The organism is Actinocatenispora comari (genome assembly GCF_017312725.1).
Lineage (GTDB): Bacteria > Actinomycetota > Actinomycetes > Mycobacteriales > Micromonosporaceae > Actinocatenispora > Actinocatenispora comari.
Map to the genome: position 1 here is coordinate 57,672 of NZ_BOPO01000101.1, position 57,671 is coordinate 115,342.

The 57,671-nt window shown below is 72.3% G+C and carries 41 protein-coding genes (2 of these 41 cut by a window edge); 14 read left to right on the top strand and 27 right to left on the bottom strand.

Annotated features, from left to right (window positions below; translation table 11 throughout):
• Positions 1-1,504, bottom strand: the 5' portion of a protein-coding gene (locus NUM_RS24735) for an acyl-CoA mutase large subunit family protein (RefSeq protein ID WP_207127320.1). The gene continues 80 nt to the left of window position 1, outside the view; the window shows 1,504 of its 1,584 coding nt (coding positions 1-1,504); the start codon lies at positions 1,502-1,504; its stop codon lies off the left edge, out of view.
• 504 nt (positions 1,505-2,008) lie between these two features.
• On the opposite strand from NUM_RS24735, the gene NUM_RS24740 reads away from it, so the two are divergent.
• Positions 2,009-3,841: a serine/threonine-protein kinase gene (locus tag NUM_RS24740; RefSeq protein ID WP_207127321.1), complete on the top strand. Its 1,833-nt coding sequence runs from the start codon at positions 2,009-2,011 to the stop codon at positions 3,839-3,841.
• 185 nt (positions 3,842-4,026) lie between these two features.
• Complete coding sequence (locus NUM_RS24745; RefSeq protein ID WP_207127360.1) at positions 4,027-5,733, top strand: phospho-sugar mutase; 1,707 nt, start codon at positions 4,027-4,029, stop codon at positions 5,731-5,733.
• Positions 5,734-5,766: 33 nt separating this feature from the next.
• Here NUM_RS24745 and upp read toward each other — a convergent pair whose 3' ends face one another.
• Both upp and NUM_RS24755 read right to left on the bottom strand, forming a co-directional pair.
• The gene (upp, locus tag NUM_RS24750) at positions 5,767-6,417 is read right to left on the bottom strand and encodes a uracil phosphoribosyltransferase (protein ID WP_207127322.1); all 651 of its coding nucleotides are present in this window, start codon (positions 6,415-6,417) and stop codon (positions 5,767-5,769) included.
• 47 nt (positions 6,418-6,464) lie between these two features.
• On the bottom strand, positions 6,465-6,851 hold the full coding sequence (locus NUM_RS24755; RefSeq protein ID WP_207127323.1) for a VOC family protein: 387 nt from the start codon (positions 6,849-6,851) through the stop codon (positions 6,465-6,467).
• 206 nt (positions 6,852-7,057) lie between these two features.
• Here NUM_RS24755 and NUM_RS24760 point away from each other — a divergent pair, with 206 nt between their 5' ends.
• Positions 7,058-7,648: an FAS1-like dehydratase domain-containing protein gene (locus NUM_RS24760; protein WP_207127324.1), complete on the top strand. Its 591-nt coding sequence runs from the start codon at positions 7,058-7,060 to the stop codon at positions 7,646-7,648.
• 472 nt (positions 7,649-8,120) lie between these two features.
• Positions 8,121-10,952 carry an ATP-binding protein gene (locus NUM_RS24765; protein WP_207127325.1) on the top strand — a complete coding sequence of 944 codons (2,832 nt, stop codon included), beginning with the start codon at positions 8,121-8,123 and terminating at the stop codon, positions 10,950-10,952.
• Between the two features lie 138 nt (positions 10,953-11,090).
• Here NUM_RS24765 and NUM_RS24770 read toward each other — a convergent pair whose 3' ends face one another.
• The 15 genes from NUM_RS24770 to NUM_RS24840 form a co-directional block, all read right to left on the bottom strand.
• Positions 11,091-13,340, bottom strand: coding sequence for an MMPL family transporter (locus NUM_RS24770; RefSeq protein WP_207127326.1), 2,250 nt, complete (start codon positions 13,338-13,340; stop codon positions 11,091-11,093).
• 237 nt (positions 13,341-13,577) lie between these two features.
• A complete protein-coding gene (gene fabG / locus NUM_RS24775) occupies positions 13,578-14,282 on the bottom strand; it encodes a 3-oxoacyl-ACP reductase FabG (protein WP_207127327.1) in 705 nt (234 codons plus the stop codon).
• Positions 14,279-15,223 (bottom strand): acyl-ACP desaturase, encoded by a 945-nt coding sequence (locus tag NUM_RS24780; protein WP_207127328.1) that lies wholly within the window; start codon positions 15,221-15,223, stop codon positions 14,279-14,281. Before NUM_RS24780 ends, fabG begins: the two co-directional genes overlap by 4 nt.
• The gene (gntA, locus tag NUM_RS24785) at positions 15,220-16,035 is read right to left on the bottom strand and encodes a guanitoxin biosynthesis heme-dependent pre-guanitoxin N-hydroxylase GntA (protein ID WP_207127329.1); all 816 of its coding nucleotides are present in this window, start codon (positions 16,033-16,035) and stop codon (positions 15,220-15,222) included. The genes NUM_RS24780 and gntA overlap by 4 nt, the downstream gene beginning before the upstream one ends.
• 89 nt (positions 16,036-16,124) lie before the next feature.
• A complete protein-coding gene (locus tag NUM_RS24790) occupies positions 16,125-16,379 on the bottom strand; it encodes an acyl carrier protein (RefSeq protein ID WP_030444998.1) in 255 nt (84 codons plus the stop codon).
• Between the two features lie 84 nt (positions 16,380-16,463).
• Entirely contained in the window at positions 16,464-17,717 is a 1,254-nt protein-coding gene (gene fabF, locus NUM_RS24795) for a beta-ketoacyl-ACP synthase II (protein ID WP_225918831.1), read from the bottom strand.
• Between the two features lie 53 nt (positions 17,718-17,770).
• Positions 17,771-19,462, bottom strand: coding sequence for a thiamine pyrophosphate-binding protein (locus NUM_RS24800; protein WP_207127330.1), 1,692 nt, complete (start codon positions 19,460-19,462; stop codon positions 17,771-17,773).
• Positions 19,459-22,146 carry an aldehyde dehydrogenase family protein gene (locus NUM_RS24805; RefSeq protein ID WP_207127331.1) on the bottom strand — a complete coding sequence of 896 codons (2,688 nt, stop codon included), beginning with the start codon at positions 22,144-22,146 and terminating at the stop codon, positions 19,459-19,461. Before NUM_RS24805 ends, NUM_RS24800 begins: the two co-directional genes overlap by 4 nt.
• Positions 22,147-22,238: 92 nt before the next feature.
• The gene (locus NUM_RS24810; RefSeq protein WP_225918832.1) at positions 22,239-26,984 is read right to left on the bottom strand and encodes a type I polyketide synthase; all 4,746 of its coding nucleotides are present in this window, start codon (positions 26,982-26,984) and stop codon (positions 22,239-22,241) included.
• A gap of 389 nt (positions 26,985-27,373) precedes the next feature.
• A complete protein-coding gene (locus tag NUM_RS24815; RefSeq protein WP_207127333.1) occupies positions 27,374-29,602 on the bottom strand; it encodes an ATP-binding protein in 2,229 nt (742 codons plus the stop codon).
• 301 nt (positions 29,603-29,903) lie between these two features.
• Entirely contained in the window at positions 29,904-31,133 is a 1,230-nt protein-coding gene (locus NUM_RS24820) for a cation:proton antiporter (RefSeq protein WP_207127334.1), read from the bottom strand.
• 17 nt (positions 31,134-31,150) lie between these two features.
• Complete coding sequence (locus NUM_RS24825; protein WP_207127335.1) at positions 31,151-32,209, bottom strand: sulfotransferase; 1,059 nt, start codon at positions 32,207-32,209, stop codon at positions 31,151-31,153.
• 38 nt (positions 32,210-32,247) lie between these two features.
• On the bottom strand, positions 32,248-33,057 hold the full coding sequence (locus tag NUM_RS24830; RefSeq protein ID WP_207127336.1) for a hypothetical protein: 810 nt from the start codon (positions 33,055-33,057) through the stop codon (positions 32,248-32,250).
• Positions 33,050-33,814 (bottom strand): enoyl-ACP reductase FabI, encoded by a 765-nt coding sequence (fabI, locus tag NUM_RS24835; RefSeq protein ID WP_207127337.1) that lies wholly within the window; start codon positions 33,812-33,814, stop codon positions 33,050-33,052. Before fabI ends, NUM_RS24830 begins: the two co-directional genes overlap by 8 nt.
• Positions 33,815-33,842: 28 nt before the next feature.
• Entirely contained in the window at positions 33,843-35,651 is a 1,809-nt protein-coding gene (locus NUM_RS24840) for an NAD(P)/FAD-dependent oxidoreductase (protein ID WP_207127338.1), read from the bottom strand.
• A gap of 408 nt (positions 35,652-36,059) precedes the next feature.
• Between NUM_RS24840 and NUM_RS24845 the strand changes: the two genes are divergently transcribed.
• A complete protein-coding gene (locus NUM_RS24845) occupies positions 36,060-37,337 on the top strand; it encodes an MFS transporter (protein ID WP_207127339.1) in 1,278 nt (425 codons plus the stop codon).
• On the opposite strand, the gene NUM_RS24850 is transcribed toward NUM_RS24845, so the two are convergent.
• Genes NUM_RS24850 through NUM_RS24860 form a run of 3 tightly spaced genes read right to left on the bottom strand, consistent with a single transcriptional unit; the run spans position 37,325 to position 40,070 of the window.
• Positions 37,325-38,863 (bottom strand): multicopper oxidase family protein, encoded by a 1,539-nt coding sequence (locus NUM_RS24850; RefSeq protein ID WP_207127340.1) that lies wholly within the window; start codon positions 38,861-38,863, stop codon positions 37,325-37,327. The genes NUM_RS24845 and NUM_RS24850 overlap by 13 nt on opposite strands.
• Complete coding sequence (locus NUM_RS24855) at positions 38,863-39,399, bottom strand: cupredoxin domain-containing protein (RefSeq protein WP_207127341.1); 537 nt, start codon at positions 39,397-39,399, stop codon at positions 38,863-38,865. The genes NUM_RS24850 and NUM_RS24855 overlap by 1 nt, the downstream gene beginning before the upstream one ends.
• A 56-nt stretch (positions 39,400-39,455) precedes the next feature.
• Positions 39,456-40,070: a TetR/AcrR family transcriptional regulator gene (locus tag NUM_RS24860; RefSeq protein WP_207127342.1), complete on the bottom strand. Its 615-nt coding sequence runs from the start codon at positions 40,068-40,070 to the stop codon at positions 39,456-39,458.
• Positions 40,071-40,158: 88 nt separating this feature from the next.
• Here NUM_RS24860 and NUM_RS24865 point away from each other — a divergent pair, with 88 nt between their 5' ends.
• From NUM_RS24865 to NUM_RS24905, 9 genes are all read left to right on the top strand, one after another.
• Complete coding sequence (locus tag NUM_RS24865) at positions 40,159-40,677, top strand: COG4315 family predicted lipoprotein (protein ID WP_207127343.1); 519 nt, start codon at positions 40,159-40,161, stop codon at positions 40,675-40,677.
• A 177-nt stretch (positions 40,678-40,854) separates the two neighbouring features.
• Positions 40,855-41,772: a deoxyribose-phosphate aldolase gene (deoC, locus tag NUM_RS24870; protein ID WP_440588077.1), complete on the top strand. Its 918-nt coding sequence runs from the start codon at positions 40,855-40,857 to the stop codon at positions 41,770-41,772.
• 5 nt (positions 41,773-41,777) lie between these two features.
• Positions 41,778-43,211: an aldehyde dehydrogenase family protein gene (locus tag NUM_RS24875; RefSeq protein WP_207127344.1), complete on the top strand. Its 1,434-nt coding sequence runs from the start codon at positions 41,778-41,780 to the stop codon at positions 43,209-43,211.
• The gene (locus NUM_RS24880) at positions 43,201-44,088 is read left to right on the top strand and encodes an aldehyde dehydrogenase family protein (RefSeq protein WP_207127345.1); all 888 of its coding nucleotides are present in this window, start codon (positions 43,201-43,203) and stop codon (positions 44,086-44,088) included. Before NUM_RS24875 ends, NUM_RS24880 begins: the two co-directional genes overlap by 11 nt.
• A 204-nt stretch (positions 44,089-44,292) precedes the next feature.
• Positions 44,293-45,117, top strand: coding sequence for a DUF4261 domain-containing protein (locus tag NUM_RS24885; RefSeq protein WP_207127346.1), 825 nt, complete (start codon positions 44,293-44,295; stop codon positions 45,115-45,117).
• 189 nt (positions 45,118-45,306) lie between these two features.
• A complete protein-coding gene (locus NUM_RS24890; RefSeq protein ID WP_207127347.1) occupies positions 45,307-46,080 on the top strand; it encodes a GNAT family N-acetyltransferase in 774 nt (257 codons plus the stop codon).
• Positions 46,081-46,160: 80 nt separating this feature from the next.
• Positions 46,161-47,351 carry a DNA primase gene (locus tag NUM_RS24895; RefSeq protein WP_207127348.1) on the top strand — a complete coding sequence of 397 codons (1,191 nt, stop codon included), beginning with the start codon at positions 46,161-46,163 and terminating at the stop codon, positions 47,349-47,351.
• Between the two features lie 90 nt (positions 47,352-47,441).
• Positions 47,442-49,289: a hypothetical protein gene (locus tag NUM_RS24900; RefSeq protein ID WP_207127349.1), complete on the top strand. Its 1,848-nt coding sequence runs from the start codon at positions 47,442-47,444 to the stop codon at positions 49,287-49,289.
• Complete coding sequence (locus tag NUM_RS24905) at positions 49,286-49,669, top strand: roadblock/LC7 domain-containing protein (RefSeq protein WP_225918833.1); 384 nt, start codon at positions 49,286-49,288, stop codon at positions 49,667-49,669. Before NUM_RS24900 ends, NUM_RS24905 begins: the two co-directional genes overlap by 4 nt.
• A 45-nt stretch (positions 49,670-49,714) precedes the next feature.
• Here NUM_RS24905 and NUM_RS24910 read toward each other — a convergent pair whose 3' ends face one another.
• The 6 genes from NUM_RS24910 to NUM_RS24935 form a co-directional block, all read right to left on the bottom strand.
• A complete protein-coding gene (locus NUM_RS24910; protein WP_207127350.1) occupies positions 49,715-51,463 on the bottom strand; it encodes an ABC transporter substrate-binding protein in 1,749 nt (582 codons plus the stop codon).
• 334 nt (positions 51,464-51,797) lie between these two features.
• Positions 51,798-53,531 carry an ABC transporter substrate-binding protein gene (locus NUM_RS24915; protein ID WP_207127351.1) on the bottom strand — a complete coding sequence of 578 codons (1,734 nt, stop codon included), beginning with the start codon at positions 53,529-53,531 and terminating at the stop codon, positions 51,798-51,800.
• Between the two features lie 265 nt (positions 53,532-53,796).
• Positions 53,797-54,786, bottom strand: coding sequence for an ABC transporter permease (locus NUM_RS24920; RefSeq protein WP_207127352.1), 990 nt, complete (start codon positions 54,784-54,786; stop codon positions 53,797-53,799).
• A 148-nt stretch (positions 54,787-54,934) separates the two neighbouring features.
• Positions 54,935-55,933, bottom strand: coding sequence for an ABC transporter ATP-binding protein (locus NUM_RS24925; RefSeq protein WP_207127364.1), 999 nt, complete (start codon positions 55,931-55,933; stop codon positions 54,935-54,937).
• Positions 55,934-55,980: 47 nt separating this feature from the next.
• The gene (locus NUM_RS24930; protein ID WP_207127353.1) at positions 55,981-57,051 is read right to left on the bottom strand and encodes an ABC transporter ATP-binding protein; all 1,071 of its coding nucleotides are present in this window, start codon (positions 57,049-57,051) and stop codon (positions 55,981-55,983) included.
• A gap of 73 nt (positions 57,052-57,124) precedes the next feature.
• Positions 57,125-57,671 carry the 3' portion of an ABC transporter permease gene (locus NUM_RS24935; protein WP_207127354.1) on the bottom strand. It continues 443 nt past the right edge of the window, so 547 of the gene's 990 nt are visible here — the last part of the coding sequence; its start codon lies beyond the right edge, outside the window; its stop codon occupies positions 57,125-57,127.

Genomic DNA, 57,671 nt, shown 5'->3' on the forward strand with positions numbered 1-57,671 from the left:
CGAGCGCCGCCTTCAGCGGCGGCAGCACGTTGTCGGTACCGGCCGCGGCGGCGCGCACCGCGGCGAGCGCCGCCCGTACCGCCGGGTCGTCCCGGTCGGCGCGCAGTGCGGCCAGCCGCTTCTCCTGCTCGGCGCCGATCGTCGGGTCGACCCGCAACGGCTCGTACGGCTCGTCGCCGTCGCTGGTGAACCGGTTGACGCCGACCACGGTGCGCTCGCCGGACTCGATCTGCTGCGCCACCTGGTAGGCGGACAGCTCGATCTCCTGCTTCTGGAAGCCGGCCTCGATCGCCGCGACCGCCGAACCGTGCTCGAACACCTTGTCGATCAGCGCGACCGCCGCGTCCTCCACCTCGTCGGTCAGCCCCTCCACCAGGTACGACCCGGCGAACGGGTCGACGGTGCCGGTCAGGTCGGTCTCGTACGCCAGCACCTGCTGGGTGCGCAACGCGAGCCGGGCCGCTTTCTCGGTCGGCAGCGCGATCGCCTCGTCGTACGAGTTGGTGTGCAGCGACTGGGTGCCACCGAGCACCGCACCGAGGCCCTGCACGGCGACCCGGACCAGGTTCACCTCCGGCTGCTGGGCGGTCAGCTGCACCCCGGCGGTCTGGGTGTGGAACCGCAGCATCTGCGCCTTCGGGTTGGTGGCGCCGAACCGCTCGCGCATGATCCGGGCCCAGATCCGGCGCGCCGCGCGGAACTTCGCGACCTCCTCCAGCAGGGTGGTGCGCGCCACGAAGAAGAAGCTCAGCCGCGGCCCGAAGTCGTCCACCGCGAGGCCCGCGTCGACCGCGGTCTGCACGTACTCGATGCCGTTGGCCAGGGTGAACGCGATCTCCTGGGCGGGCGTCGCGCCGGCCTCGGCCATGTGGTAGCCGGAGATCGAGATGGTGTTCCAGCGCGGCAGCTCGCTCGCGCAGTAGCCGAACGTGTCGGCCACCAGCCGCAGCGACGGCCGCGGCGGGAAGATGTACGTGCCGCGGGCGATGTACTCCTTGAGCACGTCGTTCTGGATCGTGCCGGTCAGCTTCGCCCCCGGCACCCCTTGCTCCTCGGCGACCAGCTGGTAGAGCAGCAGCAGCACCGCGGCCGGCGCGTTGATCGTCATCGAGGTGGAGACCTCGCCGAGCGGGATCCGGTCGAACAGGGTGCGCATGTCGTCGATCGAGTCGATCGCGACGCCGACCTTGCCGACCTCGCCGTGCGCGATCGGCTCGTCCGAGTCGTACCCCATCTGGGTGGGCAGGTCGAACGCGACGGACAGGCCGTGACCGCCCGCGGCGAGCAGCTGGTGGTAGCGGGCGTTGGATTCGCGCGCCGTACCGAACCCGGCATACTGGCGCATGGTCCACGGCCGGGAGGTGTACATCGTGGGATATACGCCCCGAGTGAACGGATATTCACCCGGTGCACCCAGCCGCGCGTCCAGCCCCGGCCGCACGTCGTCCGGGCCGGCCACCGTGGGCAGCTCGATGCCCGACTCCGACCGGTACGCCCCGGTCATCGGCCCGCCTCGCGCCGCCACCTGTCGGACTGTCGCCACCCCGACGTACCGTGTGGGCCGACCGACGCGTGCGGCGGCACGGCGGGAACTGGCATGGCTGCGGTCATGCGCCGATCGTAGGCGCCGCGCCGGGCCGGCGCACCGGCGCACGACCGGTGCCGGTGTCGCCGCCGGGCCAGCCGGTCGGCGGTCGCCGCACCGCCAGGTCGGCCCCGCGCCGGTCGCCTCGACGCCGGGCCCGATCCGACCCGGCGTCACGACCCGATGGACGGAAGGTGATGGCGCGATGGACGGTGCGACCCCCACGCTGCGCGCCCTGCGCCGACCGCCCACACTAGGGCGTGTTTCGAAACCCCCCATGGTCCCGAAACACACCCTGGGACGCATTTCGGAACCCCCGGCGCGTTGCATTCCGAAACACGTCCTGGTGACCGTTTCGTACCGATGCCCGCTTCGGAGGCCGCCCCGCACCGGGGAGCGGTCGACTACCGGAGGACCCACCTCGTGACCACCCCAGCTTCCCTCGGCGGCACCCCCGACCAGCCGCCCCAGGCGCCGAGCGACAGCCACGGCAGCGCCGGCGCGGTCATCGGCGGTCGGTACACGCTGCACGAGCTGATCGGCTCCGGCGGCATGGGCGCGGTCTGGCGCGCCTGGGACGACCTGCTGCGCCGGGACGTCGCGATCAAGGAGGTACTGCTGCCGCCGGGCATCCCCGCCGACGAGCGGGCCGCCCTCTACGAGCGCACCCTGCGCGAGGCGCGGGCCGCGGCCAGCCTGTCGCACCCGTCGGTGGTCCGGATGTACGACGTGGTCCAGGACGCCGACCGCCCGTGGCTGGTGATGGAGCTGCTGCAGGCCCGCAGCATCGCCGACATGATCACCCGCAACGGCCCGCTGCCGCCCCGCGCGGTGGCCAAGATCGGCCTGTCCGTGCTCGGCGCGCTGGAGGCCGCACACTCCGCCGGGGTGCTGCACCGCGACGTGAAGCCGGCGAACGTGCTGATCTGCTCGGACGGCCGGTGCGTGCTGACCGACTTCGGTGTCGCCCGGATCATGACCGACCAGAACGCGGCGCTCACCACGCCGGGCATGGTGCTCGGCTCCCCGCAGTACATCTCGCCGGAGCGGGCGATGGGCGCCGAGTTCGGCCCGCCGTCCGACCTGTTCTCGCTCGGCGTCACGCTCTACACCGCGGCGCAGGGCACCCCGCCGTTCGACCGGGGCGACCCGCTGTCGACCATGCACGCCGTCGTCTACGAGGACCCGGAGCCGCCGCGCAACGCCGGCCCGCTCGCCCCGGTACTGCTCGGGCTGCTGGTCAAGGACCCGGCCCAGCGCTGGGACGTGGACCGCACCCGGTCCGAGCTGCGCGCCGCGCTGGCCGGGCCGCTGGCCCCCGGCGCCCAGCCGGCCCCCGGTGGGTACGCCGCGGGTTCCCCGATGTCGGGGCCGCCCGCACCGGCGCCCGGCGTCCCCGGTCCGATGAGCGGGGCCCCGGCACCCGGCGTGCCCGGACCGATGTCCGGCGCTCCGGCGCCGGGCCAGTTCGGGGTGCCGGGGCCGATGTCCGGCGCGCCCGCCCCCGGGATGCCCGGGCCCGGCATGGCCGGCGCGCCGGCTGGCGGGATGGCCGGGCCGATGTCCGGCCCACCGGCGTCCGGCGGACCGGCCAACCCGATGCGCGCCACCGCGTCCGTGCCCCAGCGGTACCCGGAACCCGGCTACGGCGACGGGTACGAGCAGCCGCACGCACCGTCCCGCCAGCTGCGGCACCTCGGTCCGTGGCTGGTCGGTGCCGGCGCCGCGATCGTGGTGATCATCCTGGTCGTGGTGGCGCTCGGCGCCGGCGGCGCGTTCAGCCCGGACGAGCCGAGCACGAACTCGACGACGCCGGCGGCGGAGAGCGGTGGCCCGACCAAGGCGGTACACAACCCGGCGGGGTTCAGCACCGTGGTGGCGAAGAACTGGCCGCAGACCGCCAAGTCGCCCCAGACGTTCACCGACCCCGCCGACAGCAAGGCGTGGATCCGGTTCCAGGCGAACCGCACCGGCAGCCACCCCGCCGCGTTCCTGCGCGGCTCGGAGAAGGGGCTGCGCGGCAGCTACGGCAACTACCAGCGGGTCGCGCTGCGCTCCGGGGTCAAGCTCGGCGGCCACGATGCGGCGGAGATCGAGTACACGCTCACCGACCACGGCCAGGCCCGCCACGCGCTGTGGCGGGTCACCGCGGTCGACGGGCACCTGTACGAGGTGTACCTGTCGGTGCCGCAGCGGATGTTCGCCAAGGACAAGGCGGTCTACCAGCAGGCGGTGAAGAGCTACCGGTTCGACTGACCGCCAGGGCGTGTCCGGATGGCTCCGCCCCGGCGAGCCGGATCGCGCGCAGGGCGGAGGTGCGGGTGCGTACCGGTGTCGTGTGCGCCCTGTCGGGCCCGCGCCAGCACCCGGTCACCGCGGTCGGTCGGGACCGGGGGCGACCGGTTGGCCGGATGCGGCAGGATGGTGCGGTGACCGCGGAGATGACCGAGCAGCTGCGTGCGCGCGCGACGGCGTGGCTCGACGACGACCCCGACCCGGCCGACCGGCAGGAGCTCGCGGCGCTCCTGGACACCGGCCCGGCCGGCGCGGCGGAGCTCGCGGACCGGTTCGCCGGGCCGCTGACCTTCGGTACCGCCGGGCTGCGGGGGCCGCTGCGGGCCGGCCCGAACGGGATGAACCGGGCCGTCGTCCGCGCCGCCGCCACCGGCCTGGTCCGCTGGCTCGCGGCCCAGGGCGTCGCCGGGCCGATCGTGATCGGCTACGACGCCCGGCACCGCTCGCACGAGTTCGCGGTGGAGACCGCCCGGGTCGCCACCGGCGCCGGCCGGCGCGCCCTGCTGCTGCCCGGCCCGCTGCCCACCCCCGTCCTGGCGTACGCGGTGCGCGAGCTCGACGCGGCCGCCGGCGTGATGGTCACCGCGAGCCACAACCCGCCGCGGGACAACGGCTACAAGGTCTACCTCGGCGCCGCGCTCGGCGGCCCGGGCGGCGCCGGCGCCCAGCTGGTATCGCCGGCGGACGGGGCGATCGAGGCGGCCATCCGCGAGGTCGGCCCGCTGACCGCGGTACCGCTGGGCGAGCCGGGCGAGGTGCTCGGTGCCGACCTGCTGGAGCGCTACCTGGACGCCGCCGTGGCGGTCGTAGCGCCGGACGCGCCGCGCGAGCTGGCCGTGGCGTACACGCCGCTGCACGGGGTGGGCGGGAAGGTGGCGGCGGAGGCGTTCCGCCGGGCCGGGTTCGCCCCGCCGGCGATCGTCGCCGAGCAGGCCGAGCCGGACCCCGACTTCCCGACCGTGGCGTTCCCGAACCCGGAGGAGCCGGGTGCGATCGACCTGGCGGTGGCGCTGGGCGCGTCGACCGGAGCCGACCTGGTGATCGCCAACGACCCGGACGCCGACCGGTGCGCGGTCGCGGTGCCCGACCCGGCGCTCGGCGCCGGCCCGGACGATCCGGCCGGCTGGCGGATGCTGCGCGGCGACGAGGTCGGCGTGCTGCTCGCCGACCACCTGATCCGCCGCGCCACCCCCGGGGTGTACGCGACGACGATCGTGTCGTCCTCGCTGCTGCGGGCGCTCACCGAGGCGCGCGGCGTGCGGTACGCGGAGACGCTCACCGGGTTCAAGTGGATCGTGCGCGCCGGCAGCGTGCCCGAGTCGGCCCCGGAACCGCCGGGCTCCTCGCTCGCTGACGCTCGCGAACCCGGCACCGACACCGACCTTGCCTTCGGGTACGAGGAGGCGCTCGGCTATGCGGTGGCGCCGCGGCTGGTGCGCGACAAGGACGGGATCACCGCCGCGCTGCTGGTCGCCGAGCTCGCCGCGACGCTGCGCGCGGACGGCCGTACCCTGGTCGACCGGTTGGCCGAGCTGGCCGCCGAGTTCGGTCGGTACGCGACCGACCAGCTGTCGGTGCGGGTGACCGACCTGGCCGACCTCGGCGCGATGATGTCCCGGCTGCGCTCGGGTCCGCCGGCAACGCTGCTGGAACGCAAGGTCACCGTCGACGACCTGCTGCCCGACGCCGACGTGCTGCGGCTGTCCGCGGACGGGCTGCGGGTGGTGGTCCGCCCGTCCGGCACCGAGCCGAAGCTCAAGGCGTACCTGGAGGTCGTGGTCGCCGCCGACGCCGACCCGGCGCCGGAGCTCGCCCGACTGCGCGCCGAGATCTCCACCGCCCTCGGCGTCTGACCGACCCGGGTCGATCGGCCGTCCCGAGAGCCGTCAGGAGTCGGTACCGGCCGCGAAGCGGGGCATCCCGCCGAACTGGCGGTCACCGGCGTCGCCGAGGCCGGGGACGATGAACGCCCGGTCGTTGAGCCGCTCGTCGATCGAGGCGGTGACCAGCCGCAGCGGCAGCCCGCTGGCCTCCAGCCGGGCCAGCCCCTCCGGCGTGGTCAGCACGCACACCACGGTGATGTCGGTGCAGCCGCGGTCCGCGATCAGCCGGCAGCAGTGCTCCAGCGAGCCGCCGGTCGCCACCATCGGGTCGAGCACGATGACCGAACTGCCCGTCAGGTCGGTGGGCAGCGACTCCAGGTACGCGCGGGGCTGGAACGTCTGCTCGTCCCGGGCCAGGCCGACGAACCCCATCGACGACTCCGGCAGCAGCCCGAGCGCCGAGTCGGCCATCCCGAGCCCGGCCCGCAGCACCGGCACGAGCAGCGGCGGGGCGGCCACCCGTACGCCCTGGGTGGGCGAGACGGGGGTGTTGATGTCGAAGCGCTCGACCGGCAGCTCCCGGGTCGCCTCGTAGACCAGCATCGTGGTCAGCTCGTGCAGCGCGGCCCGGAACGTGCCCGGTTCGGTCAGCACGTCCCGCATCGCGGTGAGGCGGGCTGCGGCCAGGGGGTGATCAACCACGGTGACGTCCACGCCGACAACCTAGCGGCCCGGCGCCGGCGCGACGGTACCGCCTCCGGTCAGTCGGTGTCCTGGGAGATCTCCCAGACGTAGCCGGCCGGGTCGGCGAAGGTGGCGGTACGGATGCCCCAGGCCAGGTCGGCCGGACCGCTGAGCAGCGTCACGCCGCGCTTCTGCAACTCGGCCGCCATCTCGTCCACGTTCTCCACCGCCAGCGCGAACTGTCCGACGCCGATACCTGCCAGGGCCGCCTGGTCGGTCGGCGACGGCTGGTGCGCCCGGTCGAGCCGCAGCGCGAGGTAGAGGTCGCCGAGCCGGTAGATCAGCGTGTCGGGTTCGTCGTCCAACGGGGCGAGGTCGAACGTGTCCCGGTAGAACCGCTTCATCGCCGCCAGGTCGTCGACCATCAGGTTCAACGCTCCGATCCGCTTCGCCCACTCCGCCATGGCGCACACTCCTTCATCTCGTCGTGGTCGTACCGAGGGGCGGACGACGTGGCGCCGGCAAACTCATCGGTTCGGCCGATGTCGTGCAGGGGCCGGGATCGGGCACGATCCGGTCACGTCGGGCGGCATCGGCGCCGGCGGGAGTGCGTCCGCGAACAGCCACGATTAGCATGTGCCACGCATCGGGGCGGACGATGCGGCGGCCGGTGTCCGGCCGGTCCCACGCCAAGGCGCCCGGCGCGACCCAGCCCGACCGGTCCGTGACGACCGCCGGTGCCCGGCGCGCGGCAGCCCACCGGTCCGCGAAGAACCGGTACGCGAAGAAGAGGAACGAGATGCAGCTCAACGTGAGCCTGGCCGGCCGCAGCTACCCCCCGACCGAGCCGTACGAGGTCAGCCGGGAGCACATCCGGATCTTCGCCGAATCGCTGCACGACGACAACCCGATCTACCGCGACCCGGCCGCCGCGCGCGCCGCCGGCTACCGGGACGTGCTCGCCTCGCCGACGTTCCTCACCGTGCTGTCCGAACGGGCCGAGCGGGCGCAGGTCGCGGCCGACACCGAGCTCGGCCTGGACTACAGCCAGACCGTGCACGGCTTCCAGCGGTTCGTGCACCTGCGGCCGGTGCACCCGGGGGACGTGCTCAACCTCGAAGCGCACATCGACGACGTCCGCATCACCGGCGGGATCGGCCTGGTCACGGTCAGCTGCCGGGTGTTCTGCAACAGCACCGAACACGTCGCCACGATGTACTGCACGATGGTCGAGCGGCCCGCCGGCGTGCCGCTGAGCTGACCGACCCGGCACCGACCGACGCCGACCGACCCGGGACTCTCGGCCCTGGCGCGATCCACCGCGCGGCCGGCCGGGACCGACCCGGGCGCGACGCGCAACCGGGTCCGGATGACAAGTTCTTGCCGGCGACGCCTGCCGGGGCCGAGAAAAGTGCCCGGGTAGGCGAGACTCGACCACGTCCCAGACCCCACCGCTGGGAGGTCACCGACAACGACTCGTCAGACGAAATCCTGGGGAGAAACCGGCGCCGGCCCGCGCGGCGACGCGGCGCGCCAACGGTACGACGGCCCTCGCCCCGGGTCGCCGACGCCGCCTTGGCCTGCGTTGCACGCCGGCCGGCCACGAACCTCGTACCGCGCCCGCGCGTCGCGACCGCGGCGTCCCGCCGCCCGCGCCACGGGTACGTGTCCGGGGACCGGCCGCCGCGATCCCCCCGCGTCTCGGACCCATCGAGAATCGGAGGTACGAAACCATGTCGCCGGTCAGCCCAGCCGGAGCACGCGAACCGCTGGTGGAGCGGGTCGAGGAACTCGACACGCTCAAGGTGTGCGTCGAACGGCTGCTCGCGGGGTCGTCCGGCCTGCTCGTGATCGAGGGCAGTGCCGGTGTGGGCAAGACCTGCCTGCTGGCCGCCCTGGTGACGCTCGCCCGCCGATCCGGCGCCCAGGTACTCACCGGCTCCGGCGGGCCGAGCGAACCCGACATGCCGCTGGGCCTGCGCAGCCAGCTGTTCGGCCAGAACGGCCGGGGCGAGGAGGGCGACGCGGGGCCGGAACGGCTCGCCGAGGCGTTCGACGCGCTGCACGGCCGGCTGGTCCGGCTGGCCGACAACGGGCCGGTGGTCATCGCCGTGGACGACGTCCACCTGCTCGACGAACTGTCGTTGCGGTGGCTCGGTTTCCTCAGCCGGCGGCTCGGTGAGCTGCCGGCGATCCTCGCCATCACCGGCCGTACCGACGAGATCGCCGCCATGTCCTCGGACGCGCAGACCGACCTGCGGTACAGCCTGAACGCGACGACGATCCGGCCGGCCGCGCTGAGCCGGGCGGGCGTCGCCGCGATGCTGCGGTCGCGGCTCGGCGCGCCGATCGACGACGAGCTCGCGGCCACCGTGCACCGGATGACGGCGGGCAACCCGCGGTTCGTCACCGAGGTCTGCCAGACCCTCGCCGCCGAGCACCTGGAACCCGCCAAGGCCGACCTGGCCGCGGTACGGCAGCTGGCGCCACCCGGCGTGACCCGGTACGTGCTGGGGCGGCTGCGCCGCAACGACCCCACCACGGCCGCCGTGGCCCGCGCGATCGCCGTCGTGGGCGGCGGTACCTGCGCGTCGATGATCGCGGCGATGTGCGGGATGGAGCGCGGTTCGGTCGCCGACGTCATCTCCGAACTGGCCCAGCTCGGCATCCTGCGCGCCGCCGAGCCGGCCACGTTCGTGCACCCGATCGTGCGCAACGCCCTCTACGCGAGCCTGCGCTCGTCGGAACGCCAGCAGTACCACCGGAACGCGGCGGCGCTGCTCACCGAGCAGGACGGCGACCCGGCCCAGGTGGCGCGGCACCTGCTCGCCGGCAACCCGGCGATCGACCCGGACATGATCGACACCCTCTGCCGGGTCGCCGTCGACCTGATCGCGCGCGGCGAGCACGCCCTCGGTACCGAGTGCCTGCAGCGGGCCATCCACGGCACCATGTCACCCACGCACCGCGGCCGGCTCGCGCTGAAGCTCGGCTCCGCGCTGGCCGTGCACCATCCGGCGAGCGCGATCTCGCACCTGCGGCACGCGAGCATGGTGGTACGCCAGCCGGATCAGGTCAACGCCGCGCACCGGGCGCTGAGCGAGGCGCTCGCCGGGGACGGTCAGGTGCTGGAGGCCATCGAGGTACTCGACGACTGCGCGAGCCAGCTTTCCGGGGTCCGGCCGGAACTCGCCACCAGGGCCCGGGACTCGGCCACCCTGCTGTCCCTGCTGCACGCCGACACCGCCCGGGAGGCCCGTTCCCGGCTGCCCACCGACCGGCCCCGCGGCGACGCGGCACGGACCGTCCTCGCCACCGCCACGGCGGCGCTGGGGGCGGCCTGGGCGGGCAACGACCGGGAGTACTGGATCCGGGCGCTCGCCGGCGTGGTCGACTCGAACGCCCTCACCAGCCTGCAGCCGATCGAGTGCATGGCGGTGGTGCTGCCGCTGCTGTACGCCGACCGGCTGGACCTGGCCGACCGGGTGCTCGGCCGGCTCGACGACGAGGTGACCGGGGCGGTGGCCGAGATCGCCGCGCTGCGGTCCTGGGTGGCGCTGGCCCGCGGGCACGTACCGGCGGCCGCGGACCAGGCCCGGCGGGCCGCCGCAGCGGTCGACGACGGCAAGGGCATCCCGCTGTACACCGACCACCGATCGGCGCTGATCGTCACGCTCACCGAGCTGGGCGAGGCGGACGAGGTCAACCGGATCATCGACCTGACCGCACCGGCCGACGAGCTGCCGCCGCACTGGCGGTACACGCAGCTGCTCGCCAGCCGTGGCCGGATCCGGGTGGCCAGCGGCGAACTGCACGCCGGGCTGACCGACCTGCGCGAGTGCGGGCGCCGGCTGACCGAGTTCGGCGTGACGAACCCGGCGGTGAACCGGTGGCGGTCGACCACCGCCCTCGCACTGGCCCGCGCCGGCGAACCGGGCCGGGCCCGCCAGCTCGCCGACGAGCAGCTGCGCGACGCGCGCCGCTGGGGTACACCGCGGGCGATCGGGTTGGCGCTGCACGTCCGTGGCCTGGTCGCCGACGAGACCGCGGACCGGGCCCGGTACCTCAGCGACGCCGTCGACCGGTTGCGCGACTCCCCCGGAATGCTGGAGCTGGCCCGGGCGTTGATCGATCTCGGTGCGGCCCAGATCGACTGCGGCGCGGCCGCATCGGCGCGGGACCTGTTGCGCGAGGCGCTCGACCTCGCCCAGCGCTGTGGCGCGGTGGGGCTGACCGACCGGTCCCGGCGCGAACTGGTCCGCAGCGGCGCCCGGCCGCGCCGCCGGACCGAGTCCGGGCTGGGCTCGCTGACCTCGGCCGAGCGGCGCACCGCGCTGCTCGCCGCGCAGGGCCAGACCAACCGGGAGATCGCGCAGCAGCTGTTCGTCACCCAGCGCACGATCGAACTGCACCTGACCAACACGTACCGCAAGCTGCGGGTGGCCGGGCGGGCCGGGCTGATCGCGCTGCTCGCCGAGGAGGCGGACGAGCCGACACCGCTGCCCGGCCCGTACCCGGTGCCGTCGCCGCGGGAGGCGGACCGCTCCGACGGTCCGGCCGCCTGAGCGGCCGGCAGGCAGGAGGCGCAGCGCTGCGACGGCCGGGCCTGCCCGAGCGGCCGTCGGGAACCCTCGACCGAGGCCGCACGGTCCCGGCACGGCGATCCCGGCACCGCCCGAGGTCGGGCGGTGCCGGGACACCGATCAGTGGTGGCCGAGGCCGATCCGGTCGCTGAGCCGCCGCATCCCCGCCGGTGACCACCAGGCCGCGCGCCCGGTCAGCCGCAGGAAGATCGGGACCAGTACGCCCCGGATCAGGGTGGCGTCCACGACGATGGCGAGGCCGGCACCGATGCCGAACAGCTTCGCCACCGACACCCCGGACATCGCGGTGGAGAAGAACGTGATCGCCAGGATCACCGCCGCCGCGCTGACGATGGAGCCGCTCATCCCGAGCCCGATCCGGACCGCGCCGCGCGGATCACCGGTCGCCTCGTACGTCTCCTTGATGCGGGACAGCACGAACACCTCGTAGTCCATCGACAACCCGTACGCGACGCAGAGCACCAGTACCGGCATCGACACCGCGATCGGTGACGGGGTGAAGTTCAGCGGGCCGGACAGGTGCCCCTGCTGGAACACCCACACCAGGATGCCGAGGATCGCGGTCAGCCCGAGCGCGTTGAGCAGTACCGCCTTGAGCGGAACCAGCAGGCTGCCGGTGGCGAGGAACAGCAACACCATGGTGATCAGGATGGCCAGCCCGATCGCGAGCGGCAGCCGGTCGGTCAGCGCCGAGTCGATGTCCAGCAGCTGCGCGGACATGCCGCCGACCCGCACCGTACGCTCGCCCGGCACCGGTGTCGCCCGGACCGCCTCGGCGAGCTTCTTCCCGTTGTCCGAGTAGGGCGTCACGTCGTTGAGGACCTGCAGGTAGACCGCGTCGCCGGTGTGCATCGCGGCCGCCTGGCCCGGCGCCGGTGGCGCCACCCGCGCACCGTCGGCGTAGCGGCCGGTGGCCGCGTTGACCGCCACCACGTGCGGCAGCCGGGACAGCGCCGTCGCGTACCCGTCGAGGGCGGTGCTGTTGGCGTCGCCGAGCCACCGGTCGGTGGTCACCGCCACCGCGCCCTCCTGCTCGGCGGCGCCGGGGAACTGGGTACGGATCGTCTGGGTGGCCTGCCGGCCCTCCGACGACGTCGGCAGCACCCGCTCGTCCGGCACGTTGAGCTGGATGGACCGCAGCGGCGCCGCCGCGACGACGAACATCGCCAGCGCCACCAGGCCGAGGATCAGCGGCCGGCGCATGCTGATCCCGGCGATCCGGCCCCACAGCCGGCGTTGCGGTTCCCGGGCCGGCCTGCGGCGCCGGATCGACCACTTGTCGACCCGGTCGCCGAGCAGCATCAGCGCCGCCGGCAACGGCAGCAGCGCGCCGATCGCGGCGACCGCCACGACGGTCACCCCGGCGAACGCGAACGACCGCAGGAAGTCCTGCTTGAACACCAGCATGGTGAGCAGTACCGCGGCAACGATGCTGGCGCTGAACAGCACGGTACGACCGGCGGTACGCATGGTCGTGGCCAGCGCGGCGGCCTTGTCCAGCCCTCTCGCCCGTTCCTCCCGGAACCTGGACACGATCAACAAGCTGTAGTCGATCGCCAGGCCCAGTCCCAGTGCGGTGATCAGGTTCAGCGCGAACACCGAGATCGAGGTGAGCCGGCCGAGCCCGTCGAGCACCGCGAACGAGCCGAGGATCGCGAACACGCCGATGAACAGCGGCAGCAGCGCCGCGATCACCCCGCGGAACACGAAGAACAGCAGGATCAGCGTGAGCGGCAACGCGACCAGCTCGGAGGCGCCGAGGTCGGCGTTGAGCTGGTCGCTCATGTCGTTGTTGATCTGCAGGATGCCGCCGAACGTGACGTGCACCCCGTCCCGGTGCCCGGCGAGCTTGTCGTGCAGCTGCTTCGCCGCCTTGCCGGAGGTGTCGTCGTCCCCGGCGACCCGGGCCAGGACCAGCCCGTACGAGCCGTCCTTGCCCACCATGCTCGGGTCGGCGCCGCCGACGTACGAGCCGACGACGGTGACGCCGGAGTGCCCGCGCAGCGTGGCGACGATCTGCCGGCCGGCGCGCTGCGCTGCGGCGCCGTCGATCTTCCCGTCGTCCGCGCGGACCAGCACCGACAGGTTCGGCTGGGTGGCCGGAAAGTGCCGGGACAGGACGTTGGTGGCGGCGACCGAGTCGGAGGACGGGTCGTCGAAGCCGCCGTTCTTCAGCAGCGCGGTGGCGCTGCCGGCGAGCACCACTCCGGCCACCATCACCAGGAACGCCAGTACCAGGATCAGCCGGGGGCGGCGCAGCGCCAGCGCCAGGCGCCGCCGGCGGCCCGGCCCGTCGACCGGCGGGTCCGCGGTACCGGTGTCCAGCTGCCCGGACGAGATCACATTCACCTGCTGGCTCCATTCGACGAGTACTGGGCGTTCGACGCGGCGCCGGGCGGGTCGCCCGGGTGCCACCTGCGGTCGTGCGGACGATCGGCGATGGTCGTGCCGATCCGTCCACTCGGGACGGATCGCCGGGTATCGGACCAGTCTGGCATCGATCGGCCCGTCCGCCCCCGAACTCCGCACCGAAGTCTTTGCCGTTCCGGGGCCTCGCCCGCCGCGGTCCCGGCCGGGATCTCCGCCTCAGTGCCCCATGCCCATGCCGCCGTCCACCGGCACCAGCGCACCGGTGATGTACGCGGCGTCCTCGCTGACGAGGAACCGCGCCACCCGGGCGATCTCGGTGGCCGAGGCGGCCCGGCCGAGCGGGATGCCGGCGAGCGCCGCGGTGCGCTGCCGGTCCGACAGCACCGCGGTCATGTCGGTGTCCACGAACCCGGGCGCCAACGCGTTCGCGGTGATGCCGCGGCTGCCGAGCTCGCGGGCCAGCGACCGGACGAAGCCGACCATCCCGGCCTTCGCCGCCGCGTAGTTCGTCTGCCCCGCGGCGCCCTGCAGCCCGACCACCGACGACACCGCGAGAACCCGGCCGTAGCGGGCCTTCACCATGCCGCGCACCACCCGGCGGGTCACCCGGAACGTGCCGGTCAGGTTCGCGTCGAGTACCGCGGTGAAGTCGTCCTCGGACATCGTGGCGAGCAACGTGTCGCGGGTGATCCCGGCGTTCGCGACGAGGACCTGGACCGGGCCGTGCCGGTCGGTCACGGTGCCGAGCGCCTCGTCCAGCGAGGCCGGATCGGTGACGTCGCACCGTACCCCGAGCAGGTCGGCCGGCGGTTCGCCGGAACGGTAGGTGATCGCCACCCGGTCGCCGTCCGCCGCGAGGGCCCGGGCGATGGCCAGGCCGATCCCCCGGTTGCCGCCGGTGACCAGTACCGACCGGCTCACGAGCGGCTCCGTTCCCGGCGCGCGGTGCGTTCCGCCCGCCGGGCGACGAACCGCTCCGCGGCCACGTCGACCTCGCGCAGGAACTCGGCGAGCTGCTCGCGCGCCTGCTCCGCGGCGGGCGTCAGGTCGGTGCGTTCGAACACCTTCCAGTACCGCAGCACCGGCATGATCACCGCGTCGTGGTGCAGCCGCAGGTCGTAGATGCCGGCGTTGGCGATGATCGCCGAGTACCGCAGGAAGTCCGGCTGCCCGGCACCGGGCATCTCGAACGACAGCACCACGTCGCGGATCGCGCACATCATCGCCTCCGGCGCGAGTTCCAGCGCCGCGTCGACCAGGTTGCGGTAGAAGACCATGTGCAGGTTCTCGTCCGCGGCGATCCGCGCCATCAGCTGGTCGCCGATCGGGCAGCCGGTCTCGCGGCCCGCGTTGCGGTGCGACACCCGGGTGGCGAGCTCCTGGAACGACACGTACGCGAGGTTCTCCAGCAGGCCCTGCGGGCCGTCCTCGATGCCGGTGCTCATCAGCCGCATCCGGCGCCGTTCCAGGTCGACCGGGTCGACGCCACGGGTGACGGTCAGGTAGTCGCGCATCGCGACCGCGTGCCGGTTCTCCTCCGCGGTCCAGCGGTCCAGCCAGGTGCGCCACGCGGCGTCCCGGCCGAACGCGGTCGCGATGACCCGGTGGTACGAGGGGAGGTTGTCCTCCGTCAGCAGGTTCACGATCATCGCCGCCTTGGCGACGGGCGTGAGCCGGGACTGCTCCGGCGACCAGTCCTCGCCGCCGAGGAACGCGAAGTTGCGCCCCTCGCTCCACGGCACGTAGTCGTGCGGGTTCCAGTTCCGCGCGACCGACAGGTGCCGATCGATGTTGGCCGCCACCACCGGTTCGAGCTCGCCCAACAGGCCGCGCTCGACGGTGGGGTCGAGGATCCGGGTCATACCAAGCCCTCCTCGGCTTGCTGCGTGCTGTTCTCGGTTGCCTGCTCGGCCGGCCGGAACGGGCAGGTCCAGTCGTCCTCGACCAGCCGACCGGAGTACATGACGGTCTCCGGACGCTTCGCGTCGAACTGCCGGAGACTCGGGTTCTCGCTGCCCTGCACCCGCCGGTCCCGCATCCGTACCGTCTGCTGCATCCGCGGCATCACCCCGGCATCGCGCAGCAGGTCGAACTGGGCGTGCGAGTTGAAGATGAGCGTCGGCCACGCGGTCCGGCGCGCCCAGCGGGACGCACCGGGATGCATGCCGACGATGAAGAAGGCGCGTTCGGCGAAACTGAAGGAGAAGCCGTACTCGGTCGGGTCGGTGCCGACCGCGGCATCCCAGCGGCTGTGCCGGACGTCCAGCCCGTGCAGCAGCTGGAGCTGGCGCCACAGCAGGTCCTCGAACCCCTGCTCGGTGGCCGTGCACGGGCCGTCGAACGCGGCGACGAACGAGGCGTACCGGTCCGGCCGGATCGGGAACTCGGCCACGAACTCCCACAGGTCGCAGGCGACCGCCGCGGCGGCGGCCTCGGTACCGAGTCGCGGGTAGCAGCCGAACCGGTAGTCGCCTCGGCGCATCGCGGAGCGCGCGACCACGCAGGGGTAGGTCTCCGACAGCGCCATCGACCGGAACGTCTCGTGCACCATCGTCGCGGCGGCGTCCGCCGGCCCCTCCTCGGGCTGCAACCGCATCAGCCGCTTGCCGCGCATCCCGTGGTACGAGCGTCGTACGTCCCCGCCGAGGTACGGGTTCGCTGCGCGATCCTGCATCACGTCGCCCCTCTGCAACGGTGTGTCGGGGTGCCGCGGCCCGGGCCGTCCTGCCGGCTTCCCGGACGGCCCGGGCCGCGCCCTGGCGGTCAGGCCGGAGTCGGCGCCACCGCGTGCTCGATGAAGTCCACCAGGTCGCCGACCGTGTGCAGGCCGGTCATCGCGTCGTCCGGCAGCTCGACGCCGTACTTGTCCTCGATGGACACCACCACCTCCACCATCGACAGCGAGTCGATGTCCAGGTCGTCGCGCAGCGACTTCTCCCGGGTGATCTCACCGGCCGCGGCACCGCCGAGATCCTCGATGACGGCGGCGAGGTGGGCCAGGATCTCTGAGTCGGACATTGCTCCTCCTTGAACGCGGGCGGCTTCCGGCCGCCACTCTGAGAGTTCGGAAAGTCGGTTCGGCAGGCCCCGGTGGCGACGGGATCAGCCCTGCCACCGGCGAACCACGGCCACCGCGTTGTGTCCGGCGAAGCCGAACGAGTTGCTCATCGCCACGTCGACCCGATGTTCCTGTGGCTTGTGCGGCACGTAGTTCAGCTCGGGGTCCTCGGGGTTGTCGCAGTTGATCGTCGGCGGCACCCGGCCGTCGAGCATCGCGTTGACCGTGGCCATCAGCTCCACCACGCCGGCCGCGCCGATCATGTGCCCGGTCATCGACTTCGTCGACGAGATCGGGATGCGCAGCGCGTGCTCGCCGAACAGGGTGCGGATCGCCTGCGACTCGGTCCGGTCGTTGAGCACCGTACTGGTGCCGTGCGCGTTGATGTAGTCGATGTCCTCCGGCCGCACGCCGGCGTCGGTCAACGCGGCCTGCATCGCCTGCCGGGCACCGCGACCGGTCGGGTGCGGCGCGGTCGGGTGGTACGCGTCGGTGCTCGCGCCGTACCCGATCACCTCGGCGAGAATCGGTGCGCCGCGAGACAGCGCGTGCTCCAGCTCCTCCAGTACCACCATGCCGGCGCCGGCCGACACGACGAAGCCGTCCCGGTCGACGTCGAACGGGCGGCTGGCCCGCTCCGGGTCGTCGTTGCGCTTGGACAGCGCCCGCGACATGGCCGCGGAGCCGACGTCGACGGAGGTCACCGAGTTGTCCGAGCCGCCGGCGAGCACCACGTCGGCGTTGCCGTACATGATCATCCGCATGCCCATGCCGACCGCGTCGGTGCCGGACGCGCAGGCGGTACTGACGGCGCCGCTCGGGCCCTGCGCGTTGACGCGCAGCGCCACCTCGCCGGCCGCGCTGTCGATCGCGGCACCCGCGGTGATCCACGGAGTCAGGCCGCGGAAACCCTTCTCCACCATGTTGATGGCGCTGTGGTGCAGGATCAGCGTGGCGCCGAACCCGGATCCGACGAGCACGCCGACCCGCGGCGCGATGTCGTCGTCGATCTCCAGCTTCGACTCCTCCAGGGCCTGCAGCGTGGACGCGATCGCGTAGTGCGCGAACCGGTCGATCCGCCGGGAGACCTTGCGTTCCATCCAGTCGGTCGGCTCGAATCCCTTGATCTCGCCGGCGATCCGCACCGGCAGACCGCTGGCGTCGAACGAGGTGATCGGGCCGATACCGCTGCGGCCGGCCATCAGCGACGCCCAGAACTCGGCGACGTTGAGCCCGATCGGGGTGATCGCCCCGCGGCCGGTGATGACCACCCGGCGGCGTGCTGATTGTGGGTTCATGACCTTCTGCTCCGATGCTGTCGCGTGCACCGCGGCGCGGTGCAGTGGGGCCGTCAGCGGTCCTCGACCGCCGGGAAGTCACCGTCCAACTCGTCGAGGTCGGTCGGCACGTCGGACAACGCCACCGGAACCTCGACCACCGCCACCCGACCGGACGCGCACTCCTTGAGCGCCCGGTCCAGCTCGGCATCGATCGCGTCGGCGGTCGAGACGACCGCGTGATGCACCGCGGCGGGCAGCCCGCGCAGTCCGGTCTCGGCGACGAACCGGAACCGGTCACCGCCCTCGGACCGCTTGTCCCACTGCGACTGCAGCCAGCCGTACCCGCCGTTGTCGAGCACCACGAACAGCACCCCGAGCCGCTGCTCGGCCAGGACCGCGAGGTCGGCGCCGAGCATCCCGAACGCGCCGTCGCCGACGAGCGCGACGACGGTACGGTCCGGCGCGGCGAGCTTCACGCCACCCGCCGCGGCGGCGCCGAACCCGAGGCTGGTCTGCTCCGACGGGACGACCGAGCCGGCCGGCCCGGCGCAGCGCCAGAACGGGAAGAAGTAGGACCACATGTCCTGCAGCCCGTTCTCCTGTACCAGCACGTGCTCCGCCGGCAGCCGCTCGGCCAGCGCGTCGAGCAACGCGGCGATGCGCGGCGTGCTCGACGCCCGCGCCGTGGCCGTGTCGGCCGCGACGCGCTGCCGCGCCCGTACCGACGCGGCGCCGACGCGGTCGACCCAGACCGGGTCCGGTTCACGGCGACCGACGGCGAGCCGGCCGCACCAGTCCTCGACCACCCGCCCGGCGTCCGCGACGACCGACGGCCCGGCGAACTCGGTACTCAGTTCGGTCGCGTCGATGTTGACCTGCACCACCGGCACGCCGGCCGGCGCGAAGCCGGTACCGAACGTCGCGGTCTCCTCCAGCCGGCTGCCCAGCGCGATCACCAGGTCGGTGTCGCGCCACAGCTCGACGGCCTCGGGCGGCGAGTACAGGCCGCAGACCCCGCAGCACAGCTCGTGCGCCTCGTCCACCGCGCCCCGGCCGGACGCGGTGCTGAACACCGCCGCGCCGAGACCGGTCGCCAGCTGCTCGACCGCGGCGGAACCGTTGCGGTGCCGCATCCCGCCGCCGACCACCAGGATCGGCCGCCGGCTCGCCCACACCGCCGACCACGCGGTCGTCGCGGCGGCCGCATCCGGCCCCGGGTACTGCGGGGCGACGTCCCGCCACGGCCGGGTCCGGGTCACGGCGGCGTCGCACAGGTCGTCGGCGATCTCCAGGTACACCGGGCCCGGCGCGCCGGCCGCCGCCGTCGTGAACGCCCGCTCCAGCGACGGGACGAGCCGGTCCGGATGGTCGACCCGGTACGCCCACTTGGTCAGCGGCCGCAGCAACGACACCTGGTCGAGCTCCTGGAACGCCCGCGCACCGCGCCGGCCGACCGCGGTACCGGCGGCGAGCACTACCAGCGGCGCGGCCGACGCCGCGGCCTCCAGCACCCCGGTCAGCACGTTGGTACTGGCCGGTCCCTTGCCGATCAGGCACACCGCCGGGTCGCCGCTCTGCAGTGCGTACCCGGTCGCCATGAAGCCGGCGTTGCGCTGGTCCCGGTTGAGTACGAACCGGATTCCGCTGTCGCGCAACGCATCCAGTACGGTCAGGTCGTCGGCCGGCAGGCCGAACACGGTGTCCACCCCGCGGGTGGTCAGGAAGTCGACCACCGCGTGCCAGGCGCCGGGATACTCGGTCATCCGCGTACCGGACATTCGTCCGCCACCACCTTCGAGATCAGCAGCGGCTGGGCCCAGCGCCGCTTGCGATGACTGACGTAGTTGGCCATGATCCCGCGGCCGCCGAACGGGCGGTTCCCGTCGTCGACGTCCAGCAGGGTCCGGTCCACCGCCACCACGTGCCGCTTCCCCAGCTGCTCCACCAGATCCGGCGCGTGCCCGTACACCATCGCGCCCATCGCCCGGTCCTGGAACGACGGCTCGGTCAGTCGGGTCCGCAGCTGTTCCCGGTCGGTGTAGGTGACGACGTTGAACACCGGGCAGAACAGTTCGGTCAGCGACATCGGCGCGTCGAAGTCGCGCAGCAGGATCGTCGGATGCACCTGCCGGGTACGGAAGTCGACCGCGCCGCCCTGCACGATGTACCCGGCGTTGCGCGGCAGGTACTCGGTCACCGCGGTCAGCGCGCTGTCGTAGCAGATCGGGCCGTAGTCGGCGGCCGGATCGGCGCAGTCGCCGAACGTCATGGCGGACAGGCGTTTCCCGATGCCCTCGACGAACCGGGACGCGTCCTGCTCGGGGACGAAGAACACGTCCGGGCCGAAGCAGTCCTGGCCGGAGTTGAGCATCCGGATCCGCACCGCGTCGTCGATGGACAGGTCGAGGTCGGCGTCCGGCGCCACCACGAACGGGTTCGCGCCCTGGCCGAACAGCATGAACAGCTGGTCGGTGCGCAGCTGGGCGCGCACCGCCTCGGCGTTGTGGTACGTGCCGGTGAACACCACGACGTCGGCGTCGGCGACCGGACCACCGACGAACTTGCGCTGGCTCAACGAGGCCAGTTCGATCGGGATCTGGTGTACCGGCGCGAGCAGCTCGTGCAGCTCCCGGGTGACGTCGGCGACCTGGCTGGACGGCCGGAACGCGATGTCCTCCACGAACAGCGCCGGCACCAGCAGGTACAGCACGTACGAGTAGAGCAGCACGTTGGACGGCATGAACACGGCCATCCGGCGGACCGCCTGCGGTCCGTTGCGCAGCACCTCGTCGACGGCGCCGGCCAGCGTGTGGATCGCCCCGTCGATCTCCATGTCGACCGCGCGGTGCAGCGAGATCCGGGTCAGGATCCGGCGTACGTCCTCGGGCCGGTCCCGCAGCAGCTCCAGCACCGCCCGCAGGCCGGCGACCCGGGCCGGGAACGGTACGTCGCCCTCGCCGCCGGTCGTCGCCACGCCGGGCAGCAGCACCATCGCGTCGTCGGAGTCCGCGGCCGGCCGCCGGGCCGGGGCGACCAGTTCCTGCGCCAGGTCGCGCAACCGGGCGAGATCCGGCTTCCCGTTGCGGTTGAGCGGGAACGACGGCAGCACGGCCACCTTGTTCGGCCGCTCGTAGTCCGGCAGCAGGGCCGCGATCTCGCGGCGCAGCTCGGTGGCCGGCTGCCCGCTCCCGTCGGCCACGAACAGCACCAGCTGGGTGCCACGACCCTCGTCCGAGACGGCGACGATCTTGACCGGCCGGCCGCACATCTCCGCCTTGCGCTCGATCGCCTCCGGGTAGAGCGTGTGCCCCATCCGGTGCACCGCGTACTTGCGGCCGAGCACGACGATGTTCCCGTCCGCGTCGGCGTACCCGAGGTCGTTGGTCCGGTACGGCCCGTCGCCGCGCGGCTCGATCGACCCGTCGCCGCTCAGGTAGCCCTGCATCAGGCTCGGTGACTGCACCCAGATCTCGCCGGTCTCCCCGGCCTGCACCGGATGCCCGTCCCCGTCCACGATCGTGACCTCGACCCCGGGCAGCGGGCGGCCGCAGCCGACCGCGTTGCCCGGCGCCGCCAGCGCGACGTTGCCGGCCTCGTTGCTGCCGTACCCGTCGAGCAGCGGCTGCCCGAGCCGCTCCTGGAACCGTTCGGCCAGCGAGCGGGGCATCGGGGAACCGCCGACGCAGAACATCCGTACCGAGGCGAGGTCCCGGGCGATCTCGGGCCGCCGGTCCATCAGCTTGAGCAGGCTGTGGTAGGTCGAGGGCGCGGCGTCCAGCACGGTCGCGCCGCTGTCCGCGGCCAGCTTGACCGCCTGGTCGAGCCGGCCCAGCGGGGCGATCGCGAGCGAGCAGCCGAGCGTCCACGACATGACCAGCAGGGTCAGCCCGTAGAAGTGCGAGAACGGCACCAGCGGCAGCAGCACGTCGGTGTTGCGGTACGCCATCCGCTCCCGGGTGCGCTCCAGGTCGTGCAGGAACCCGCGCCCGGAGCGGACGATGCCCTTCGGGATCCCGGTGGACCCGGACGACCAGGTGATGAGCGCGTCGCTGCGCCGGTTCCAGGCCGCGAACGACAGCACGTCCACGTCGGAGGTGGCGTCCGCCTCCTCCTTGACCAGGCTGGCCAGCGACACCACGTCGGCCCCGCCGGTACTCTCGTCGAGGTCGCCGCGGACCACCCAGCGGGCCCGGGCCCGGCGGGCCATCCGCACCCGCTCCGCCTCGGTCTCCCGATCGTCGGCCAGCACGATCGACACGTCCAGATGCATCAGGGCGAGCAGCGCCACGACGTAGTCGGCCGAGTTGCTGGCCGCCAACATGACCCGGTCGCCCGCGCACACGCCCCGGCCGCCGAGCACCGCAGCCATCCGCAGCGCGCGTTCCTCGATGTCGACCGACGTGTTCACGGCCTGGCAGGTGAAGATCCTGCCCGTCAACCATTCCACAGTGAGTCCATTCATCGCGTACGAAGGGGTTCCGGCTTCGGGGGATCGACGCGTCGACCGGCCGCGGAGCCGTCGGATGCGCCGGGTCCGCCTCACACGGGGGCGGACGCCAGTGGCGCGCGCAGCCGGCCGAGCTCCTCGGCGACGGCCTGCACGGTCCGTTCCAGCTGCTCGGTGGTGTGCTCGGAGGTCACGAAGAACCGCAGCCGGGCCAGTTCCTCGGGCACCCCCGGGTACATGATCGGGTTGACGCTGATGCCGCGGTCGAACAGCGCGTGGCACAGCGCGAGGCAGTGGGCCGAGTCGCCCACGATGCACGGCACCACCGGGGAGTCCCGGCTGGTGCCGGTGTCGATCCCGGCCTTGCGGGCGAGGTCCAGGAACAGCCGGGAGTTCGCGGCCAGCCGGGCCAGCCGTTCCGGCTCGGCGCGCATGGTCCGCAGCGCACCGAGTGCCGCCGCCGTGTTCGCCGGCGTCATCCCGACGCTGTAGACGAACCCGGGCACCGTGTACCGCAGGTACTCGATCAGCGTGCGCGCGCCGGCGACGTAGCCGCCGCAGGACGCGAGCGACTTCGACAGCGTGCCGGACCAGATGTCCACAGTGGACCGGTCGACGTCGAAGTACTCGCCGATCCCGCCGCCGTGCGCGCCCACGGTGCCGACGCTGTGCGCCTCGTCGACCATCAGCAGCGCACCGTGCCGCTGCTTGACCTCGATCAGCTCGGGCAGTCGCGCGATGTCGCCGTCCATGCTGTACACGCCTTCGACGACGACCAGGCAGCGGCGGTACCGCGGCCGGTGCCGGCCGAGCACCGCGTCCAGCGCGGCGGGATCGTTGTGCGCGAACGGCCGGCGCGTCGCACCGGACAGCGCGCAGCCCTGCAGGATGCTGTCGTGCGCCAGCTCGTCGTGCACGATCAGGTCGCCCGGGCCGACGAGGTGGCCGATGACCGACACGTTCGTCGCGTGCCCGCTGACCATCGCCAGGCACGCCTCGGCGCCGAGCAGGGCGGCCAGTTCGGCCTCCAACTCGTCGTGCAGCGGCCGGTTGCCGGACAGGAAGCGGCTCGCCGACACCGACGTGCCGTACCGCCGGACCGCCTCGAAGACCGCCTCGTTGACCTGCGGATGCCCGGACAACCCGAGGTAGTTGTAGCTGGAGAAGCTGACCAGCTCCTGCCCGTCGATCCGGGTCGTCTCCCGGGCGTTGCCCTCGTGCGTCAGGAAGTACGGGTTGCGCCCGAGCCGGGCGAGCTCCTCGTCGTGCCCGGCCAGTTCGGGCATGTCGGCGAGCCCGCGCTCCGGGACCACCGCGCCGGGTACGGGTTCGGTGAGCCGCGGCTCCGACACCGGAGGGGGAGTGGGGTCTGGTGTCGGAGCCGCGGGCGGGAGGCCACCGAGTGCGGCGGCCGCTGCCGGCGCGGTGTCGTCCGGACACACGATCTCGGCGATGGCGGCGACCATCTCACCGAGTGTCGGACGAGCCGGCAGGTCGGTACCGGCTCTGGCCAGCTCGGGCCAGACCCGGGTCAGCGCGGACAGCAGCTCGGTGATCATCAGCGAGTCGAACCCGAGCTCCTGCACGAGCAGTTCGGTACCGGTGAAGTGGTCGACCGGGAACGCGCTGATCCGGGCCACCTCGCGGAAGACGACGGTCGCGACCTCGTCGCGCCCGGCCGCCGCGGCGGTCGGCCCCGGCGACGGCGGCGGCGCCGGCCGCGGGTCGGTCGCGGTGGTCGCCCGCCGCGGCCGGTCCGGTGCCGCGACGGCCTGCGGGCCGTGCGCGGCTGCCGCGGCCGGATCCAGCGATCGCAGCAGCGCGATCTGTTCCCGGAACAGGTTGACTAGGTCGCTCACCGGCTGGTCCTCCTGGCTCGCTGCGACGGGTACCTGGGTCGGCCGCGCACCCGACCCGGCTGGCGCCGTGGCCGGTGGCCACGGATCGGTGGGCCGGTGCGGTGGCCTCGGACCACCGGCCGCGTCCGCCGCCGGTGAACCGGCGGTCGGGTCTGGTGCCGGCGAGCCGGCGGTCGGGTCTGGTGCCGGTGTGCCGGCGGTCGCGTCCGCTGCCGTCACGCCGTCCGACCGGGTGCGGGCGGGGGCCGGCCCGGCCGGGCCGGTCTCGGGGTGCAGGAACGCGTCGACGTCCGGCCACGGCGGGGTCGGGTAGCTGCGGTTGGCCAGCGGCGTCACCGGCGGGCTGAGCAGCCGGCCCGGCGCGGCGGTGAGGCCGGAGCCGTCCACGTCCACGCCGAGCGTGACGAGTTGGGCCAGCCCGGTGAGGAAGGTGCGGGCGTCGTCCGGCCCGTCGCCGGTCACCGACACGTAGTGGCAGTCGGTGCGGTCCCGCAGGTTCTGCCGCACCGTACGCAGCAGCGCGGACCCGCCCAGCACCTGCACGAAGATCCGGGCGCCCGCCTGGTAGGCGGCGCGGGCGGCGTCGGCGAACCGTACCGGTGCACCGGCGTGCCGGCGCCACAGGTCGGCCAGCGCGGCCGGCTCCGCGCTCTCGGTACCGGAGACCGAGGAGACGAACGTCCGGGTCGGCGGCAGGATCGCGGCGGCCGGCACCGTGGCCCGGATCTCGTCCCGGGCCGAGTCCAGCAGCGGGGTGTGGAACGCGTTGGAGACCGTCAGCGGCTGGCTGCCGATCCGTTCCGCGGCCAGCCGCTGCTCGAACTCCGCCAGCGCCGCGACCGTACCGGCCACCACGGTCTGCCGGGGATGGTTGTAGCAGGCCGGCCACAGCCCGGCGATGCCGTCGAGCAGCGCGGCGACCCGGTCCGGACCGGCCTGGACGGCGAGCATGCCGCCCCGCTCGGTGGCCTCCGCCGCGCGCATCGCGGCACCCCGCCGCGCCATCATCGTCACCGCGGCGTCGTCCGGCAGCGCGCCGGCCGCGACGGCCGCCGGGAACTCGCCGACGCTGTGTCCCAGGGCGACGTCCGGCGTCACGCCGCAGCTCGCGAGCAACCGGGTCGCCGCCACCCCGAGCAGGCCCAGGGTCGGCTGGCACACGTCGGTACCGGTGAGCCGGTGCCGGCCCGCCTCGGTGTCCGCGTCCGCGCCGTACACGGCGTCCAGCACGGAGAGGCCGGACCCGGTACGCACCCGGTCGTCCAACCGGCCCGCCGCCGCGGCGAACACCGGGAACCGGTCGTACAGGTCGCGCAGCATGTTCGGCCGCTGGCTGCCCTGGCCCGGGTACACGAACGCGACGACCTTGGCCGCGTCCCGCACGGTGCTGCGCGCGAGATACACGCCGTCGTCGAGCCGGCCCGTGTCGGTACCGGCCAGCCGCGGCAGCGCCGCCTCGATCCTGGCCCGCAGCTCGGCCCAGGACGACGCGACGACGGCGAGCCGGGCGCGCAGCGGGCGCCGGGTGCCGAGCGTCGCGGCGAGCCGGGTGAGGTCGTCGACCGTACCGAGGCCCTCCCGGTCGGCCCAGTCGAGGAACCGGCGCAGGTAGCCGTCCAGCCGCTCGATCGTGCCGGCGGTGAAGACGAACAGCTCGGGTCGCGGTTCGGCCGGTTCCGGGGCCGGCGGCTCGGGCGCCTCCTGCAGGACGACGTGCACGTTGGTGCCGCCGAAGCCGAACGAGTTGATCCCGGCCCGGCGCGGATTCTCCGGATCGGCCGGCCACGGGGTCGCCGCGGTCGGCAGCCGCAGCCCGGCCCGGTCGAGCCGGGTCGTGTCCTCCACGTCGGTGGCGGGCTGCGGCGGGATCGTGCCGTGGTGCAGCGCGAGTGTCGTCTTGATCAGGCTGGCCAGCCCGGACGCGGTCAGCGCGTGCCCGACGAGCGCCTTGACCGAGGTCAGGTACGCCGGCGGGACCGGCTCGGCGGCGTCGGCCCCGGCGCGTACCCGGGTCAGCGACGCCAGCTCGACCCGGTCGCCGACCACCGTCGCCGTACCGTGCGCCTCGATCAGCCCGACCGAGCCGGGTGACACCCCGGCGTCGGAGTACGCCCGGGTCATCGCCCTGACCTGGCCGTCCTCCCGGGGCGTCATCGGCCCGTCCGCGGTGCCGTCGTTGGAGCAGCCGATGCCGCGGATCACCGCGTACACCCGGTCGCCGGCGGCCAGCGCCGCGTCGAGCGGCCGCAGGACCACGACCCCGACACCCTCGCCGAGCACGAACCCGTCCGCGCGCCGGTCGAACGGCCGGCACACACCGGCCGTCGACAGCGCGCCGACCCGGGAGAAGCCGACCAGGCCGACCGGCGCCAGGCTCAGGTAGGCCCCGCCGACGAGCGCCTCGGTGCAGACCCCGGCCCGCAGCGCGGTGACCGCCTCGTGCAGCGCGGTCAGCCCGGACGAGCAGGCGGAGTCGACGGTGAAGCTCGGCCCGCCGAGGTCGAAGTGCTGGCTGACCGTGGCCGCGGCCATGTTCAGCAACGACCCGGGCACCGCGTACGGGTCGATGCCGGCGGCGCCGGGCGTCAGCTGGTTGAACTCGGCCGAGCTGAGGGCGAAGTACACGCCGGTGTTGACCGCGTCGTACGGGCGGCGTTCCCACCCGGCGTCCTGCACGGCCTCGCGCGCCACGTCGAGCAGCAGCCGGTGCTGCGGGTCGGTGTTGCGGACCCGGCGGGGCGACATCCGGTAGTGCACCGCGTCGAACTCGTCGACCCGGTCGAGGTAGGCGACCTGGTCGGTGTAGCTCTTGCTGTCGGACCGCCGGTCGTCCGGGTCGAAATAGCGGGAGTGGTCCCAGCGCGACTCCGGGACCGGACGAAACTGCCGTTCGGTCGAGGAGGCCAGCCGCCAGAAGTCGGTCAGATCCCGCGCACCCGGGAACCGGCAACTCATGCCGATTATCGCGATGTCCCGCATGAACGCTCCCGACTTCACATCGCCTTCACTCGCCTGACCGGTACCGGTCGACCAATTGCCGGCCGGCCCCACGCGACGGGGGAATTCGGAAACCTCGCAGCCTCAGAATTCATCGTCGTCGATGCGCTCAGGATGCCATCGGGGCGACACCGGCAAACCGATGGAATAGCCGAAGTATTTGCCTTCGCCGACACTGCGGTACTGCACGTTCTCGCACTTCGGAGGGGGCGACCGGGACCGAAGACCGACACCGCGAGAGTGCAGTCGCAACAACACCGAGCGTTGAAGTTCCTGTTATCCGGCCGTTACCAAAACGACGAATGCGCAGGATGAATCCACGGTCGGGCAAGCAAAAGTCGAAAGGGCCGCAACAGCGGTGGTGGACTCGTTCAGTGCTCCCGTGATAGAGGCAGTTCGGCGTTCAGAATCCACTGGGCGACGCCGACCCGGGAACGACAGTCGAGCTTCCGCATGACATGCCGCAGATGATTGATAGCGGTCCATTCGGAAATGTCCAGATCTACGGCCACCTGCCGGTTGGTGCGGCCGGCCGCCACCAGCCGCGCCACCTGCAGCTCCCGGGCGGTCAGCGGCGTGTCCGGCGGGGCCGGCCGCGGCGCCGGCGGGGCCGGCAGCTCGGCCTCCCCCAGCGCCAGCCCGACCGCGTCGGCCAGCGAGGCGTGCCGCCCCACCTGCCGCTCCCGCCGGAACGCCGGTTCGCCCACCACGTCCCGCAGCCGCACCAGCGCCTGGTCGAGCATCCCGGGCGGGCAACTCGGGTACGCCGAGCCGGCCGTCGACCGGATCGTCTCGGCCGCGCCGAGCAGCCGGGCGGCGAGCGTGCACTCCCGCGGGTCCCGGCCGCGCGCGGCGAGCACGACCAGCGACTCCAGCGCGAACGCCACCCCCGGCCGATGGTGCAGCTGGTGCAGCAGCCGCAGGCCGTCCCGGGTCCGGGACCGCGCGCCGGCCGGGTCGCCGGCCGCACCCGCCACGGCACCCGCCCGCACCGCGAGTACCGCCCCGACCAGCGTGTCGCCGGTCGTCGCCGCCGCGTGCCGGTCGCACAGCCGGGCCGCCGCGGGCAGCTCGCCGCGCAGCAGCTCCAGCGTCGCCATCCCGTCCGCGACGAGCATGCCGGCCATCCCGCGGCTCGCGCCGCACGCCCGGCTCTGGGCCCACCGCCGGGCCGCCTCGTCGTACTGCCGGCGCATCAGCGCGACCTGCCCGAGCAGGCCGAGCGCCAGCGCCTCCCGGCGTTCGTCACCGGTACGCCGGCACCGGGTCGCCACCTCGGTGAGCAGCGTCCGGGCCCGCCGGTCCTGCCGCAGGCACGCGCAGAGCCCGCCGTACATCAGCCAGCCGGAGACGTCCGCGCTGGTCGGGTCGACGCCGGCGAGCTGGCGCCCCAGCCAGCCGTGGGTGACCGCGACCCGCCCGCTGGCCACCACGTACCGGCTGACGTCGAGGATCAGCGAGAGCACGGCCGGCGCCCGGCCGGTGTCGGCGAGGTGCCGGCAGGCGTGCCGGAGGTTGTCGTGCTCGTCGGCCAGCGTCGCGAGCGCGGCACCCTGCCGCGGCCCGGACAGGTCCGGCGCCAGCGCCCGGGCCAGGTCGACGTAGTACGCCGCGTGCCGGTCGGAGACCCGGTCCGCCTGGTCGGACCGGCGCAGCCGGTCGGCGGCGTACCGCCTGGTGGTGTGGAGCATGCGAAACCGCGGCTCACCGTCCGGCCGGTGCGTCGCGACCTGCACCAGCGACCGCGCCGTGAGCGTCTCCATGGTGCGTTCCGCCGACGCCGGGTCGGTGCCGGTCAGCGCCTCGACCGCGGCCAGGTCGAACCCGCCGGAGCACACCGACACCGCGTCCAGCAGGTCGGCCTCCGCCGCGCCGAGCCGGTCGAGGCTCGCACCGAGAGCGGACCGAAGGGACCGCTGCGGTGCCGACACTTCGGTGGGCTGTGGCTCCAGCACGTCCAGCCCGTCGCCGAGCCGGCGCAGCAGCGCCTTCGGCCGGAACAGCGTCATCCGGGCCGCGGCCAGTTCGATCGCGAGCGGCAGCCCGTCGAGCAGCCGGCAGATCTCCGCCAGCGTCCGGTAGTCGTCGGGCGTCGGCCGGTAGTCCGGCCGTACCCCCCGGGCCCGGTCGACGAACAGCTCGATCGCCGGCACCGCGGCCAGCGCGTCCGGGTCCGCCTCGTCGCCGGTACCGACGGGGAGTGGCCCGACCGGGTAGACCTGCTCGCCGTACAGGTGCAGCGGCTCCCGGCCGGCGATCACGAACCGCAGCTGCGGGCAGACCGGGAGCAACGAACGGACCAGCGTCACGACCGCGTCGCGGTACCGGTCGGCGTCGTCCAGCAGCACCACCCCGCGGCGGACCAGCACGTGCTGGTCGGACAGTTCGGTGCCGCTGACGGTACGCAGCAGCCAGCGCAGATCGGTGGCGCGGGAGTCCGCGCACGGCCCGTCCGCGGTACGAGGAGGTGCCCCGCCGCCGGTCGGCCGCCAGCGCTGCAGGAACTCGCGCGCCAACCGCGACGTGCCGACGCCGGCCGGGCCGACCAACGAGATCACCCGCGGCCCGTCCGGACCGGCGAGATCCGCCAACTCCGCCAATTCCCGAGCGCGACCGATGAAACGACTCCGTGCAGCGCCGAATTCAGGCACACTCAACCCCCGGTGCACACAGACCCCGCCCGCCACGATCGGCTCGCAGCCACATTGGCGGTACCAGCAGCCGCTCAGGGTAACCGCATGGACTTAGGAGAAAACTTATTCCGGGAGTTCTTGCCTGCACGACAGTTGAATGCGCAATGAAGCATCGACGGCGCCGGTTCGACGCACCGGCGAACAGCGGGACGGGAAACGCCGCCGAAAACGGCGACCGACAATCGCCGGGAGCCGGTGCCGGCAACCCTCAACGCGGCGCGATGGCCTCCGGCACCGGCTCGGCGGTGACGGTCGGGACGTCGGTCTGCGGCCGGGACAGCCTCAGCAGGGGGCCGGTCATCGCGGTGGTCAGCAACGCCATCACCACCATCAGCGAGTAGAGGGAGCCGTCCAGGACACCGAGCTGCAGCCCGACGGTCAGGATGACCAGCTCGGTCAGGCCGCGGGAGTTCATCAGCGCGGCGAGCGCGCTCGCCTCCCGGCGCCCGGCGCCCGCGGAAACCGCACCGATCCAGGTACCGACGAACTTGCCGCCGATGGCCACGACGAGCACCAGGCACAGCTCCAGCAGCCCGCCGAAGCCCAGCCGGGTCAGGTCGACGGCCTGCCCGGCCAGCACGAAGTAGATCGGCAGCAGCAGCACGCTGACCGGTCGCAGCATCCGGACCAGGTCCGCCGCCAGCTCGCCGCCCCGGGGCAGTGCGGCACCGAACGCGAACGCACCGAAGATCAGGTGCATGCCCATCCACTCGGTCGCGAGCGACGACAACACCATGCCGACGACCACCACGACGAGCCGGGTCGGCCCGGTCTTGCGGACGACCACGCGCAGCAACGGACGCAGCACGAACACCAGCACCGCCGCGTACACGGGTGCGAAGATCAGCCGGCCACCGGTACCCGCGGTCGCGCCGGCCATCGCCGCCACGCCGGCCAGCAGCCCCCAGGCCACGACGTCGTCCAGCGCCGCGCTCGCCAGGGCCAGCCCACCCAGACGGGTGCGCTCCAGACCACTGTCGGTCAGGATCCGGGCCAGGACCGGGAACGCGGTCACCGACATCGCGGCACCGACGAACAACGCGAGCACGACCGGATCCGCCGCATGGTGACGGTGCGCCAGCCAGAGTCCGAGCGCGAGCCCGAGCGCCGCCGGCAGCACGAGGGAACCGATCGACACCGAGATCGCGATCCGTTCCCGGCCCCGGATCAACCGGCGGTCCAGCTCGTACCCGAGCAGGAACATGAACGGGATCAGCCCCAGGTCGGCGAGGGAGGTCAGGGCGTGGCCGACCGAGGCGGGGAACAGCTGCGCGTCGAGGGTGTGGCCGAGCAACGTCGGGCCGAGGGCGATACCGGCGATGATCTCGCCGACCACCGCCGGCTGCCGGAGCGCGCGGGCAACCGCGCCGAGCAGCCGTGCGGCGGCCAGGATGATCGCCAGATCCAGCAACAGGAGTTGGACGTCGTGGCTGCTCACGGGGCGCCTCCGACTCTCTACGACGTGGCGGAGGGAGCGCGGGCCAGCCGCTCGCGCAGCGCCCGAAGCGCCTGGGTACCGGGCTCGCAGGCCTCCCGCAGGGCCCGGCGTTCCGGCTCGGGCAGCTCCGACCGGCCGGTACCCGAACCCGGGCGTACCAGGGTGACCGCCTCGGCCAGCCACTCGTCCGGCGCGTCGACGCCGAGCATGGCGGCGATCTCGCGGAAGCGGAGCAGCGGATCGGCCAGCACGTCCTCGTAGCGCAGGTACCGGATCCGGTCGGTCGGTACCGCGTCGAGTTCGCTCACGCCGTCCGCGACCAGGTGCGCCCAGATCATCCCGAACACCGGCAGCGGGATCGGCTGCGACATCAGCGCCGCACCGTCGAACCGGTCCGGCAGCAGGCAGCGCAGTTCCGGCGGCAGCCGGTCGGCGTGGTCGGCGGACGGCGACAGGTACGGGTCGACGCCGAGCAGGTCCATCATCTCCAGCACCCGTACCTCCAGCCGGAAGGACGGGTGCCGGCTCATCGACACCGAGGCCGCCGAGCCGTCCCGGTCCAGGTACAGGTAGCGGGCGTCCGGGAAGCAGGCACGAAGCCCGGGGACGAACCGCAGCGACGCCCCGGACCGCTCCACCACCACGTCCCGGTCGAACCGGTCGCACAGCCAGTCGAACAGCCGCCCGTACTGGACCGCCACGCCCGCCCGGTCCCAGCCGGTCACCGCCGCCTCGATCTCGTCCAGCACCTCGTCCGGCCGGTCGGACAGGTGCGGCAGCGCCACCAGGCTGATCGGCGGTACGCCGGTCTCCGCGGTGAACCGGCCGGATCCGAACGGGTACAGGTACTCGGCGGGCGCCACGCCGTGCCGCAGCTGGGTCATCGCCTTCGACCGCGGGGTGCTCAGGATCGCCCAGAAGCGGTCGCCGTCGATCTGCTCGACCGGGAACGCGTCCGGGTCCAGCGAGGTGAAGAACTCGCTGAGGCTGAGCACCCGCGGGTGCCGGTTCAGCACCGTCGACAACAGGGTCGAACCGCATCGACCGGTGCCGAGGACGACGGTCAACTGGCGCATCTCGTACCGCTTCCTCTCGAGGCGTCTGCCGGGTGTGGTCAGTAGGCGGCCCGGTTGGCGGGCGGCGCGTGCCGCGGCGGGTTCACCGGCTGGCCGCCGGCCGCACCGCCGCGCCGCCACAGCAGTACGGCGATCGCCACGTACCAGATCAGCGGGAGCAGGGTGGCGAACACCGGGTACAGCACGGCGTAGCCGAGATCGGTGTTGCCGGTCATCCACAGGTACCCGGTGGTGAACACGGCACCGAGGCCGCCGACGACGCCGAGCCAACCGACCCATCGCGGCAACCGCGACCCGAGCAGGATCGCCAGGCCGTACCCGATCGGGGCGAGGCCGGTCATCGCGGCCAGCGAACCGAGTTCGGTGCCCAACGTGTCCCGCACGCCTTCGGCGAAGATCGGTACCCACTCCGGCCGGGTGGCGGCGTTCGCCTGCTCCCAGCTGGTCGCCAGGTACTCGTGCAGGTAGCCGTCGTGCACCATGGTGATCAGGAACATCGCGGCGCCACAGATGGCGAGCCCGCCGGCCGCCCGGGCCAGGGGCCGGGCCGGCCCCTGCTCCAGGATGTCGCCGAGGCTCAGCAGGCCCACCAGCTTCAGCAGCACCACGAACGCGAACACCAGGTGCACCACGAGCCAGACGTTGCGGGCCGCGAGGATCCCCTTCAGGTACGTCAGGGTCGGCACGTCCCCGAACGGGTCCTGCACGCCGAGTTCCAGCACGACCGTCACCACCAGGCCGGCGACGACGCCGAGCAGCGTCGCCACCGCGCCCACCCGGTACACCGAGCGGCGTACCGGGACCGCCTGCGTCGCGGTCGCGTTCTCCAGCACGGTCATCTCAGTCACCCACCGCGTGGTAGCCGCCGTCGGCGTGCACGATCTCGCCGTTGGTCACCGGCATCCAGTCGGACAGCAGCGCGATGCAGGTCCGCGCGACCGGTTCGATCGCGTCGGACTTCCAGCCCATCGGCGCCCGCTCGGCCCAGGCACCCTCGAACTCGCCGAAGCCCGGCACGTTCGACGCCGCCATGGTGTGCAGCGGGCCGGCGGCGACCAGGTTGCACCGCACGCCCTTCGGCCCCAGATACCTGGCGAGGTAGCGGTTACAGGACTCCAGCCCCGCCTTCGCCACGCCCATCCAGTCGTACGACGACCAGGCGTAGCGCGCGTCGAAGTCCATCCCGACCAGCGATCCGCCGGTGCGCATCAGCGGTGCGGTCGCCATCGCCAACGCCTTCAACGAGTACGCCGACACGTGCATCGCGGTCGCCACGTCGGCCCAGCGGGTCCGCAGGAACTCGCCGCCCAGCGCCGTCTCCGGCGCGAACGCGATCGAGTGCAGTACCCCGTCGAGCTCGTCGACATGCTCCCGCACCCGGTCGGCCAGGCTGTCCAGGTGCTCCTCGTTCGTCACGTCGAGCTCGATCACCGGCGCGGGCGCCGGCAGCCGCTTCGCGATCCGGTTCACCAGGCTCAGCCGGCCGTACCCGGTCAGCACCACCGTCGCGCCCTGTTCCTGGGCCAGCCGAGCCACCTCGAACGCGATCGACGCCGTCGTCAGTACCCCGGTGACGAGGATCTTCTTCCCGTCCAGGATGCCCATCCGCAGTACCTTCCTCCCGTTCGCGGGCTCAGTCGCCGCTCGGCACCGGTACCGGCCCGGTCGAGGCACCGGCGGCCGCCACCTCGACGACCCCGGCGCGCATCAGCAACTTGATGAAGTTCAGCTGGATCTCGTTGAGCTCGCCGCGCAGCTCGCGGTAGGTACGCGGGCCGGACGACAGCGCCTTCCACACCACCACACCGCCGTCCTGGTCCGGGAAGCTGCGCACCTCGCGGTCCGCACCCGGCACCGAGAACCGGTGGCACACCTCGGGATTGGCCATCGGCGACGGCAGCGCATCGCCGTGCGCGATCGGGTCGCTCCAGTAGCGGGCGACCGCGTCCCGGTACTCGGCCGGTACGCCGAACGACACCGGCGGCAGGTTTCCCTTGAAGCCGGGCAGATCCAGGCCCAGGCTCTCCCGCATCGTCGCGCCCTCGGCGATCCGTACCACGTCGTCGTCGCCCGGCTCGCCCGGGTCGGCGAGGCCGAGCGCCCGCACGTACGGGCCGTCCGGGTCGAGGTCCTCGGCCGCGTAGCTGTGCTTGGTCATGGTGCGCAACAGTTCCGCGTCCATCGCGGTGCTCAGCAGGATCTCGAACGTCTCCTCGCGCACGCCGAGATCGACGGTGTTGCCGCGGGACTTCCAGTACACGCTCTGCGGGTGGTTCTCGCCGATCGCGTGGTACCACTGGTCGATCGACAGCGAGTAGGTCTCGGCGATGGCGTGCCACTCGCGGTCGTAGTCGGTCCACACGTCCCGCTTGTACTGCTCGGGGATGTTCGGGTCGACCGCGGTGCGGATCAGGGTCGCGGCGGACAGCGCGTGGTGCATCGCGAACGCGACACCGGAGGAGAACAGCGGGTCGACGAAGTACGCGGCGTCGCCGACCAGCAGCCACTTGTCGTCGAAGTCGACGAACTCGTCGTTGATCATCGAGTAGTTCGTCGCGGTGCTCATCTTCCGCCGGATCGGCGTGCCGTCGGTGGCGAGGTCGCGGATCAGCGGGATCCGGTCGATCGTCTTGCGGAACACGTCCGGGTCGGTGAAGTCCTTGCCGTCCTCGCGCAGCACCTCGGGCACCGTCACGATGCCGATCGAGTGCGTCACCACCCAGCGGCCGTCGATCTTCTTCGGTACCGGAATGAACCAGCCCCAGCCGTCCTCGAACGCGGAGCACACGATCGGCGACTTGGAGCCGTCGTGGAAGATGTTCCAGTCGCGGTCGATCGAGTAGCCGTGCCGGCAACCGGTGTAGTGCTGCCACACCGCGATGTTGCGGTACGCGGACAGGTGCTGGCGCTTCTGCGGCGAGGTGATGCTGTTGCGGCGGCCGGACGCGTCGACGAAGAACGTCCCGTGCACCGTGCGGCCACCGGCCAGCCGCACCTCGCAACCGCCGGGCAGCGGGGTGTAGCCCTGCACCGAGGTCTCCTCGAAGACGTGCACGCCCTGCTCCTCGGCGTGCCGCAGGAGCAGGTTGTCGAGGTCCTCCCGGTTGACGTGGAAGGCGAACCGCGACTGCCCGTCCTCCGCCCAGTGCGCGTGGTCGAAGAACCCGGCGGTCGGCTCGGTGCCGTCCCAGTAGAAGATGCCGCCGTACTTCTTGACGGTGAAGTCGGCCTCCATCACCTTGTCCAGCACGCCGATCTGCTGCATCGCGGAGGTCGACGGGTGGGCGAGCGACTCGCCGATGTGCTCGCGCGGGAACTTGACCTTGTCGAAGATCGCGACGCTCAGGTCGGTGGTCCTGGCCAGCTGGGTGGCCAGGGTGGATCCGCCCGGCCCGCCACCCATGATGATGACGTCGTAGTGGGTACCGATCTCACGGCTCATTCGTGGCCCCGATTCATGTCTCGCCCACCTGATGGCGGGGAACGGCCCGCCGGATGTGCCGTACTCGGACGTCGGCTGTCAGCGAGCGGATGTCGGCCGGACACCGCCGTCGCATCGTCTCGGCGGCGTCCGCGTGCACACAGCGTGCCAGCAATCCCGCAGCCGCCAACCGAGAACATCACCGAAGTGTTTGTCCGCAATCAATCTCGGTACGGAAATCGGCAGTAGGGTCCGCATCGGAGGCGACGCACCCACCAACCCCGTTCGCGCCACCGCATCGCCGCATCGCGCTCACCACAGGCGAACCTCCACCCGCAGGCCCACCCGGGCCGGTCGACACCGGCCGCGGGCGACGTTCGGAACCGGTACGGCACACCGCGATGGGCGGGCGACGGTCGGGAGAACGCGTTGAGCAACGACTACGGCAAGCTGCTGTCGATCCCGTACACCAAGGGTTTCGTCATCACCGGGCTCGTCGGCCGGCTGCCGATGTCGATGCTCGGCATCAGCGGAATCCTGCTCGTCACCTCGACCGTCGGTTCCTACACCCTGGCCGGCATGCTCAGCGGTTCGCTGCTGCTCGCGCAGTCGCTGACCGCGGCCCAGCGCGGCCGGCTGGTCGACCGGTGGGGCCAGCGCCGGGTACTGCTGCCGGTGGTGCTCGCGCACACCGCGGCGCTGACCGCGATCCTGCTGTGCTGCCTGCTGCACGGCCCCGATCTGCTGCTGCTGATCTTCGGCTTCGTCGCCGGTACCACCTTCCCGTCGATCGGCGCGCTGGTCCGGTCGCGCTGGACCGACATCCTCAGCGGCCCGCAGGCGCCGCCTGGCGCGCCCTCGCTCAGCGTCGCGCTGTCACTGGAGTCGGCGATCGACGAGCTCGTCTACATCCTCGGCCCGCTGCTCGCCACGCTGCTGGCCACCTCGATCACCGGCGCCGCCGGCTTCGTCGGGGCGATGGCCTGCACGCTGGTCGGCGGCGTCCTGTTCGCCACCCGCAAGGGCGGCGGCGAGCCGCACCCGCGGCCGGCGGTCGACTCCGGTTCGGTGCTGCGCATCGGTGGCATCCGGGTGGTCGCCGCGGTGTGCGTGGCGCTCGGCACCATCCTCGGCGCGGTCGAGGCCACGATCGTCGCCTACACCAAGGAACACGGCCACACCGGCCTGTCCGGGCCGATCGTCGCCGCGTTCTCCGTCGGCAGCCTGATCGCCGGTCTGGTGTACGGATCGCGTACCTGGAAGGGGAACGCGGCGAACCGCTTCGTGCTGGCGATCGCCTGCGTACTGGTCGGCATGGTCCCGGTGATGCTCGCGCCGAACATCGGGCTGCTGACCGCCGGCGTCGTCGTGGCCGGCATCGCCCTGGCGCCCGCGCTGATCGGCGCGCACGAGCTGATCCAGGAGCTCGTCCCGGCGGAGAAGATCACCGAGGGGTACTCCTGGGTGCAGACCACCGTGGGCCTCGGGCTCGGCATCGGCGTCAGCGTCGCCGGTACGGTCACCGACCTGCACGGCGCGCACACGTCGTTCCTGATCGCCGGCGCCGCCGCCGCGCTGGCCGTGCTGATGTCGTTGCCGTTCCGCAAGGTGATGGCCCGCGCCGCGACACCCGTGCAGTACCGGGGAACGCACCGGCGGGCCGCCTGGGTGCCGCGGCACGCGATCCGCGGCGGTCAGGTCAGGTAGTCGAGCTCGGTCATCATCCCGAGCTCCATGTGGTACGCGTTGTGGCAGTGCAGCATCCACCGGCCGGGATTGTCGGCCTGCAGCCGGATCGACGTCGTCTTGCCCGGCAACACCACCACGGTGTCCTTGCGCAACCCGGTGTCGGCCAGCGCGAAGGTGTGGCCGTGCAGGTGGATCGGGTGGGCCATCGCACTCGCGTTGACCAGGTCGATGCGCACCCGCTCGCCCTGCCGTACGGTCACCGGCTTGCCCTTCGGGCCGGCCTGGTCGTTGATCAACCAGGTCGGTCGGCGGGACGTACCCTGGCTCAACAGCAACCGGATCGTCCGGTCGACCGGGCGTGCCGGCAACGTGCTGCCGGCCGCGGGATGCAGGTCGGCGTAGCGCAGCAGCCGGCGCGTCAACTCGGCCGGCCGCTCGTCCGGCGGCGGGGTCGCCCCGGCGCCGGTCCGGACCAGCGCCCGGGCGACGCCCTTGCCCCCCTCGGCCGCGGCCACCAGACCGAACGCGCCGTCGCCGACGGTGACGACCACGTCGTACCGCTCCGCCATGCCGATCAGCAACGTGTCCACAGTGGTCGGTCGTACCGGCCAGCCGTCGGCGTGCGTCACGGTCATCCGGTGCCCGGAGCACGCGACCCGGTACGGGGTCGCCGCCGAGGCGTTGATCAGCCGCAACCGCAACCGCTGCCCCGGTTTCGCCCGGATCACGTACGGATCCTCCGGCGGCCGGGCGTTGGCCAGGTGCAGCGGGTAGGTCAGTTCGGACAGCATCGGCCCCCACGGCGACGACGGTGCCATGACCGGCCGCACCGGGCCGCCGGTGCGGCCGGAGCGCAGCTCGGCGAGGATCGCGTCCGGGGTCGGGCCGACGCCGTCGGTCCAGTCGTCGAACACGATCGTCTCGTCGTGGTCGTGGTCGCCGGGCTCGTGCGGATCGGTGACGATCAGCGGCGCGTACAGCCCGCGGTCGCGTTGCACCCCGACGTGCGAGTGCAGCCAGTAGGTGCCCGGATCGGGCACCACGAACCGGTAGTCGAACGTGCCACCCGCGGGCACCGCGGGCATCGTGAGGCCGGGCACGCCGTCCATGTCGTTGCGGATGCGCAGGCCGTGCCAGTGCACCGTGGTGGCCGCGTCGAGCCGGTTCACCAGCCGGGCGCGCAGCCGGTCTCCGGCCCCGATCCGTACCGCGGCGGACATCGGACCGTCGCCGTAGAGCCAGGTGCGGGCCTGCCGCCCGGCGAGGTCGAGGGTGCCGGGCTGCGCGGTCAGGGTGATCGCGCTGGTCCGCCCGGACCAGTGCCGGTGCGCCTCGGTGCGCTCCACCACGGCGTCGTCCGGGCCGACCGTACCGGCGGGTTTCGGTGCGTCCGGCGCGAACTGCTGCCGGCCGGTCAGGCACCACCAGGTACCGGTCAACGCGGCACCCACCGCGCCGAGGCCACCCACCAGCACGGCCCGCCGGACCGGGCCGGTCGGCCGGTCCGCGTCGTCGACCGGCTCGGGCGCCTCGGGCCCGGACACTAGCTGTTCCCGCCCCGCACGACGAACGTGCCGTACATCCCGTGCTGGGCGTGCCAGGAGCACTCCATCCGGAAGCTGCCGGTACGCGGGACGGAGAAGGTCACCGACTGGGTCTCGCCGCCCGCCACGATGGCGATCTCGGCGCCCTTGATGCCCTTGACCTGCCACTCGTGCGGCATCGACCCGGTGTTGTGCACCCGCACCGTGACCCGGCCCGGATGCACCTCGACCTTCGACGGCTGGAACCGCATCTGCTGGGTCGCGTTCAGCTGGACGACCTGGGTCTGCCCGCCGGCGCCGCCGCCGTCGGCGCGGGCCGACGAGTGCGCCGCCGACGGCGTCGGGGCCGCGCTGCTGGACGCGCCGTGGTGGGCGGTCGAACCGTGCGGAGCCGCCGAGCCGGACGTCTTGGCGTTGCAGCCCGCGACGCCACCCAGCAGGGCGAGGCCGGCGACCGCGACCACGGTCACCCGGCGAAGGCCCGGTGCCGGGATGGTGGATCGAGCACCGGTCGGTCGGTGTGCGTTGCGCGCCATGCCAAAGCTCTCCGTTTCCTCGCCGGGGACGTCGGTTCCGGGTGCCGGCCCGCGGATCAGGCTGGTTCCCGCTCCTCCGACGCCGCCCGCAGCTGGTCCAGATGTCCGTGCGCGAGCTCGCGCGCCTGCTCGGTCCCGAGCCGTTCGGGCGCGGAGACCAGGTGCACCACGAGCCCGTCGATCAGCGCCTGCAGCCGGCCGCCCTCCCGCACCAGGTCCAGGTCGGCGGGTAGCTCGCCGGCCTCGACCGCCGCGCGCAGCAGGCCGACGAACACCTCGTTGAGCCGGCTCCACACGTCGGCGGCCATCGGCGCCAGCTTGGCGTCGGTCGTCGCCCGGGAGACGAACGCCAACCAGACCAGCGCCTCCTCGCGGCGCTGCACGTCCAGCGGCAGCAGCTCGTCGATCACCGCGTGTGCCCGGCCGAGCAGCGTCGGCTGCACGCACGAGGCGTCGAGCCGCTGCTCGATGCGGTCGTCGACCCGGCGCAGCGCGAACTCGAGCAGCTCGTCCTTGGTCGTGAAGTAGTAGCGCATCGAACCGATCGACCAGCCGGCCTCGTCCGCGACGACGCGGAGCGAGACGCCGGCCAGCCCGTCGCGCGCGATGACCCGGCAGACCGCGTCGGCCAGCTCCCGCCGACGCTCCTCGTGATCGACTTCCTTGGGCACCGGGCCAATCTAGCACGCTCGTATTAATACGTCTATGTTAATATCGCGGTGCTAATACCAACGTGCACGAAGACGGGGAGGCCACGCCATGGCCAAACGCCGAACCCGGGTCCTGCTGATCGTCGCGGCCGCGGTCGTCGTCGTGCTCGTCGGCGTCGCCGGCCTGTTCGTCTGGGCCTACCAGCACTTCGTCGAGCGCGAGCGGTTCAGCGCGGCCGACGGGGCGATCACCATCGAGCACCACGTGGTGCCCAAGCTGGGCGACATCCTCGTCACGAACAAGGGCTACCCGCTCTACATGTTCCCGCCGGACCACCAGTCCGAGGTCACCTGCACCGGCAACTGCGCGGAGAACTGGCCGCCGATCGTGGTGCCGACCAGCGCCACGCTGAAGGCCGGCGCGGGGGTGCGCGCCGACCTGCTCGGCACCCGTACGGCGCCGAACGGCAAGCACGTCGCGACCTACCACGGGTGGCCGCTCTACGTGTTCATCGGAGACGACAAACCGTACAAAGCGACCGGACAGGGTGAGGTCACCGACGGCGGCGCCTGGTACGTGCTGAACCCGGCCGGCGACGTCGTGACCACCGGCGGCAAGCACAGCTGACGGCGACGGCCGCCACCGCGGGCCCCACGCGGATCCCCGGGTACCCGGGCCATCGGCCCCGGTCGATTCCGCCGGGCGCACGCCGGTACCGGCGTCGTTAGACTCGGCCGCATGACCAGTTCGGCGTCGATGACGACGCTTCCGGCCGGGGCCGGTGCCGCGGAGTTCGCGGCCGAGGTGACCGCGACCGCGGCGTCGCTGCGTACTTTCCTGCACGGCCTGCCGGGGGTGGACAAGGTCGGTGCCGACCAGCGGGCGGCGACGCTCGCCACCCGGTCGATCAAGACCACCGCGAAGCAGTGGGCCCTCGACCTCGCCATCCGGATGGTCGACCTGACCACGCTGGAGGGCGCGGACACCCCGGGCAAGGTCCGGGCGCTGTGCGCGAAGGCGATGCGGCCCGACCCGGCCGACCGCGGCTGCCCGCCGGCCGCCGCCGTGTGCGTCTACCCGGCCCTGGTGCCCACCGCGGTCGAGACCGTCCGCGGCTCGTCGGTCCGGGTGGCGAGCGTGGCGACCGCGTTCCCGTCCGGGCAGGTGCCGCTGTCGGTGAAGCTCGACGACGTGGCCGCCGCGGTGGCGGCCGGCGCCGACGAGGTCGACATGGTGATCGACCGCGGCGCGTTCCTCTCCGGCCGGTACGACGAGGTGTTCCGGCAGATCGTCGCGGTCAAGGAGGCCTGCGGGGCGGCGCATCTGAAGGTGATCCTGGAGACCGGCGAGCTCGGTACCTACGACAACGTGCGGCGCGCGTCCTGGCTCGCGATGCTGGCCGGCGGCGATTTCATCAAGACCTCCACCGGCAAGGTGTCGCCGGCGGCGACGCTGCCGGTCACGCTGATCATGCTGGAGGCGGTGCGCGACTTCCGCGAGCTGACCGGCCGCCAGATCGGCGTCAAGCCGGCCGGCGGGATCCGCTCGGCGAAGGACGCGATCCGCTACCTGGTGTTGGTGAACGAGACCGCCGGCGACGACTGGCTCGACCCGGCCTGGTTCCGGTTCGGCGCCTCGTCGCTGCTCAACGACCTGCTGATGCAGCGCAGCAAGCTCGCCACCGGCCGGTACGCCGGCCCCGACTACTTCACCCTGGACTGATCGCGATGGCCTTCGAATACGCACCGGCACCCGAGTCCCGGTCCATTGTGGACATTCGCCCGGCGTACGGGCTGTTCGTGAACGGCGAGTTCGTCGCACCGGCCGACGGCGAGTCGATGAAGACGGTCGACCCGGCGACCGAGGAGGTGCTCGCCGAGGTGGGCGTCGCCGGCGCCGCCGACGTCGATCGCGCGGTGGCCGCCGCCCGCAAGGCGTATCAGCGGGTCTGGGGGCCGATGCCCGGCGCCGAGCGGGCCAAGTACCTCTACCGGATCGCCCGGATCATCCAGGAGCGGGCCCGCGAGCTGGCGGTGCTGGAGTCGATCGACAACGGCAAGCCGATCCGCGAGTCGCGGGACGTCGACATCCCGCTGGTCGCCGCGCACTTCTTCTACTACGCCGGCTGGGCCGACAAGCTCGGCCATGCCGGGTTCGGCGCGAACCCGCAGCCGCTCGGGGTGGCCGGCCAGGTCATCCCGTGGAACTTCCCGCTGCTGATGCTGGCGTGGAAGATCGCCCCGGCGCTCGCCGCCGGCAACACCGTCGTACTCAAGCCGGCCGAGACGACGCCGCTGACCGCGCTGCTGTTCGCCGAGATCTGCCAGCTGGCCGACCTGCCGGCCGGCGTCGTCAACATCCTGACCGGTGCCGGCGACACCGGCCGCGCGCTGGTCGAGCACGGCGACGTGGACAAGGTCGCGTTCACCGGATCCACCGAGGTGGGACGGCAGATCGCCCGCTCGGTCGCCGGGACCCGCAAGCGGGTCACCCTGGAGCTGGGCGGCAAGGCGGCGAACATCGTGTTCGCCGACGCGGCGCTCGACCAGGCGGTCGAGGGCATCGTCAACGGCATCTTCTTCAACCAGGGCCACGTCTGCTGCGCCGGTTCCCGGCTGCTGGTCGAGGAGTCGGTGTCGGAGGAACTGCTGGCCCGGTTGAAGCGGCGGATGACCACGCTGCGGGTCGGCGACCCGCTGGACAAGAACACCGACGTCGGCGCGATCAACTCGGCCGAGCAGCTGGCGAAGATCCGGACGCTGACCGAGATCGGCGAGCAGGAGGGCGGCCAGCGCTGGAGCGCGCCGTGCCCGCTGCCGGACCGCGGCTTCTGGTTCTCCCCCACCGTGTTCACCGAGGTCACCCAGGCACACCGGATCGCCCGGGAGGAGATCTTCGGGCCGGTGCTGTCGGTGCTGACGTTCCGCACCCCGGACGAGGCCGTGGTCAAGGCGAACAACACGCCCTACGGGCTGTCCGCCGGGATCTGGACCGAGAAGGGCTCCCGCATCCTGTGGCTCGCCGACAAGCTGCGGGCCGGGGTCGTCTGGGCCAACACGTTCAACAAGTTCGACCCGACCAGCCCGTTCGGCGGGTACCAGGAGTCCGGTTACGGCCGTGAGGGCGGCCGGCACGGCTTGGAGGCCTACCTTGCCCACTGAGCAGAAGGCGGCGCCGGCGCGGCTGGCGGTGCGCAAGACGTACAAACTCTTCGTGGGCGGGAAGTTCCCGCGCAGCGAGTCGGGGAGGTCGTACCCGGTGCAGGGCGCGGACGGCGAGTTCGTGGCGAACGCGGCGCTCGCCTCCCGCAAGGACGTCCGGGACGCGGTCGTCGCCGCCCGCAAGGCGTTCGGCGGCTGGTCCGGCGCCACCGCGTACAACCGGGGGCAGATCCTCTACCGCATCGCGGAGATGCTGGAGGGCCGGCGCGACCAGTTCGCCGACGAGGTGCGTACCGCGCGGGGCGGCACCCGGTCCGCCGCCCGCGCCGACGTGGACGCGGCGATCGACCGCTGGGTCTGGTACGCGGGCTGGGCGGACAAAATCGCCCAGGTGCGCGGGAACGCCAACCCGGTCGCCGGGCCGTACTTCAACCTCTCCGCGCCGGAGCCGACCGGCGTCGTCGGGGTGGTCGCCCCGACCGAGCCGCTGCTCGGCCTGGTCTCGGTGCTCGCGCCGGTCATCGTCACCGGCAACACCGTGGTGCTGCTCGCCAGCGAGACCCAGCCGTTACCCGCGATCACCCTGGCCGAGGTGCTGGCCACCTCCGACCTGCCCGGTGGCGTGGTCAACCTGCTCACCGGCCGGGTCGCCGAGACCGCGCCGTGGCTCGCCGGGCACGCCGACGTGAACGCCCTCGACCTGACCGGCGTGGACGACGCCGACCTGGCCGTCGAGCTGGAACGCACCGCCGCCGACACGCTCAAGCGGGTGCTCCGGCCCCCGCTGACCGGCGCCGACTGGAAGGCCGAGCCGGATACCGACCGGCTCACCACGTTCCTGGAGACCAAGACGGTCTGGCACCCCAAGGGCGCCTGAGCGGTCCCGGTCGGACGGGCCCGGCGCCGCTTTCCGTTGGGACCTCTGAACGAGCCGTGCCAGCCCCTCGCGGCGCCGCCGTGAGGGGCTGCCCGTCGTCCGGCAGAAAAACATTCACGTCGATCGCTGGCCGACGGGTACGCACACACAAGATCTCGTGCCAAGATGGCGCAGGTGGCCCACCCCCCGGAGCCTGCACCATGCATGGCAGTCGACCTGTGCTACCCCGACCCGCCCGACATCGACCCGCGCGCGCTGACCGTCCGGATCAGATCCGCGTTGCCCGGCACGATGCTGGTGTGGGCCGGGCCGACGAACCTGCTGCTCCGACATGAGCGGGCCGACCCGGCCAACCCCTACCGGCCGGATCCGGCCGACATCCTGGGCCTGCCGCCCGAACACCACCCGTTCACCGATGCCGACCGGCACCGGCACGACCACCTGCTGCACACGGTCGCGTTCGGTACCGAACCGCCGGCCGAACGCGACCTGAGCCAGTGCTGGGCCTGGCCGGACGCGGACGCCACGCTGGTGCGCTGCCGGTACCAGATCACGATCAGCCAACCGTTGGGCCGCGGCCGCGACAGCGCCGAGCGGGTACAGGCGCTGCGGGCCACGGTGGACACCGCGATAGCGCTGGCCCGGCCGCTCGCCACCTGGTGGCCGGCCAGCCAGCAGGCGCTGCCCCCCGGCGCGCTCGTCACGCACCCGCTGACCGGGGTGGTCAACATCCGGCTGTTCCGGTCGATGTCGGACCCGGAGGTCACCCTCACCGACACCCTCGGCCTGTACTCGCTGGGCCTGCCCGACGTGCAGTGCCAGTCCCGGCGGCTGGACCCGAACCGGCTGTCCGACCTGCTGTTCGAGCTGGCCGAGTACCTGTGCAAGCACGGCGACGTGCTGCGGCCGGGCAGTCCGGTGCCGGGGCTGACCACCGACCAGCAGTTCGTACCGAGCCGGCAACCGGCGATGGTGCCGCCGCACCGGATGGTGATCGACCTCGACCCGGGCCCCGGCTACCGCCCCTGACCGGGCCGGCGCCGGTTCCGGCGGGCGGCGGGAAGCCCGGGCAGGCGCCGGGCGCCGACCTCGGCCGCGGGCCCGGAGAGTGCCGGCTACCGATCGGTACCGAACGTCGCGACGGTCGGGCGCGGCCGGCCGCCGATCTGGTACCCGCAGGCGACCGGCGACGTGCGCCGCAGACTAAGCTCGGCAGCCGTGAGCGCCACCGAGTTCGCCCGTGCCGTCGCGTTCGGGCACGCCTTCGCCCGCCGCCAGGCGGTACGAACGGTCGACGTGCCGGGTGGCTTCGCCGTGTTCGACGACGAGTTCGGCCAGGTGCACGACCTGAACCGGATCATCGGTACCGGTCCGGTCACCGCCGGTGAGCTGGCCGCGGCGGCCGACGCCGTGTTCGGCGCCGCCGGGCTCGCGTACCGGCAGCTCACCGTGGACGGCCCGACCGGCACCGAGCTGGTCGCCGGGCTGACGGCCGCCGGCTACCGGGCGGACCGCGAGCTGCTCATGGCGTACCGGGGCGGGCTACTGCCCGACGGCGTGCCGGTGTCGGTGGTCGAGCCGGCCGCGCTGCTCGACCCGGCCGAACGGGCCTGGCGAGCGGAGGCGCCGGGGCTGGCGGACGGGACGTACCGGCAGCTCGCCCGGCAGCGGCTGCGCCGGCCGGCGGAGCTGACCCGCCGGCTCGCGGTGCTCGGTGACGACGGCGCACCGCGCGCCTGGTGCGAGCTGTACCTGTCCCCCGACGACCGGGTCGCGCAGGTCGAGGACCTGCTGACGCTGCCGGCGTACCGGGGGCACTGCTACGGTTCCGCGCTGGTGGCGGCGGGGGTGACGCAGGCGCGTACCGCCGGGTGCGACCTGACGTTCCTGCGGGTCGAGGCCGACGACGGGCCGGTCCCGCTGTACCGGCGGCTAGGGTTCGAGCCGCTGGGCGAGGCACAGCAGTTTCACCGGGCCGCGGGCGGGAGCTGAACGCGCAGCTGCGGCGCCGGGACACAATGACCTAGATGCTGGAGTCCGGGACCGGTTCCCGGCATGAAACGGAGGACGCCGTGGCTCGCCACCGCGCCGAACACGAGTCGGACCAGCCGACGAGCACGTCGGACGAGGCCGAGTCGGACGAGTCGACCGTCGAGTCGGACGCCGACGACACCCCGGACACCGACGACACCCCGGACACCGAGGACGACCACCAGGTCGACGAGCCGGAGCGGACCGCGGCGGTCGCGGAGTTCTGGTCCGAGCTCGCCGTCGACCCGATCGAGATCGCGCTGCCGTCCGGCGTCGGCTACACGCTGCGCGCGTACCGCAGCCCGGACGAGGTCACGGCGGTACCGGGCGCCGAGCCGGAGCCACCCGAGGGCCAGGCGCCGGAGGGGGACGAGGAGCCGGCCGACGGCGCGGCCACGGTCGCCGCCGAGGAGGGGTCCGGTACCGGCAAGAGTGTCACGGCGAAAGCCACGTCGGCGTCCGAGGACGAGGACGACGAGCCCGCGGGCAAGCGCGGCCGGCGCAAGCGCCGCAAGGCCGGGAAGTCCGCCGCCGCGGCGACGGACGACGCCGAGGACGAGTCGACCGAAGACGAGGACGAGGCGTCCGCCGGCCAGTCGTCCACGGGCAAGGCAGCCGAGGACAAGGCGGCCGAGGACGAGGCGGCCGAGACCGAGGACGACACCGACGAGGACGCGGAGTCCGACGACGAAGCCGAGTCCGACGAGGACGAGGACGACGAAGAGGACGAGGAGCCGGCCGGGCCGGACGAGGTACCGGTGTTCCTCAGCCAGCGCGGCAAGCTGCTGCTGTTCCACACGCCGGCGGCGCTGGTCGAGTTCGTCCGCTCGGACGAGCCGCACTCGCTGCGCGGCATCGAGCAGGCCGAGGCGCTCGCGGAGCGGCTCGACGTCTCGCACATCGCGCCGGACGACGACGACCACTACGAGCTCGACCTGCTGGTGAAGAACCTGCGTGGCGGGCACGACACCTGGGAGCCGGCGCTCGTCGTCTCGGCCGGCGAACTCGCTCGTGACCTTGCGTACGCGCTCGATCTGCAGTCCGTGCAGACCTCGCTGTCGCCGGGATCGCCGCTCGACGATCTGGACGACGCGATGCGGGGGCGGATGAACGGCGGCCTCGGCGCGTTCCGCGCTCGCCGGCGGATGAGGAAAATCGGGGCACAACAGGCAGCGCTCGCGTGGCGGACGATCATCGGAAAGATCAGTGCCGCTGTGGACTGGCGCGATTGACCCCTGACCAGGGAGCATCGGAGACGGTAATCGGGTGCCCGGCTCGTCGGCCGGCGAGTCAGGCATCCGTCCGGCGTCGGAGGTGTTGACGTGCGTGTGTACTGCGGCCTGGCATCGGCTGGGGATCGACTCACCGCCGCGGTGGTCGACGACGGTGGCCGGGTGGCCGCCCTGCAGCAGGTCCCGGACACCGCGGCGGGCTACGCGGAGGCGCTGACGCTGCTCGCCGAGCGGGCCGACACCGCCGACCCGCGTTGCGTCCCGATCGCCTGCGACGCCCCCGATCGGGTCGTACCGCGACTCATGGTGGCCGCCGGTCGCACCGCCTGTTACGTCGATTCGTCCACTGTGGAGAGTCTGGCCGCGGCCGAGCCGCCGGACGCCGCCGACGACGCGCGCCGCGCCGTCGCCATGGCCCGCGGGCTGTACGCGGGCGCCCTGCACGCCGCCAGCCAGTCACCCGCGCCGGAGTTCGCCCCGCTGCGGCCGGCGCTGTCCGCGCACGGCGCGCTGACGGCGGCCCGCAGTTCGGCCGTCGCGGCGCTGCGCCAGGTGCTGCGCGAGCTGTACCCGGCCGCACTGCGCGCGTTCCCCGACCCCGGTTCGGACACCCCGCTGGCGCTGCTGGACGCGCTCCCCGACCCGGCCCAGGTGGGCCGGGACCGGGACGAGAGCGTCGTCGCCCGGCTCGCCACCGCCGGCTACGCGGACGCCGCCGAGGCGCTCGACGCGCTGCGGCAGGCGGTGACCGACACCCCGGTACCGCAGCCGCCGGTCGCGGCCGTCGGCGCCACCGTGCGCCAGGCCGTCGCCGCCGTGCTGGCCTGCGACACCGCGGCCGGCGCGCTGATCCGGGAGGTGGCCGAGCGGCTGCCCGCCGAGGGCGCCGAGCCGGACGCCGCCACCCCGCCGGCGCGCCCGCAACCGGACACCGAGCTCACCGCGGAGTGGGCCACCGCGACGACCATGCCGATCGACCCGTTCCGGCCCGGTGTGCCGGAGCCGTCCTGGACGCCGCCGCCGGCCCGTCCGGTCAGCGCCGCACCGCTGACGTCCCGCGGCCGCGGGCCGAAGCTTCCGTCCCGGCCGATCCGGCCGGTGATGGCGCCGGCCGGCGAGGACACCACCCTGCAACTGCGCGGCAAGCGGCGCGCCGCCGAGCGGGAGGAGCTGGTGCCGGCCGAGCCGGTGGCCGAGCCGACCCCGGCCGCGACGGCGAACGAGCAGACCGCCGAGCGGCCCACGCTGCCCGGCGAGCCCGAGCCGCCGCGGCTCGACTTCTCCACCGACTTCCAGCCGACGGTGCTGCTCGACGAGGGCGAACCGACCCCGCCGACGCTGCACCCGGTGCAGCAGAGCGGTCCCGCGGCCGACCCGCTCGCGCCGACCGACGACCCGCTGACTGCGGACGATCCGTTGGCGCCGGCCGGTGGCGCGTCGGTGACCGCCCTGTCGGACCGCAGCCACGGTCGCTCCCGGCGCACCGAGACCGCCTCGCGCAGCCGGCGCCGGTCCCGCGGTGCCGAACCGAGCACCCGGAACGCGTCCGCCGGGCCGCCGCCGGTCGAGGAGAGCGACGGTGACTCCGAGCTGCTGATCTTCGCGGCCGCCCGGTCGGCCTGGTTCGCCGGCGAGCAGGCCGAGATGACCTGGGAGAACCTGTCCGACGAGGGTTGGCGGGCCGCGGAGGCGGCGAGCCGTCCGGCGGTCGGCCAGAACACCGAGAGTGGCCTGCCGCGCCGGGTCCCGCAGGCGAACCTGGTGCCCGGGTCGCCGCTGGACGAGGCGACACCGGCACCGATCGCCCGGGACGCCTCGCAGCTCGCGGCGCAGACCGCCGGGTACTTCCGTGGCTGGCAGCGGGGTCGGCGCAGCGCCGGCCACGAGCAGCCGGAGCAGGCCGTGTCGTCCGGGTCGTTCTCCTCGGCGCGCTCGTGACGGAGCTGGATCTGTCCGCCAGCGCCCTGGGTCCCGTGCTCGTCGACCTGGTCGGCCGGGTCGCGGGTGCGAGCCATGCGGTCCTGGCGTCCGTCGAGGGGGTACCGATCGCCGTCTCGAACGGCCTGCCCAAGCAGCGCGCCGAGCAGCTGGCGAGCGTCGGCGCCGGCCTGCTGTCCATCGCCGACGGCGCGGGCCGGTGCATGGACGCCGGCGCGCCGCGGCAGGCGGTCGTGGAGATGGCGGCCGGCGTGCTGATGGCGACGCCGGTCAGCGCCGAGCTGAGCCTGACCGTGCTCGCCGTGTCCGACTGCGACCGGGAGCAGCTCGGCTTCGAGGTGGCCGAGTTCATCGACCACGTCGCCCCGTTGCTGACCTGACGGCCGTACCGGGAGGCCGGCGCTGGCCTCCCGGTACGAACCGGGTCAGGTGGTCAGGTAGACGTTGTAGAAGATCGGCGTGCCGAGCGTCTGGCTGAGCACCACGTTCTTGCACTTGGTGCCGGACAGCGTCACGTTCGACGTGTTGATGATCGGTACCACCGGTGCGTACTTCGTCATGATCATCTTGTCCAGCTTGGCCCAGCCCGGCGCCGCCTGCTCGGCGTGCTCGGCGGAGAGCTTCTCGATCTGCGCGTTGACGTCCGGCGCGTTCAGGTACGAGTAGTCCTTGTTGCCCTTGGCGCGGATCGTGTTGCCGTTGAACAGCGGGGCGACGATCGACGAGCCGCTCGGCCAGTCCGCCGCCCAGGTGTTGATGTACAGGTCGTACGGGTTGGTCTTGGTGCCGATGTTGTCGTAGTAGTTCGAGCTGTCGACCGGCTTCAGCACGATCTGGAAACCGGCCTTCTCCAGCGAGTTCTTGATGACCACGGCGGTCGCCTGGTTGGCCGACACGTTGGAGTAGGCGTACACCAGCTTCGGGTGCTTGCCGCCGAGCAACTGCTTCGCCTTCGCCGGGTCACCGTGCGTCCCGGCCGGGTAGGCGTCGTACTTCTGGTAGCCGATGGTCAGCGGCGACTCGATCGCGGTGGCCGGCTGGCCGGTCAGGTTGCCGCCGCGGGCCTGCAGGTACGCGCCGCGGTCCAGGGCGTAGTTGAGTGCCTTGCGCACGTTGAGGTCGGTGACCCGCTGGGTGTTGATGGCGAGGTAGCTGACGAACGGGGACAGCCCCTGCACCATCCGCTTCTTCACCGCCGGATCGCCGGTCACCTTCGGCAGCAGCGACGCCGGCACGTTCTCGTACTGGGTCGCGTAGGCGTCGTCGCCGTTGCTCGCCAGTACCCGGTTGGTCTGCTGCACGTTGCTCGGCCCGAACTCGGCGACCAGCTTGTCGAAGTAGTCGTGCCGGACCGCGTCGGTCTTCGGATCCCAGTACTTGTTGCGCACCAGCGTCAGCGAGGTGCCGCGGATGTACTTGTCGATCTTGTACGGGCCGGACGCGAACGGCCGCCGGTCGTACTTGGTGCCGGTGTCCTTGCTCGGCGGCACCGGCGCGGTGGTACCCAGCGAGGCGGCGAACGGCAGGTCGCACTGCGGCTTGGGGAAGGTGAACGTGATGGTCTTGGCGCCGTCGACCGTCACGCCGGGCGGCATCTTCGCGCCCCCGTCGTACGGGCCCTTGTACTTGGCGTTGTACTCGTCGCTGTCGGCCAGCCAACGCTGGATGTAGGTGGGGCCCTCGCCGAGCGTCGGGGAGAACGAGCGGGCCACTCCGTACGCCACGTCGGCGGCGGTGATGGGGCTGCCGTCCTCGTACTTGAGGCCGTCCTTGAGGGTGAAGCGCCACTGCGTGCAGTCGCCCTTGACGTCCTTGCCCGGGGTGGTGGCGAGGTCGCCGACCAGGGTCAGCGTGCCGTCCCCGGTCTCCTTGAACATCGTCAGCGTCCGGATGTACAGCTGGTCCATCGACATCGCGTCGACCACGTAGTTGCGCTGCGGGTCGAGGTGCTCGAAGTCGGACTCCTCCAGGTAGTGGAAGGTGCCGCCACGCACCGCACCGGGCACCGCCTTCGCCGGGCCCAGCGAGTCCTTCGGGTCCATCGCGATGGTGCTGCTCTGCTGCTTGTGCTTGGTCTGGGTCGAGGTGTCCGTGCCGGTGTTCTTGCTGCACGCCGCGAGGCTCGCCGTCAGCGCGACCGCGCCGAGCACGGCCACCGCCATCCGTTGTCGCATTCGTTCCTCCCGCTCGCCGAGCATTCGTACGAGCCGGTGCGGGCAGGAGCGCCACGCCCCGGGATCCGGGACCGGTACGGGGGTGTACCGGTCCTTATGGCGCAGGCCACACTGCCCGCCATGACCAGAGAAATTAGCGGCGAATCCGGCGGCGGACGTCACGGCCGAACAACGACCGCATCTCAACTTGATAGAAGGAATTCTTCATCATCTTAAGGAAGCCCGAAAAACACCGGCAGAACCCGGTACCGGCCGGAAACCCGCCGGTGGGTACGAAAACAGCGGCGGCCGGTGTCCGCGAGGGACACCGGCCGCCGCCGGGAGACGGGTACGGCTACTTGAGGTAGACGCTCGTGTAGACGTTGGTACCCAGGTCGGTCGACAGCTCGACACCGCCGACCTTCGAGCCGGTCAGCGACAGGCTCTTGTTGAAGTACACCGGGACGGTCGCGGCGAACTTGGACCACTCCTGGTCCAGCTTCGCCCAGTCGTCCGCGGACTGGTCGGACGGCAGCTTGCTCGCCGCGTCCAGCTTCTTGTTGTAGGCGTCGTCGTTGTAGTACGACACGTCGTTGTTGCCGTTCGGCTGGATGCTCCGGCCGTCGGTCAGCACCGGCAGCACCGCCGCACCGGTCGGCCAGTCGGCCGCCCAGTCGGTGATGTAGAAGTCGAACGGGTTGTCCTTGCGGCCCAGCTCGGTGAAGTAGTTCTCCGGGTCGACCGGCTTCAGCACGATCTGGAAGCCCGCCTTCTCCATCGCCTGCTGCACCGCCGGCGCGAGACGCTGGCCCCACGGGTTGTTGCGGTAGCCGAAGATCAGCTTCGGCTTCTTGCCCGCGAGCAGCTCCTTGGCCTTCGCCGCGTTGCCGCTGGCACCACCGTCGAACGTGTTGTAGTTCTTCCAGCCGATCACCGTCGGCGACAGCAACGTGGTCGCCGGCGTGGCCAGCGCGTCACCACCGACCGTCTGGATGATCGCCTTGCGGTCCAACGCGTACGCCATCGCCTCGCGGACCTTCTGGTCCTTGACGGTCTGCGTGTTGATCGCCATGTAGTAGACGAACGGGCCCTGGCCACTGATCGTCCGGTTCTTCAGGCTCGCGTTCCCGGTCACCTTGGGCACCAGCGCCTGCGGCACGTTCTCCTGCGCCACCGCGTACTGGTCCGGGCCCGCGTCCGCGATCATCCGGTTGGTCTCGGTGGTGTCCGTCGGACCGAACGTGTAGGTGATCGTGTTCGGGTACGCGTGCCGGATCGGGTCGGTCTTCGCGTCCCAGTACTTGTTGCGCTCCAGGACCAGCTTGCTGCCCCGGTTGTACGTCTTGATCTTGTACGGGCCGGACGAGAACGGGTGCAGGTCGTACTTCGCGCCCTTGTCCTGCGCCTTCGGCACCGGGGTCGAGGTCGGCAGCTGCAGCGCGAACGGCAGGTCGCAGTGCGGTGCCTTGAAGTGGAAGATCAGCGTCTTGTCGCCCTTGACCTCCAGGCCCGGGGCGATGTCGGCACCGCCGTTGTAGGGGCCCTTGTAGGTCTTGTTGTAGTCGACGCTGTTCGACAGCCACTGCGCCAGGTAGTGCGGGCCCTCGGCGATCTGCGACGAGAAGGACCGCGAGATCCCGTACGCCACGTCCTTGGCGGTGATCGCGGAGCCGTCCTCGTACTTGAGGCCGTCCTTGAGGGTGTACTCCCAGTTCATGCACTTGCTGCCGTCGAGGTCCTTGCCCGGCCCGGTGGCCAGGTCGCCGACCAGCGTCAGCTTGCCGTTCTTGCCCTGCTTGAACATCGTCAGGGTGCGCGAGAACAGCTGCTCCGCGGACATCGCCTGCACCACGTAGGTGCGCTGGCCGTCCAGGTGCTCGAAGTCGCTGGTCTGCAGGATCTGCAGGTCGCCGCCCTGCTTCGCGCCGGCGACCGCCGGCGCGGGGCCCTGCGAGTCCTTCGGGTTGTTCGAAATACCGCCGGTGTTCTTCGTGACGTCGTTCTCGTTGCCGCCGTTGCCGCCACCGCCCGTGTTCTTCGAGCAGGCGCCAAGAGCAGCGACCACGACCATGGCGCCAACGGCGGCCACAGCCATCCTTGGTCGCATCACATAACCTCCGCAACCTCGTCGGCCGCTCGGCTGAAGCACGCTCGCGCCGGCGGCGCTGTGCCTCCCCGGCGCACTCCCGATGGCACGGGAGCAGAACCGCCGACAAGGCTGTTTCACAGGGAACTTAGTCACATTGCCAGGCCGGCCGGTCACGAGCACGCAACGACACGGTCTCAGCGCGGCCTAGTGCCTGCCCGGAACGGGATCAAGGGGTCCACACCCTCGCCCACACCGGGCAGCCACGTCAGCTCAACCGCACACGCGGATCGATCACCGAATACAGCATGTCGACCACGATGTTGAGCAGGATGATGAAGAACGCCGCCAACAGCACCGTCGCCATCACCACCGGGAGGTTCAGGTCGTTCACCGCCTGCACCGCGGTGCGGCCCAGGCCGTTGACACCGAACACCGTCTCGGTGATCACCGCGCCGCCCAACGACGCGCCGAAGTAGAGCCCGGCGGTGGTGACGATCGGCGTGATCGCCGCCCGCAACGCGTGCCGGCCGTACACCTTCCACTTGGTCAGGCCCTTGGCCCGGGCGGTCCGGACGAAGTCCTCCGACAGCGTCTCCAGCATCTGCGCCCGGGACAACCGGGCGAAGATCGCCGAGTTCAGGAAGCCCAGCGTCACCCACGGCAGCAGCATCTGCACGAACCACTGGCCGGGATCGTCGAACGGCGACGTGTACCCCGGGTTGGGCAACAGGTGCATCGTGTAGACGAACAGCAGCAGCAGGATCGGGCCGAAGAAGTAGATCTGCATCGACGCACCGACCAGGCTGACGCCCACCGCCGCCTTGTCGAACGCGGTGCCCCGGCGCAGCGCCGAGATCATCCCCAGCCCCACCCCGAGCACCAGTTGCAGCACCGTCGCGCCGACCACGATCGACACCGTCACCGGCAGGGTGCGGCCGATGATGTCGGTGACCGGCTCGTTGGTGCGGAACGAGAAGCCCAGGCACGGCGCCGGGCACTTCACCGCGAGCTCACCGGTGCCGTACGACCGGCCGGCGACGAGGCCCTTCATGAACTCGCCGTACTGCACGTACGTGGGCTTGTCGAGGCCGAGCCGCTGCTCGGTCTGCGCGATCGCGTGCGCGTCGCACTGCTTGCCGCACATCACGTACGCCGGCGACGTGGGCACGGCGAAGAACAGGATGAACGTGATGATACTGACCGCGACCAGCGACAGTATCGCCAACAGAACACGTTTGACCAGGTACCGAATCATTGCCGACACCCCGTATGGCACGTTGCCAGGACGCACCAAGGCTAGACATAACCCGGAAGACATGGGTCACGGCAAAGACACGAAGGCATACCACATGCGACGGCGCCCGTACCTGTGGGGTACGGGCGCCGTCGTCGGGTGCGGTGGGTCAGGCGATCGGGCCGGTCTCCGGGAAGTGGCAGGCCACCTGCTGACCGGTACCGATCTGCAGCAGCGGCGGCTCCACCTCGGCGCACTTGGGCTGCGCCTTCCAGCAGCGGGTGCGGAACCGGCAGCCGGACGGCGGGTTCAGCGGCGTGGGCACGTCGCCCTCCAGCCGGATGCGCTCCCGGCCCTTCTCGCCGATCTTCGTCACGTCCGGCACCGCGGACAGCAGCGCCCGGGTGTACGGGTGGGCGGGCTCCTCGTAGATCTGGTGCCGGTCGCCGATCTCGACCATCTTGCCCAGGTACATCACGCCGATGCGCTGGCAGAAGTGCCGGACCACGGCCAGGTCGTGCGCGATGAACACGAACGCCAGGTCGAACTCGCGCTGCAGGTCCCGCAGCAGGTTGATCACCTGCGCCTGGATCGACACGTCCAGCGCGGACACCGGCTCGTCGGCCACGATCAGCTTCGGCCGCAACGCCAGCGCCCGGGCGATGCCGATGCGCTGCCGCTGACCGCCGGAGAACTCGTGCGGGTAGCGGTTGTAGTGCTCCGGGTTCAGGCCGACCGTCTCCAGCAGCTCCTGCACCCGCTTCTTCACCCCGCCGGGCGGGTTGATCCCGTTGACCTGCAACGGCATCGCCACGATCTTGCCGACCGTGTGCCGCGGGTTCAGCGACGAGTACGGGTCCTGGAAGATGATCTGCAGGTCGTGCCGCAGCGCCCGCATCTGGGACCGGTTGAACCGGGTGATGTCACGGCCCTCGAACACGATCTTGCCGGCGGTCGCCTCCAGCAGCTTGACCACCATCCGGCCGGTGGTCGTCTTGCCGCAGCCGGACTCGCCGACCAGACCGAGCGTCTCGCCGCGGTCGACGCTGAAGTCGACCCCGTCGACGGCGCGCACCAGCGCCTTGGTGCCGAAGGCGCCCTGCTTGACCGGGAAGTGCTTGGCCAGCCCCTCCACCGTGAGCAGGGGGGACGAGCTACGCGGCGCCACCGCCGTCGGCGCGGCCTGGCTGCCAGGCTCGAAGGTCTGCTCGCTCACTACTCGGCTCCCAGCTTGATCTCTTCGGCAAAGATGCGCCGGCGCTCGTTCTCCGGCAGGTGGCAGGCCACCACGTGGCCCTCCTGCGCGGTCGGGAGCAGCTCCGGCACCTCGAGGTCGCACGGGCCGCCGCCGATCATCCGGTACGCACAGCGCGGGTGGAACGCGCAGCCGGACGGCAGGTTGATCAGGCTCGGCGGGCTGCCCGGGATCGGGTCCAGGTCGTCCTCGGCGTTGCCGCGCAGCGACGGCACCGACTGCAGCAGACCCCAGGTGTACGGGTGCTGCGGCTCGGTGAGCACCTGGTCGACCGAGCCGAACTCGATCGCGTGCCCGCCGTACATCACCATGACGTCGTTCGCGACCCGGCTCACCACGCCCAGGTCGTGGGTGATCATGATGATCGCCGAGTTGAACTCGCGCTGCAGGTCGTCCAGCAGGTCCAGGATCTGCGCCTGCACGGTCACGTCCAGCGCGGTGGTCGGCTCGTCGGCGATCAGCAGCGACGGGTCGTTCACCAGCGCCATCGCGATCATGGCGCGCTGCCGCATGCCGCCGGAGAACTCGTGCGGGTACGAGTCGTACCGCCGCTGCGGCTGCGGGATCCCGACCCGGTCGAGCATCTCGATCGCCCGCCGCTTCGCCTTCGCCTTCTGGCCGGGGTGGTGCACCAGGTAGGCCTCGGCGATCTGCCGGCCGATCGTGTAGTACGGGTGCAGGGCAGACAGCGGGTCCTGGAAGATCATGGCCATGTCGCGGCCGCGCATCCGGCGGACCTTCTCCTCGTCCAGGCCGACGATCTCCCGCCCGTTGACCCGGACCGAGCCGGTGACCCGGGTGCGGGCCATGTTGTGCAGGCCCAGGACCGTCAGGCTGGTCACGCTCTTGCCCGAGCCGGACTCGCCCACGATGCCGAGGGTGCGCCCGCGCTCCAGCTTGAAGGAGATCCCGTCGACCGCACGAACGATGCCGTCCTCGGTCTTGAACTGCACCCGCAGGTCGTCGACCTCCAGGTACGGCCGGTCGTCCTGAACCTCAGACGTCGCGGCCGACGATGCTGTGGCTGTCACTCTTCCTACTCTCTCTCCGGCGACCGATGCGGTACCAGTCGTGCCCGCCGGGGTGCCGGCGGGCACGGACCGGTCAGCCCAGCCGCACCCGCGGGTCGATCACGGAGTACAGCACGTCGACGATGATGTTCATGACGATGATGAAGAACGCCGCGAGCAGCACGGTGCCCATCACGACCGGGAGGTTCAGGTCGTTCACCGCCTGCACCGCGGTACGGCCCAGGCCGTTGACGCCGAACACCGTCTCGGTGATCACCGCGCCGCCGAGCGCGCCGCCCAGGTCGAGGCCGGCGATGGTGACGATCGGGGTGATCGCCGCCCGCAGCGCGTGCCGGGCGTAGACCTTCCGTTTCGGCAGGCCCTTGGCCCGGGCGGTCCGGACGAAGTCCTCCGACAGCGTCTCCAGCATCTGCGCGCGGGACAACCGGGCGTAGATCGCCGAGTTCAGGAAGCCCAGGGTGGCCCAGGGCAGCAGCAGCTGCGTGAACCATTGCCCGGGATTGTCGAACGGTGACGTGTAGCCCGGGTTGGGTAAGACGTGCAGCGAATAGACGAAGATCAACAAGAGGATCGGGCCGAAGAAGTAGATCTGCATCGACGCACCGACGAGGCTGACGCCC

What these genes read in the sequence shown, in the direction of transcription:
- NUM_RS24865 (WP_207127343.1), top strand. Translation starts at nt 40,159, where the DNA reads ATGGCCAAACGCCGAACCCGGGTCCTGCTGATCGTCGCGGCCGCGGTC.
- NUM_RS24780 (WP_207127328.1), bottom strand. Translation starts at nt 15,223, where the DNA reads ATGACCCGGATCCTCGACCCCACCGTCGAGCGCGGCCTGTTGGGCGAG.
- NUM_RS24790 (WP_030444998.1), bottom strand. Translation starts at nt 16,379, where the DNA reads ATGTCCGACTCAGAGATCCTGGCCCACCTCGCCGCCGTCATCGAGGAT.
- NUM_RS24875 (WP_207127344.1), top strand. Translation starts at nt 41,778, where the DNA reads ATGGCCTTCGAATACGCACCGGCACCCGAGTCCCGGTCCATTGTGGAC.
- NUM_RS24840 (WP_207127338.1), bottom strand. Translation starts at nt 35,651, where the DNA reads ATGAGCCGTGAGATCGGTACCCACTACGACGTCATCATCATGGGTGGC.
- NUM_RS24765 (WP_207127325.1), top strand. Translation starts at nt 8,121, where the DNA reads ATGTCGCCGGTCAGCCCAGCCGGAGCACGCGAACCGCTGGTGGAGCGG.
- NUM_RS24885 (WP_207127346.1), top strand. Translation starts at nt 44,293, where the DNA reads ATGGCAGTCGACCTGTGCTACCCCGACCCGCCCGACATCGACCCGCGC.
- NUM_RS24745 (WP_207127360.1), top strand. Translation starts at nt 4,027, where the DNA reads ATGACCGAGCAGCTGCGTGCGCGCGCGACGGCGTGGCTCGACGACGAC.
- gntA (WP_207127329.1), bottom strand. Translation starts at nt 16,035, where the DNA reads ATGCAGGATCGCGCAGCGAACCCGTACCTCGGCGGGGACGTACGACGC.
- NUM_RS24810 (WP_225918832.1), bottom strand. Translation starts at nt 26,984, where the DNA reads ATGCGGGACATCGCGATAATCGGCATGAGTTGCCGGTTCCCGGGTGCG.
- NUM_RS24920 (WP_207127352.1), bottom strand. Translation starts at nt 54,786, where the DNA reads ATGATTCGGTACCTGGTCAAACGTGTTCTGTTGGCGATACTGTCGCTG.
- NUM_RS24755 (WP_207127323.1), bottom strand. Translation starts at nt 6,851, where the DNA reads ATGGCGGAGTGGGCGAAGCGGATCGGAGCGTTGAACCTGATGGTCGAC.
- fabF (WP_225918831.1), bottom strand. Translation starts at nt 17,717, where the DNA reads ATGAACCCACAATCAGCACGCCGCCGGGTGGTCATCACCGGCCGCGGG.
- NUM_RS24855 (WP_207127341.1), bottom strand. Translation starts at nt 39,399, where the DNA reads ATGGCGCGCAACGCACACCGACCGACCGGTGCTCGATCCACCATCCCG.
- NUM_RS24910 (WP_207127350.1), bottom strand. Translation starts at nt 51,463, where the DNA reads ATGCGACAACGGATGGCGGTGGCCGTGCTCGGCGCGGTCGCGCTGACG.
- NUM_RS24800 (WP_207127330.1), bottom strand. Translation starts at nt 19,462, where the DNA reads ATGACCGAGTATCCCGGCGCCTGGCACGCGGTGGTCGACTTCCTGACC.
- fabI (WP_207127337.1), bottom strand. Translation starts at nt 33,814, where the DNA reads ATGGGCATCCTGGACGGGAAGAAGATCCTCGTCACCGGGGTACTGACG.
- NUM_RS24825 (WP_207127335.1), bottom strand. Translation starts at nt 32,209, where the DNA reads ATGCGCCAGTTGACCGTCGTCCTCGGCACCGGTCGATGCGGTTCGACC.